The sequence below is a fragment of the uncultured Caulobacter sp. genome (genome assembly GCF_947036865.1).
GTDB lineage: Bacteria > Pseudomonadota > Alphaproteobacteria > Caulobacterales > Caulobacteraceae > Caulobacter.
Genome location: NZ_CAMQSF010000018.1, coordinates 1 through 55,945, shown reverse-complemented (window position 1 = coordinate 55,945; position 55,945 = coordinate 1). Strand labels below are relative to the sequence as shown.

Genomic DNA, 55,945 nt, shown 5'->3' with positions numbered 1-55,945 from the left:
GAGGGGCGGCACGGTCATGGCGCTGATTTGAACCGCGCCGCCGCGCGAGGCAAGGTCGCCGGCCCCCTTAAGGCTCACGAATAGCGGAAGGCCGCGTCGTCCAGGTCGATAGCCGGAAACACATCCTTCTCGGTCCAATAGTCCTGGGTGTGACGCCATTCGGGCTTGTCGCCGGCCTGGGGCAGGAGGTGCATGCCGCGCATCAGATAGCCGGGATTGAAGTCCTCGGGATCGATCCACGGACCGATCTTCATGTCGGCGTCCTGCGGCCGCAGCGCGACCTCGACCTGCTTGGCGCCCTTCTCCTGCATGTGGGCCAGCAGGCGACAGACGAAGTCGCCGATCATGTCGGCGCGCAGGGTCCAGCTGGCGCGGAAATAGCCGAACACCCAGACGAGGTTCGGCAGGCCGGTGAACATCATGCCGCGATAGGTGACCGTCTTGGCGAAGTCGAGGGGCTGGCCGTCGACCTCGAAGGCGATGTCGCCCAGCACGCTGAGGTCGAAGCCGGTCGCCGTGACGATCACGTCGGCCTCCAGCGTCTGCCCGGACTTCAGCAGGATCCCGGTTTCGGTGAAGCGCTCGATCTCGTCGGTGACCACCGAGGCCTTGCCCGAGGCGATGCCCTGGAAGAGGTCGCCGTCGGGCACGAAGGCGATCCGCTGGCGCCAGGGGCGGTAGCGGGGCGTGAAGTGCTTTTCGATGTCGAAGTCGGGGCCGAGGAACATCTTCACGCCCTCCAGCAGCTCGGCCTTGACGGCCTCCGGCTCCTCGATAGAGCGGCGGGTGAAGTCGTGCTGGTCGAACAGGGCCTTGCGGCGGACGATCTCGTGGATCCAGGTCTCGTCGACCTGCAACTGGCGCAGGGTGTTGGCCAGATCGTTCTCGTTGCGGCCGGGCACGAAATAGGTCGGCGAGCGCTGCAGCAGGGTCAGATGCGCGCAGTCGCCGGCGATGTTGGGGACCAGGGTCGCGGCGGTGGCGCCCGAGCCGATGACCACGACCTTCTTGTCCTTCAGGTCGAGGTCCTTGGGCCAGGTCTGCGGGTGGACGATGCGACCCTTGTAGTCGTTCATCCCCGGCCAGTCGGGCGTGTAGCCCATGGCGTGCCGGTAATAGCCCTGGCACATCCACAGGAAGTTGGTGGTGTAGGTCTCCAGGCCGTCCGGGCCGGTGACCTCCAGCGTCCACAGCTTCTTGTCCGACGACCAGCGGGCGCTTTCGATGCGACGGCGGTAGCGGATATGGCGGGCCAGATCGTTCTCGGCGATCACCTCGCCCATATAGCTCAGGATCTCGGCCGCGGTGGCGATCGGCGGGCCGACCCAGGGCTTGAAGCGATAGCCGAAGGTGTAGAGGTCGCTGTCGGACCGAATGCCCGGATAGGTGTGGGTCCGCCAGGTGCCGCCGAAGTCGTCCAGCGCTTCGAGGATGGCGAAGGTCGTTCCAGGCCGCTGGGTCTGGAGATGATAGGCGCTGCCGATCCCCGATATGCCCGCGCCGACGATGATGACGTCGAAATGCCGCGTGGCCGCGTCGGGCGCGGTCTTTGGAAGCGTCGCCGCTTCGGTCATGCGTTCCTCCCATGCTGGCCGTCGGGCGGCCGCGTTGACGCGGCGTCTCTGCGGACGCCTAGGTGATCAACGTACACTTGGAGGGTGGTGCGCCGTTTGCGCTGAATCAAGCGGTGTTTTCGACCGCCCGAGGGCGTCTTACGGCGCGGTGCGATCCGCCAGCATCGACGGGCTGTCGATGCGGGTCCAAAGCTGCGACTTGCACAGGAAGTTGCCGATCACGCAGCCTCGGGCCCGCATGGTGCGCGAGTCCACGATGTCGGCCGAGCCGACCAGCGTGACCTTCAGGGTCGGCACCCAGACGCGGCCCTTCATCGAGCCGTCGCGTTGCGTCTCGAAGTCGCGCAGCAGCTGCTTGCCGATCAGGGTGTCCGTGCCCGACTTGCGCGCGTCGGCCTCGGCCTTGGGGCTGGCCCAGACGACGACGCCGCAGGTGCTGGGGCCGCAGTCCTTGATTTCCAGGTGCACGGTGTTGTGCGGATTGCGCCAGACGCCATAGCTGCGCGCGATGTCGCCGCCGCCGGCCGCCTGGGCCGGAGTCGTGGCCGCCGCCACCGCCAGGGCCGCCCCGCAGGCGGTCAGTGCAAGTTTCACGAAACGCATAGTCGATGGAGCAATAGGATTGTGAGGGGACGCCTTCCCGAGCGACGGGATTTGGAGCGAATGATCTTGATTATCAAGAGGGTGTGGCGCCGCGGCCGATTCAAGTCGTGTAACGGAGGATTTCAGGTCACACCCGCTCCACGCGCCGGAAAGACGTCGCGGCACGATTGACAGTCGGCCCCTGGCGCGTCACCTCAGCGGCCAAGAAGGCGAGGGCGGGTTCTGCCCCGAATGGGAAGGAAGTGCGCATGGATTTCGCGCTGAACGAAGACCAGGTCGCGATCCAGGACGCGGCTCGCGCGTTCGCGGAGGGACAGCTTGCCCCGCATTCCGCCGAGTGGGACGAGCAGAAGCATTTCCCGGTCGATGTGCTGCGTCAGGCCGCCGAACTCGGCTTCGCCGGGATCTATGTGAACGAGGACGTCGGCGGCAGCGGCCTGTCGCGGCTGGACGCCTCGATCATCTTCGAGGCCCTGAGCTACGGCGACGTGCCGGTGGCGGCCTACCTGACCATCCACAACATGGCCTCGTGGATGATCGATCGCTTCGGCTCGGACGACCTGCGCCAGCGCTACCTGCCGCGCCTGACCAGCATGGAGCTGATCGCCAGCTACTGCCTGACCGAGCCGGGCTCGGGCTCGGACGCGGCGGCGATGCGCACGACGGCCAAGCTGGACGGCGACCATTATGTGCTGAACGGCGGTAAGGCCTTCATCTCGGGCGGCGGGGTGTCGGACGTCTATGTCGTGATGGCCCGGACCGGCGGCGACGGCGCCAAGGGCGTCTCGGCCTTCGTGGTCGAGAAGGGCATGGAGGGCCTGAGCTTCGGCGCCAACGAGCGCAAGATGGGCTGGAACGCCCAGCCGACCGCCCAGGTCAATTTCGACAACTGCCGCGTGCCGGTCGAGAACCGCATCGGCCAGGAAGGCGAGGGCTTCCGCTTCGCGATGATGGGCCTGGACGGCGGGCGGCTGAACATCGCCTCGTGCTCGCTGGGCGGCGCCCAGTTCGCGCTCGATACGGCCAAGGCCTATCTGGAGACGCGCAACCAGTTCGGACGGCCTCTGAAGGACTTCCAGGCCCTGCAGTTCAAGCTGGCCGACATGGCCACCGAGTTGGAGGCCGCCCGCCTGATGGTGCGCCGCGCGGCCCACGCGCTGGACAGCCGCCATCCCGAGGCGACCAAGCTGTGCGCCATGGCTAAGCGCTTCGCCACCGACGCCGGCTTCCAGGTGGCCAATGACGCCTTGCAGCTGCACGGCGGCTACGGCTACCTGCAGGACTATCCGCTAGAGCGCCTCGTGCGCGACCTGCGGGTGCACCAGATCCTGGAAGGCACCAACGAGATCATGCGCGTCATCATCGCCCGCGAGATGTTCCGGCAATGACGTCAGGCCGCCCGCCGTGGTCCTGGATCGCGCTGGCGGTGTCCGCTCTCTTGCTGGGCGTTTGTCTGGTCCTGACCATGTATTTCGTGGCCGGGTTTCGCCAGGGGCTCGATGCGGATAGCGTTTTTAGGATGGGGGAGGTGTCCGCGCCGGAATTGCTGATGGGCGTTGGCCTCATCGGACTGATCGGCTCTCCGTTCATCGTCCTCGGCTGGTGGCTGACGAGGCTGTTGGCGCGGGAGAGGGCGTTCCCGCTGCTTGTCGCCGGGCCGCCGGTCATCCTGAAGTTCGCGCACCAAGCCTATAGCATCATCGAGGCCGCGCTGGAGCCGCCGATGAACATCACGCCGTTCGAGGCCAATTCCTGGACCTATCCGCCCAACTGGCTGGTCCTCATCGGCATCGGGGCGTCATTCCTTTTCGCGGCGGTCGCCTATACGAAGCTGGCCTACGCGACGAGAGGAACGAGCGTTCGATGATCTATCTCTGCCGCCACGGCCAGACCTTCCACAATCGCGAGGGTCGGCTTCAGGGCCGGCTGGAGTCGGACCTTACCCCGCTGGGCAGGGCCCAGGCGGCGGCGATGGGCGATCTGCTGTTCGACCTGATCTCGCGCGAGCCTCCCGCCGACTGGCGGATCGTCGCCAGCCCCTTGCGGCGGGCGCGGGACACGGCCGAGACGATCGGCGCGCGCCTCGGGCTGCCCGTGGCGACGGACGAGCGCTTGGTGGAGATCGACGTCGGCGAATGGTCCAACCGGCTGCGGGAGGAGGTGAGGGGCGAGAACCCTCACCTTCTCGGCGACGACGCCTGGGGCTTCCACGCGCCGGGCGGCGAGACCTATGAAGTCATGATCGCCCGCTTGAGCGACTGGCTGAGCGAGCAGGCCCCGGAACCCGAGCGTCGGCTGATCGTGGTCAGCCACGGCGTGGCCGGCCGGCTGCTGCGGGGCCTCTATGCCGGGCTCTCCAAGGCCGAGACCCTGGCGCAGGATATCCCGCAAGACGCCGTCTATCGCCTGAAGGGCGGCCAGATCGACCGCTTCGACTGCGCCCCCGTCGCCGAACCCGTCTAGGACCCCCATGACCGAAGAGCCCGAAGTCCTGATCCGCGTCGAGAAGAATGTCGGCCGTATCACGCTCAATCGCCCGAAGGCGCTGCACGCCCTGACCCTCTCCATGTGCGAGACGATGATCGGCGCGCTGCTGGACTGGGCCGACGATCCCGAGATCTACATGGTCCTGATCGACCACGCGGGCGAGCGCGGCTTCTGCGCCGGCGGCGACATCCGCATGCTGGCCGACAGCGGCGCCAAGGACGGCGTCGAGGCCCGGCGGTTCTTCCACACCGAGTATCAGCTGAACCACCTGCTGTTCACCTACGAGACGCCGGTCGTGGCGGTGATGGACGGCGTCGTCATGGGCGGCGGGGTCGGGATCTCGATGCCGGCGCACGTCCGGATCGCCACCGAGCGCACGACCTTCGCCATGCCCGAGACCGGCATCGGCCTGTTCCCCGATGTCGGCGGCGGCTGGTACCTGCCGCGCCTGCCGGGCAAGGCGGGGCTTTGGCTCGCCCTGACCGGCGCGCGGCTGAAGGGCGCGGACTGCATGCGCCTGGGGATCGCCACCCACTTCGTCGAGTTCGGCGCGACCGAGGGGCTGAAGAAGGCGATCATCGCCGACCCCCGCCGCATCGACGAGACCCTGCGCAAGTACCGGGCCGACGCCGGCAAGGCCTCGCTGCTGGGCTTCGAACAGGATCTCAACCGCCTGTTCGTCGGGGAGAGCGTCGAGGAAATCGTCGAGTTCCTGACCCTCGACTCCAGCGACTGGGGCAAGGCCCAGCTGGAGGTCATGAAGACCAAGTCGCCACAGACGCTGAAGGTCGCCTTCGAGCAGCTGAAGCGCGGCGCGGCCATGACCGACTTCGCCGACAACATGGCCATGGAGTACCGGATCGGCTCGCGGGTGGTGATGAAGCACGACTTCATCGAGGGCGTGCGGGCGGTGATCGTCGACAAGGACAACGCCCCGAAGTGGAACCCGGCCACGCTGGAGGGCGTGTCGGACGCTATGCTCGACGAGATCTTCGCGCCCCTGCCGGCGGGCGAGGAATGGTCGCCGCTGTCCTAGCGATCCCCCGTGCGGGTGTGTCATCGGAAACCAATGAACGGGATTTACCCTGGCGCCAGCGCGTCGCGAGGGAAGGCTCGTACTTTCGACCGCCGCGCGCCTAGGCTAACGTCACTCTCAACAAGAACACGCCCGTTCGGAAGGATCGCCATGCGTAAGCCGCTTCTCAGTTTGGTCGCCGTGCTGGGCCTCGCCGCCTGCGCCACCGAGCCGATGATGGGACCGCCGCCGCCGCCTCCGCCGTCGTCGGGCGCGGCCGCCGTCGCCCTGCCGGCCAACATCGCCGCCGCGCTCAGCGACCCGTCCCGGCCCGCCGCCGACATGGTCCGCGACGCCGACCGCCATCCGGGCGAGGTGCTGGCCTTCGCGGGCGTCAGGCCCGGCGCCAAGGTCGCCGACCTGATCCCCGGCGGCGGCTATTTCACCCGCATCTTCTCCAAGGCGGTCGGGCCGCGAGGCGCGGTCTACGCCTATGTCCCCGACGAGCTGACCAAGATCGCCAACCGCGAGCCGGCGGTGAACGCCATCGCCCGCGATCCGGCCTATTCGAACGTCAAGGTGGTGCTGAACACGCTGCCGAACTTCGCCGCGCCGGAGAAGCTGGATCTGGTGTTCACGGCCCAGAACTATCACGACATGCACGACAAATTCATGGGCCCCGCCGATCTGTCGGTGGTGAACCGCCAGATCTTCAAGGCCTTGAAGCCGGGCGGCGTCTACATGGTTATCGACCATTCCGCCGAGGCGGGCTCGGGCCTGCGCGACACCGACACCCTGCACCGGATCGACGCGGCCGTCGTGAAGTCCGAAGTGACGGCCGCCGGTTTCATTTTCGAAGGCGAGAGCCGGGTGCTGCGCAATCCGGCCGACTCCCGAAAGACCAACGTCCGCGACGCCGGCATCCGCGGCAAGACCGACCAGTTCGTCTTCAAGTTCCGCAAGCCGGCCAACGCCCGCTAGGCGCCGGACCCCCGTCTTCAACGATAAGAGCCGCGCCCAACGAGGCGCGGTTCGCTTTTGCAGGGAGCTTCACAATGACCCGCATCGCCTTCATCGGCCTGGGCAACATGGGCGGCGGCATGGCGGCCAACCAGGCCAAGGCCGGTCACGCGGTTCGCGCCTTCGATCTCTCCCGGGCGGCCGTCGAACGGGCGGCGGCGGCGGGGTGTCACGCGGCGGCATCGGTCGCCGAGGCCGTGGCCGACGCCGAGGTGGTGATCACCATGCTGCCGGCCGGCCCGCACGTGCGCGCGGTCTATGGCGAGCAGATCCTCGTCCAGGCGCCGAAGTCGGCCCTGCTGATCGACTGCTCGACCATCGACGTTGAGAGCGCCCGCGCGGTGGCCCGCGAGGCCCGGGCGGCGGGGTTCCGCTTCGCCGACGCGCCGGTCTCGGGCGGGGTGATGGCCGCCGAGGCCGGAACCCTGGCCTTCATGGTCGGCTGTGACGCCGGCGACTTCGCCGAGGTCGAGGCGGCCCTGGCGCCGATGTCCCGCGTGACGATCCACGCCGGCGATCACGGAGCGGGGCAGGCGGCCAAGATCTGCAACAACATGCTGCTGGGCGTGTCGATGCTCGGGACCTGCGAGGCCTTCGCCCTGGCCGAGAAGCTGGGGCTGGCGGCCGACCGCTTCTTCGAGATCGCCAGCAAGTCGTCCGGCCAGTGCTGGTCGATCACCACCTACTGTCCGGTCGAGGGCGTGGGACCCCAGACGCCGGCGGACCGCCTTTACGAGGGCGGCTTCGCCACCGCGATGATGCTGAAGGACCTTAAGCTGGCCCAAGAGGCGGCCGCCAAAGCCGGCGCCTCGACGCCGATGGGCGCGCAGGCCGAGGCGCTGTACGCGCTGTTCGACGCCAACGGCTTCGGCGGCAAGGACTTCTCCGCGGTCATCCAGATGCTGCGCGGAAAGCTTTCCAGCCTCTCGTGAATCAGCTCAAGGCGTTCCGAGAGCTGTTCATTGACGAAGGGCGTGCGTCCATTCGCGTCATTGAGTTTCTTAGGTAAACGCCCCTAGATGGACACCGTGGACGCGTGGTGCGAAAAGCTCGGGCTTGAGTTAGGGGACCGCCGGCCTCGCCGGCCGCCGGTTTAGAGATCGACATGGACTACAAAGCCGCGTTCCGCAGCGCCGTCGACCAGATCCGCGAAGAGGGCCGATACCGGGTCTTCGCCGATCTGAAGCGTCAACGCGGCCAGTTCCCGCGCGCCACCTGGACCCGCCAGGACGGCTCGGAACGTGAAGTCGTGGTCTGGTGCAGCAACGACTATCTCGGCCAGGGTCAGAACCCGGTGGTGATGGACGCCATGAAGGCCGCCGTCGACGCGCACGGCTCGGGCTCGGGCGGCACGCGGAACATCTCCGGCACCAACCACGACCACGTTCTGCTGGAAGCCGAGCTGGCCGACCTGCACGGCAAGGACGCCGCGCTGCTGTTCACCTCGGGCTATGTCTCGAACGAGGCCTCGCTGTCGGTGGTGCAGAAGATCCTGCCGGGCCTGATCATCTTCTCCGACGAGCAGAACCACGCCTCGATGATCGCCGGCATCCGCAACGGCGGCGGTCCGCGCAAGATCTTCAAGCACAACGATCTGGCGCACCTGGAAGAGCTGCTGGCCGCGGCCCCGGCCGACGCGCCCAAGCTGGTCGCCTTCGAGAGCGTCTATTCGATGGACGGCGACATCGCCGACATCGCCGGCACCATCGCCCTGGCCAAGAAGTACGGCGCGATGACCTATCTGGACGAGGTCCACGCGGTCGGCATGTACGGCCCGCGCGGCGGCGGCGTCGCCGAGCGCGACGGCCTGATGGACCAGATCGACATCATCGAGGGCACGCTGGGCAAGGCGTTCGGCGTCATGGGCGGCTATATCGCCGGCGACGCCGAGGTGATCGACGCGATCCGTCTGATGGCCTCGGGCTTCATCTTCACGACCTCGTTGCCGCCGGCCCTGACGGCCGGCGCGCTGGCCAGCGTCCGCTGGCTGAAGGCTCACCCCGAGGTTCGCGAGATCCATCAGGAGCGCGCGGCGACCCTGAAGGGCATGTTCAAGGCCGCCGGCCTGCCGGTGATGGACAACGACAGCCACATCGTTCCGGTGCTGGTCGGCGATCCGGTGCACTGCAAGATGATCAGCGACATGCTGCTGGCCGATTTCGGCGTCTATGTGCAGCCGATCAACTATCCGACCGTGCCGCGCGGCACCGAGCGCCTGCGCTTCACCCCGACGCCGTTCCATACCGACGACATGATGCGCAAGCTGGTCGCGGCCATGGAAAAGCTCTGGGCCCACTGCAACGTGGCCCGCATGGGCGGCCACGCGGCCTAAAGGACAGCGTCAACCTTCGTCATCGCCCCCGCCGCGCCCCCTCGAAACGACAAGCGCCGCCGGAAGCCGGCGGCGTTCGCGTCGGCGGCGATCCAGGCGCGCTCAGCTGCCGCGACGCACGCCCTTGCCCAGGCCGATCTTCTTGGCGAAGTCCGAGCGACGAGCGGCATAGGCCGGCGCGACCATCGGATATTCGGGCGGCAGACCCCACTTGCGGCGGTATTCCTCGGGGCTCATGTCGTAGTGCGAGCGCAGGTAGCGCTTCAGCATCTTCAACTTCTTCCCGTCCTCGAGGCAGATGATGTAGTCGTGCTGCACCGAGCGGCCGACCGGCACGGCGGGCTTGGCCTTTTCGGCGGGCCGGGGCGCTTCCACGCCATTGCTCAGCGCGCTCAGGGCCTCGTGGACCGTGCGGATGAGCTCCGGAATAGCCGTCTGGGCGACGGTGTTCTGGCCGACATAGGCCGCCACGATCTCGGCGCTAAGTCCAAGGATATCGACGTCGTTGTTTTCCGTCGTGTCCGTGCTGCCGCCGCCCTGAGACGCCATGAGATACCCCATTCCCGTTGTTGTCGTATCGATTCCGCAGGGAGTCGGATGCGCCCTGCGGGACGGCAACGCGCGACGAGACGGGTGGTTCCACGATTGATCGCCGCGCCTATCCCGTTAAAGAAGGCGCCTCTGCCGACTCCTCCCAACGCCCGGAGAGCGAAATGACCCAAGCCCCGACCAGCGCCTTCTTCGGCGCCGACCTCGCCACCGCCGACCGGGACATCTTCGACCGCATCGGTCGCGAGCTGGATCGCCAGCAGAACCAGATCGAGCTGATCGCCTCGGAAAACATCGTCTCGAAGGCGGTGCTGGAGGCCCAGGGCTCGATCCTGACCAACAAGTACGCCGAGGGCTATCCGGGCAAGCGCTATTACGGCGGCTGCGAATATGTCGACGAGATCGAGACGATCGCCATCGAGCGGGCCAAGGCCCTGTTCGGCGCGGGCTTCGCCAACGTCCAGCCGCACTCGGGCTCGCAGGCCAACCAGGCGGTGTTCATGGCCCTGCTGCAGCCGGGCGACACGTTCCTAGGCATGGACCTGGCCGCCGGCGGCCATTTGACGCACGGCTCGCCCGCCAACCAGTCGGGCAAGTGGTTCAAGCCGGTCAGCTACAGCGTCCGCCAGCAGGATCAGCTGATCGACTATGACGGCGTGGCCGAGATCGCCCAGCGCGAGAAGCCCAAGCTGATCATCGCCGGCGGCAGCGCCTACAGCCGCCAGATCGACTTCGCCAGGTTCCGCGAGATCGCCGACGGCATCGGCGCCTATCTTATGGTCGACATGGCCCACTATGCCGGCCTGATCGCCGGCGGGGCCTATCCGAACCCGATCCCGCACGCCCACATCGTCACCACGACCACGCACAAGACCCTGCGCGGTCCGCGCGGCGGCCTGGTGCTGACCAATGACGAGGCGATCATCAAGAAGGTCAATTCGGCCGTGTTCCCCGGTCTGCAGGGCGGCCCGCTGGAGCACGTGATCGCCGCCAAGGCCGTGGCCTTCGGCGAGGCGCTTCAGCCGGCGTTCAAGGACTACGCCCACCAGGTCATCGCCAACGCCCGCGCCCTGTCGGAAGCCCTGCTGAAGTCGGGCGTCAACATCGTCTCGGGCGGCACCGACAGCCACCTGATGCTGGTCGACCTGCGTCCGAAGGGCGTCACCGGCCGTGACGCCGAGCACAGCCTCGAGCGCGCCCACATGACCTGCAACAAGAACGGCGTGCCGTTCGACACCGCGCCGTTCACGGTGACCTCGGGCATCCGCCTGGGCACGCCGGCCGGCACCACGCGCGGCTTCAAGGAGGCCGAATTCACTCGCGTGGGCGAGCTGATCGGCGAGGTCGTGAACGGCCTGGCGGCCAACGGCGCCGAGGGCAACGCGGCGGTGGAAGCGGCGATGCGCGAGGAAGTGCTGGCCTTGACGGCCCGGTTCCCGATCTACAACTAATGGCCCTGAAGCCGCCGGGAGGGGCTAGATCATGCGCTGCCCCTTCTGCGGACATGCCGAAAGCCAGGTCAAGGACAGCCGCCCGTCGGAAGACGGCGCGGCCATCCGGCGTCGCCGGATGTGCCCCGAATGTGGTGGCCGTTTCACGACGTTCGAGCGGGTTCAGCTTCGCGAGCTGATCATCCTGAAGCGTTCGGGGCGGCGCTCGCCGTTCGACCGCGACAAGCTCGTCCGGTCCATCGCGCTGGCCACCCAGAAGCGGCCCGTCGAGCCCGAGCGGGTGGAGCGGATGATCAACGGCATCGTCCGGCAGCTGGAAAGCATGGGCGAAACCGAGCTCCCGTCGTCCACCGTCGGCGAAATGGTGATGAAGGCTCTGAAATCCCTAGATGACGTCGCCTATGTCCGCTACGCCTCGGTCTATCGGGATTTCAAGGAAACCAGCGACTTCGCCAAGTTCCTGACCGAGGAAGGTCTGAGCGACGGCGGCGAAGAAGAGCCATAATCCGTTAATCCCTGGTGTGTGTTTGTTTAGGCGCGCCGCAAGCGTCGCCGTGGAGATTCGAGCGACATGGTTGAGGACAAGATCCGCCTGCTGATCGTGGAGGGGCGAAGCCATTCGGGCGTCGCCGACGAGCTGCTGCGCGGCGCGACCCTGGCCATCGAGGCCCAAGGCGCGGACTACGACGTCATCACCGTTTCCAGCGCCCTGCAGATCCCGACGGCCATCGCCCTGGCCGAGGAAGCCGGTCATCGCCCCGTCGGCGTGCGCTATGACGGCTATGTCGCCCTGGGCGTGGTGATCCGGGGCGAGACCTATCACTTCGAGCTGGTCGCGCACGAAACGGCCCGCGGCCTGCAGGATCTCGGCATCGGCCGGCGCCTGCCGATCGGCTTCGGCGTCCTGGCCGTCGACGATGAGGCCCAGGCCTGGAGCCGCGCCAAGGTCAGCGAAGGCGACCGCGGCGGCGCCGCGGCCAAGGCCTGTCTGGAAACCATCGCCCTGAAGCGGCAACTGCTGGGGCAAGTCCGATGAGCGGCGAGCGCATCCAACCGCGCTCGGTGGCGCGCCTCGCGGCCGTGCAGGCCCTCTACCAGATGGAAGTCTCGGGCGCGGGCGTCGACACCGTCATCCGCGAGTTCGGCGAGCACCGCTTCGACCGCGACGTGGAGGGCGAGCGTCTGGCCGCCGCCGACGAGACCTTCTTCGCCGAGCTGGTGCGCGGCGTGGTGAGCAACCAGGCCAAGGTCGACCAGGGCGTCGTCAAGCGCCTGGCCTCGGGCTGGCGCCTGGAGCGCCTGGACGCCACCGCGCGCGCGGTGCTGCGCGCCGGCGCCTTCGAGTTGATGTTCCGACCGGACGTTCCGACCGAGGTCGTCATCAACGAATATGTCGAGATCGCTAAATCCTTTTTTGAAGGTCCTGAGTCAGGCTTCATCAATGGCGCCCTCGACGCGATCGCCCGTGATGCAAGAGACTGACGAAGACGACTGGTTCGCCGAAGACGACGCGCCGCCGACAGCGGTCGCGCCGGCGACCGAGTTCGATCATATCGCCCGTCTGCTGCGGCCCCTGACCCGAGGCGATCCCGCGGCCCTCGACCTCCTCGACGACGCCACCGTCCTGCCGTCGCGGCCAGGCCATGATCTGGTGATCACCAAGGACGCGATGGTCGCCGGCGTGCACTTCCTGCCCGAGGAGCCGCTCGACTTCGTCGCGCGCAAGCTGCTGCGGACCAATCTCTCGGACCTGGCCGCCAAGGCCGCCGAGCCCTACGGCTATTTCCTGGCGGTCGGCTGGCCGTCCGGCGCGGACGTCGCCTCGCGCGAGACCTTCGCCCGGGGCCTGGCCGAGGACGGCGCGCTGTTCGACATCTCGCTGCTGGGCGGCGACACCGTGACCACCTCGGGTCCGCTCGTCGTCTCGGCCACCCTGCTGGGCTGGGCGCCGGAGGGCGGGGCGATCCTGCGTCGCGGCGCCAAGCCCGGCGACCGCCTGATGGTCTCCGGCACGATCGGCGACGGGTGGCTCGGCCTGCTGGCCCAGTGGGGCGAGGTGGTCGACTCCGACGGCGCCTTGCTGCGCCGCTATCGCCAGCCCGAACCCCGCGTCACGCTTCGCGACGCCATGCGCGTGCACGCCAAGGCGGCCGCCGACGTCTCGGACGGCCTGCTCGCCGACAGCGGCCACATCGCCATCGCCAGCGGTTGCCGCGTCCGGGTCGACCTGGAACGGCTGCCGCTTTCGCCCGGCGCCCAGGCCTGGCTGGATGAGCAACCCGAGCAGGTCGAGGGCCGGATCCGCCTGGCCTCTGGCGGCGACGACTACGAGATCGTCTGCGCGGTCGATCCGAACGAGGCCTGGGCGTTCCGCGTCGCCGCGGCCGCGGCGGGGGTCAAGGTCAGCGAGATCGGCGAGTTCGTCGAAGGCGAGGGGGTCTCGGCCTATTACAAGGGCCGTGACGTGACGCCCTCGCGGCTGGGCTGGCTGCACGGTTAGGCCAATCTCAAGGTCTGTGGGTTAGGCGTGACGCTCATGACCGCCGCCAACGCCCGCTCTCCCGTCCGATTCTCGCGTCGCGATCTGCTCGCCGCCGCCGGCGCGCTCGTCGCGGGTCCCGCCCTGGCCGGCGAGAAGAAGGAGGGCGAGGGCCAGGCGCTCGACCCGACCTACAAGCTCGGCTCTATGACCATTCCGATCATCGCCAACGGCCGGATCGTCAACTACGTCTTCGTCGCCATGACCTTGAAGCTGTCCTCGGGCGCCCAGGTCGAGGCCTTCAAGGACAAGGAGCCGGAACTGCGCGACGCGATCATCCGCGCGGCCTTCAAGACGCCGTTCACGCGCCCCGACACCTGGAAGGAAGTGGACGGGCCGCGCCTGACCGGTTTCGTGATGAGCCAGTGCAACGCCCTATACGGCAAGGGCAAGGTGGCCTCGGTCGAGATCGTCAAGCAGATCCCCCGCCAGCAGCTGATGCCGCCCAAGCCGAACGCCGCGGCGCCGGCGGGCGAGGGTGTCCTTCACCCCTGATTCGCGGCCCAAGCTGACGCTTGGCCTTTCGCAAACGCTTGCGCCGACGCGGGTTGCGCGCCTCTCGACCATCTGACAGTGTTCGATGGATGACGCCGTTCCGAGCGTCATTTTCAGGGAGCATCGAGGGGGCACGAGGCCATAAGGCCCGCCCGTCGATCCGGCCGGCGGTTTTGACGCGTGTCATGCCTTAGCCGACGGGACCGGCGTCCCCCTCGTGATTGAGAAGCGCGAAGGGGCGAAGAACCTAATGAGTCTTTGGCTTTATCTGGCCATCGGGGCCGGGCTTCTGGCGGTGCTGTACGGCGCCGCCCAGACGGCCAGTCTGATGCGGGCCTCGGCCGGCAATGCGAGGATGCAGGAGATCGCCGCGGCGATCCAGGAAGGGGCTCAGGCCTATCTGAACCGCCAGTACACCACGATCGGCCTGGTCGGCGTGGTGGTGATCGCCGTGCTGGCGATCTTCTTCAAGTCCTGGGAGCAACCCGTCGGCTTCGCCCTCGGCGCGATCCTGTCGGGCGCGGCCGGCTTCGCGGGCATGCTGATCTCGGTCCGGGCCAATGTGCGGACCGCCCAGGCCTCGTCCGAGAGCCTGGCCAAGGGCCTGTCGATGGCCTTCACCTCGGGCGCCGTAACGGGCATGCTGGTCGCCGGCTTCGCCCTGCTGGGCGTGGCGGGTTACTACTACGTGCTGCTGTCGACCGGCCATGACGGTTCGGACCGGGTGGTCGTCGACTCGCTGGTGGCCCTGGGCTTCGGCGCCTCGCTGATCTCGATCTTCGCCCGCCTGGGCGGCGGCATCTTCACCAAGGGCGCCGACGTGGGCGGCGACCTGGTGGGCAAGGTGGAAGCCGGCATTCCGGAGGACGATCCGCGTAACGCCGCCACCATCGCCGACAACGTGGGCGACAATGTCGGCGACTGCGCCGGCATGGCGGCCGACCTGTTCGAGACCTATGCGGTGACCACGGTCGCCACCATGGTGCTGGCGGCGATCTTCTTCCGCGGGTCCGAGGCGATCGGTTCGATGATGCTGCTGCCGCTGGCGATCTGCGCGGTCTGTATCGTCACCTCGATCATCGGCGCGTTCTTCGTCCGCCTGGGCAAGAGCCAGAAGATCATGGCGGCCCTCTATCAGGGCCTGATCGTGACCGGCGTCCTGTCGATCCCGGCGGTCTGGTACGTGATCCACCAGCTGGTTCCGGCGGCCGTCACCGTTGGTCCCCGCACCTTCGACGCCAACAGCCTGTTCTACTGCGGCATGGTCGGCCTGGCCGTCACCGCCGCCATCGTGATGATCACCGAGTACTACACCGGCACGGGCTTCCGTCCGGTGAAGTCGGTGGCTCAAGCCTCGGTTTCGGGGCACGGCACCAACGTGATCCAGGGCTTGGCCATGTCGCTGGAAGCCACGGCCCTGCCGGCCCTGACCATCATCGTCGGCATCGTCGTGACCTATAATCTGGCGGGCCTGTTCGGCATCGCCATCGCCACCACGACCATGCTGTCGCTGGCCGGCTTCATCGTCGCCCTCGACGCTTTCGGCCCGGTCACCGACAACGCCGGCGGCATCGCCGAGATGGCCGGCCTGCCGCCGGAAGTTCGCGTCACCACCGACGCCCTGGACGCCGTGGGCAACACCACCAAGGCCGTGACCAAGGGCTACGCCATCGGTTCGGCCGGTCTGGGCGCCCTGGTGCTGTTCGCCGCCTATACCGAGGACCTGAAGTTCTTCTCGGCCAATGCGACGCCGGGCGGTTTCTTCGACGGCATGGGCGCGGTCACGTTCGACCTGTCCAACCCCTATGTCGTGGTCGGTCTGCTGTTCGGCGGCCTGCTGCCGTTCCTGTTCGGCGGTCTGTCGATGACCGCCGTCGGCCGCGCCGCCGAGTCCGTGGTCGCCGAGGTGCGTCGTCAGTTCCGCGAGAACCCCGGCATCATGACCGGCGCGGTCAAGCCCGAATACGGCAAGGCCGTGGACATCCTGACCAAGGCCGCCATCCGCGAGATGATCGTGCCGAGCCTGCTGCCGGTGGTCTCGCCGGTGGTTCTGTTCTTCGTGATCAAGGCCATCGCCGGAAAGGTCGACGCCTTCGCCGCCCTCGGCGCCATGCTGATGGGGGTGATCGTCACGGGCCTGTTCGTCGCCATCTCGATGACCAGCGGCGGCGGCGCCTGGGACAACGCCAAGAAGGTGATCGAGGAAGGCTTCACCGACAAGAACGGCGTCCTGCACAAGAAGGGCGGCGAGACCCACAAGGCCGCCGTCACGGGCGACACCGTCGGCGATCCCTACAAGGACACCTCGGGTCCGGCCGTGAACCCGATGATCAAGATCACCAACATCGTGGCCCTGCTGCTGTTGGCCGTCCTGGCCCACGGCGGCTGATCCTCGCGATCATGCTGAAAGGCGAACGCCCCGGAGGAGACTCCGGGGCGTTTTACTTGGCTGTTTAAGCGTCCTTTTCGAGCCCTGGAGCGGATCAGTAGACGTCTTCCGGCGCCATCTCCGTCAGGGCGTCGCGGATATCGGGCAGGGCCGCGCCGCGTCGCTCGGCGCCCTGGAAGTCGTGATCGATCCGCCGCCGCCGGCACGGCCCGAAATATTCCGTCGCGCGGACGAAGGGGCGGGGATTGTTGATCACCTCGTTGATGCGGTGCATGACCCCGCGCGCGGTCAGCGGCTTGGCCAGGAACTCGGTGACGCCGGCCATCCGCGCCTCGTTCAGCGTGCGCCGCGTGGCGTGGCCCGTCATCATGATGATGGGCAGGAAGACATTGGGGCTCGCCGGCGACGTGCGAATCCAGCGGATGAACGCCAGGCCGTCGACCGGCTGCATCATCAGGTCGGTGAAGACGATGTCGACCTCCCGCGCCTGAACGGTCTTCAGCGCGCTCAGGCCGTCCTCGGCCTCGAGGATGTGGCGCACGCCGGCCGCCTTCAGGATGGCTCCCACGACCTTGCGCATGTTGGCGTTGTCGTCGACGAGCAAGATCGTCAGAGCGCGCAGATCCATGCTTTCCACCATGCGCCTCCCGCCGCGGCCCCGTCCTCGCTTTTTCGGGTGCGCCGCTTTGTCGCGGAGCTTTCCCCAATTCGAGTTTAAGAAGTCTTGCGGCCAAGCTTCGATACTTGGCGCGCTTCAGTAAAATCGGACGGCTAAAAGTAGAGCGCCGCAACCATCGCGGGATGTCCGCCATGTCTTCAGCTGAGGCCGCATTCGAAACGCGAAAGAGCCGCCCATCTTCACGACGGGCGGCTCTTCGAAAGCGTCGGATAGTCGACGAAGACTAGCGGCGATCGCCCGGACGTTGGCCCGGGGCCTCGTCGTCTTGCGGCAGCACGCCGCCGCGACCGACGTTGCCGAGCAGCTGTTCGAGAATGGTCATCTCGCGACCGCGGGTCGGGGTCTCGCGGCCGTTATAGGCGATCACCTTGCCGTCCTTCAGCGTGTAGGTGTTCACCGAGGCGACCTTTTCGTCGGCCGGGTTGAACTTGATCGCCACCACGTCGCGCTTGATCACCCGGGGCAGATAGAAGGCCACGCGGTCGGTCGTCTGCGAGATGTAGTACCAGGTGTTGTTGTCGAAGGTCGACACCGCCGACGGCGAGCCCAGCTTCTCCATCAGCGTCGACTTGCTGTCCTGGCCCACCTTCATGTCGGCCGGCTTGGCCTCGATGGCCTGGAAGCCGGAATAGCTGGTCAGCGGCGTACAGGCCGAGGTGGCGATCGCCAGGCCGAGAAGAGCGGCGGCGAAGACGGCGGGGCGAGACATCGAGGCTCCGAACCGGAAAAATGCAGACTTTGACCTATCGCCCGCGGGAGCTTAGTTCAATGCCCGCGTGAAAGCGGACCCCGCGTCTAGCGGGATGTCGCGGCGAAATCGAGGCGTTTCATGTTTCTGGACAGGTTGCTCAAGCCCAGACCCGCCAAGGCCGCGGGAGCCAAGCTCTACGCCGGAGCCGTGGCCCAGGCGCGTTCGCCGGTCTTTTACCGGGATTTCGGCGTCCGCGACTCGATGGAGGGGCGGTTCGAGCTTTTCAGCCTGCACGTCATATTGCTGATCGAGCGGTTGAAGGGGCAGGGCGACTTGGCGGCCGAGACGTCGCAGGCCGTGTTCGACGCCTATGTGAAGGGCCTGGACGACGCCTTCCGCGAGATCGGCGTGGCGGACACCTCGGTCGGCAAGAAGATGAAGAAGCTGGCCGGCGCCTTCTATGGACGGCTGAAGGCCTATGACGAGGCCGTCGCCAGCTTGCCCGACGAGACGGCGGTTCGGGACTTCCTGGCCCGCACCGCGTTCGAGGAGCGCGGCGAGGGCGACGTCGCCGCCCTGAGCGCCTATCTGATCAAGACGCGCGAGGCGCTGGCGGCGCGGCCGCTGGACGCCGTGCTGCAAGGAGACGTGACATGGCCGAACCCGTGACCGCCGGCTGGCCGTGCGAGATCTCTCTGGCGCAAGTGGACCGGGGCGCGGTGAAGCTGCGCCTGGAGCCGAGCGCCGACCAGCGCAAGGCGATCGCCAAGCAATTGGGCCTCGTCAGCCTCGAGGCGTTGGACGCCGAGGTGTTCCTGACCTCGTGGCTGGACGGGGCCACCGTGTCCGGCGTGCTGCGGGCGCGTGTGGTCCAGACGTGCAGCGCCACGGCCGACGACTTCGAAACCCCGATCGACGCCCGCTTCGAGCTCCGGGTCCTGCCGGCCAACAGCGAGAACGCGCCGCGCGAGGAGTTCGGCGATCTCGGCATCGATCCCGACGGCGATGATCCGCCGGACGTGCTGGAGGGCGAGACGATCGACGTCTCGGGCTACGTCGTCGAGCATCTGGCCTTGGAGTTGGATCCCTTCCCGCGCAAGCCGGGCGCGGTGTTCGTCCAGCCGCCCGAGCCGGTGGAGCTTTCCCCGTTCGCGGCGCTCAAGAGCCTGAAACCGAGGGGCGACGAGGGCTAGGAGCGTGACGGCCGAACGCGCGGGCGCTTTCGGCTTCCGTTACGCTCCCGTCCAAGAGATCGGGTCCATAAGGCGGACCCGACGCCCGACTCGACCGCTTGCGTGATATTCACGCGGATGTATCGTCCGCCGCCTTGAGGGCGGCCGGACCGCCTGCCGGAGCTCACAGCGCCAAGTGTCTCAATCAGTCGTCATCTCGGTCGACGCCATGGGCGGCGATCATGGTCCCTCCATCGTGGCGCCCGGGATCGCCCAGGCGGCCCAGAGCCTGCCCGGCGTGCGCTTCCTCCTTCACGGCGACGCCGCGGCGATCGAAGCGGAGCTGGCCAAGCATCCCAAGGCGCGCGCGGTCAGCGAGGTTCGCCACTGCGACAAGGCCATCGGCATGGACGAGAAGCCCGCCCAAGCCATGCGCCGGGGCAAGGGCTCGTCGATGTGGAACGCCATCGAGGCCTTGCGCGCCAACGAGGCCCACGCCTGCGTCTCGGCCGGCAACACCGGCGCGCTGATGGCGATCTCCAAGCTGATTCTGCGCATGGGCGCGGACCTGGAGCGTCCGGCCATCGTCGCCAACTGGCCGAACATGAAGGGCGTGACCACGGTCCTGGACGTCGGGGCCAATGTCCAGAGCGACGCCGACCAACTGATCGAGTTCGCGATCATGGGCGCGGCTTTCCACCACGCCATGCACGGCGCCAAGCGCCCGACCGTGGGGCTGCTGAACGTCGGCTCCGAGGACGAGAAGGGCCACGAGGAGGTCCGCGAGGCCCACGCGATCCTGCGCGAGGCCAAGCTGGACTTCGACTATCACGGCTTTGTCGAGGGCAGCGACATCGCCTACGGCACGGTCGACGTGGTCGTCACCGACGGCTTCACCGGCAATGTCGCCCTGAAGACCGCCGAGGGCATGGCGCGGTTCTTCTCAAGCGAGATCAAGAGCACCCTGACCTCGGGGCCGCTGGCCATGCTGGGCGCGCTGATCGCCTCGGGCGCGCTCTCCAAGATGCGCAAGCGGCTGGACCCGAGCCGGGTCAACGGCGCGCCGCTGCTGGGCCTGAATGGAATCGTGGTCAAGAGCCACGGGGGCGCGGACGCCAACGGCTTCGAGTCGGCCCTGCGGGTCGCCGTCAACCTCGCGCGCAGCGATTTCCGGGCCCAGATCGATAGAAACTTGCAGCGCCTGACCGCCGCCGCGGCCAAGGACGAAGCCCCGGCGTCGGGGCAGGACCAAGGAGCGGCCGAGTGAGCTTAGTCCGTAGCGTAGTGACCGGCGTCGGCGCGTACCTGCCGCCGAAGGTCGTGACCAATGACGACCTGGCCAAGTTCGTCGACACCAGCGACGAATGGATCGTCGAGCGAACCGGCATCCGTCAGCGGCACCAGGCCGCCGACGACCAGCCGGTCTCGGACCTGGCCGTCGAGGCCGCTCGCGAGGCCTTGGCCAACGCGGGCAAGACCGCCGCCGAGGTCGACCTGATCATCGTCGCCACCACCACGGCCGACCTGACCTTCCCCGCCGCCGCGACCATCGTCCAGCGCAAGCTGGGGGCTCCGGTCGGCATCGCCTTCGACGTCCAGGCGGTGTGCTCGGGCTTCGTCTACGCGCTCAGCGTCGCCGACGGCTTCGTGGCGCGCGGGCACGCCAAGTGCGCGCTGGTGATCGGCGCCGAGACCATGACCCGTCTGATGGACTGGAGCGACCGCGGCACCTGCGTGCTGTTCGGCGACGGCGCCGGCGCGGTCGTGCTGGAGCCGAAGGCGGGCGAGGGGACCACGGCCGACCCGGGCGTGCTGGGTTTTGCGCTGCGCGCCGATGGGACCAAGCAGGATCTGCTCTATGTCGACGGCGGGGTGTCGACGACCGGGACGGTCGGCAAGCTGCGGATGCTGGGCAACCAGGTCTTCAAGCACGCCGTCGTCAATATTTCCGAGGCGATCCACGCCGCGGCCCAGGCGGCCGGCGTGGCGGTGGCCGAGGTCGACTGGTTCATCCCGCACCAGGCCAATCAGCGCATTCTGCAGGGCGTGGCCCATCGCTGCGGCATCGACGAGGAGAAGGTGATCTCCACCGTCGCCATCCACGCCAACACCTCGGCCGCCTCGATCCCTCTGGCGCTGGCGCACGCGATCAAGGACGGCCGGATCAAGAAGGGCGACCTGCTGCTGCTCGAGGCGATGGGCGGCGGGCTGACCTGGGGCGCCTGCGTCGTTCGTCTTTGACGGCCCAGCTTGCCCCTTCCTTTCGCGGGAGATGAACTCCTGACCTTGAGTCTTTGACTTCATGCGATAATCGCGGCATGAGGGCATCGGCGGATATTGGCGCGAAGGCCTGAGGGCGGCCGTCGCGGACCGGGGTTCTCCGCCGGGATACGCGTGAAGGGGGTTGCATGAAGGGCGCTACTTTGACCCGGGCCGACCTGTGCGAGGCGGTCCATGAAGAGGTCGGACTCACCCGTCAGGACTGCGCCGGACTGGTCGAACGCACCCTGGATCTCGTGGCCGAGGCCCTGGAGCAGGGCGAAACGGTCAAGCTTTCCGGCTTCGGCGTCTTTCAGGTGCGCGCCAAGCGGGCCCGGATGGGCCGCAATCCTAAGACCGGCGAACCGGCCGAGATCGAGCCGCGCCGGGTGATCGGCTTCCGGGCCTCCCAGGTGATGAAGGCGCGAATCGACCGCGCGCTCGGCGACTAGGGATTGACGCGGTGGCGAAGGGGCCGAACGCCTTCCGCACGATCTCCGAAGCCGCCGAGGAGCTGGGCGTGCCGCAGCACGTCCTGCGTTTCTGGGAAACCAAGTTCTCGTTCATTCGCCCGATGAAACGGGCTGGCGGGCGACGCTTCTACCGGCCGCAGGACGTCGCGGTGCTGAACGGCGTCCGCACGCTGCTGCACAGCGAGGGCCTGACCATCAAGGGCGTGCAGAAGCTGCATCGCGATCACGGCCTGGCCCAGGTGATCGCCGCCGGCCTCGGCGCGAACGGCGCGGCCAATCTGGATCCCGACGCCGACTACGCCGCGCCGACGCGGCCGCCGGCCCGGCTGGACGGCGAAACCCGCGCCCGCCTGGCCTTCGCCCTGACCGATCTGACCGCCGTGAAGTCGCGTCTGGACCGTCTTCTGGAGCAGGGCTGATTTCGTCCGAAATCGCTGTTGCCCTCGGGGGGACCGGCGCCTATAAGGGCGCTCCTTCCGCGTCGGAGCGTGGCGCAGCCTGGTAGCGCACTTGACTGGGGGTCAAGGGGTCGCAGGTTCGAATCCTGTCGCTCCGACCATTTCGCGGAAGTCGAAAGGCCGCCCCTCGGGGTGGCCTTTTTCATTTTCGGCGCGTCTATTTCTGGCCGACGTCCAGCGGCTTGTCCGCCTTGCCCATCCACGAGATCAGCGGAATGACCGGCAGCACCCAGCCCACGCCCAGCACCACGAAGTAGGCGAGGTGCAGAAGCCGGTTCTGAGGCAGGCGGTCGTAGAGGCTGGTGAAGGCCCAGATCCAGACGAACAGGATGGCGATCACGCCCAGCGAGCCGATCAGCTTGCGCGGGCGGGCCGGAATGAGAGGAGCGCTCAAGCGGGTCTCCGGATGAGGCCGAGCACGGCCAGGAACAGGATCGCGCCCACGCTGGAGACGATCAGTTCGCCGAGGAAGCCGGCGAGATGCAGATCGATGCGCGAGGCGATGAACGCTCCGATGAACGAGCCGATCACGCCGATCAAGAGCTTGATGAACAGCGAATGCCGGCGCGCCAGCACGAGGTCGGCGATCCAGCCGGCCAGAATGCCGATCACCGCCGCCGCGAACACGCCCATGCCGCTCATCGTCGCCTCCGCCCGCCTCGAGATCCCAGCTTCTCGCACGATCCGACTACGCAGTCATGCTGAGCGATCAGGCCGTTGAAGCGGCGCCAGGTCGGGCGTAGGGAAGACGCGCCGCATTTCGGCCCAGAAGTGACGCTTTTCCGACCTCATGACGTCTTTCCTGCGCTCCGACCGCTCCCGCCCCGTGGCCGTCTGGCTGTTCATCGTGGCCGCCATGGTGTTCGCCATGGTCGTCGTCGGCGGGGCCACCCGCCTGACGGGCTCCGGGCTTTCGATCACCCAGTGGAAGCCGATCATGGGCGCGCTGCCGCCGATGTCGGACCAGGCCTGGCGCGAAAGCTTCGAGCTCTACAAGAAGATCCCCCAGTACCAGCTGGTGAATCCCGACATGACGCTCGAGGGGTTCAAGGGCATCTTCTGGTGGGAGTGGGCGCACCGGCTGCTGGGCCGCACGGTCGGCGCGGCCTTCGCCCTGCCGTTCGTCGTGTTCCTGATCCGCCGGGACATCCCGCGTCGCCTGATCTGGCGTTGCGCGGCGATGCTGGGGCTGGGCGGTCTGCAAGGGCTGGTCGGCTGGTGGATGGTGTCCAGCGGCCTTTCCGAGCGCGTCTCGGTCGCGCCCGAGCGGCTGATGGTCCACCTGGGCCTGGCCCTGACCCTGTTCGTCTTGCTGATCTGGACGGGCCTCGACGCCTGGAGCGGCTCCCCGCGGGCCGAGGAGCGCTCGCCCTGGCGGGGCTGGAGCCTGGCCTTCCTGGGCGCGGTCTTCTTCCAGTGTCTGCTGGGCGCGCTGGTGGCCGGCAATGACGCGGGCCTGGTCTATAACGACTGGCCGCTGATGAACGGCCATGTCTTCCCGGCCGACTATGCGGGCCACGGGCTGTGGGCGACCCTGGCGCACAGCCAGGCCGCGGTGCAGCTGCATCACCGGCTTATGGCCTACGCGTTGTTCGTCGCGGGCCTCGCCGTCGCGTTCGCCGCCCGTCGCGACCGCCCGCTGGCCGCCGGCGCCAAGGCCGTCGCGCTGGCGGTGGGGATCGTGGTGACCCTGCAGGCCTCTCTGGGGATCTGGACCCTGATGGCCCGCGTGCCGATCACGCTGGGCGTGCTGCACCAGGCTGGGGCGGCGGTGCTGCTAGCGACCGCCACGGTGTTCGCCTGGCGGGTGCGCCGGCCCTAGGTTCGCCCCCAAAGTTCACCAAGCGCGGCCCCGCGCCGAAACAACTGTCACACGCCCACGGCACATCCGGGCCGTTCCCATCAGGAGTGTGGCCGTGATCCGTTCGCTCGCCCTGGCGCTGGTCGCCATTCCCGCCCTCGCGTCGGCCCAGACGCCGGCCGCCGTCAGCGCCGCCGACCCCTATTTCAAGGCCGGCGAAGCGGCCCTGGCCCGGCAGATGGCCGTGGTTCCGAATACCGGCAAGGCCAAGAACGTCATCCTGTTCCTGGGGGACGGCATGGGCATCTCGACCGTCACGGCCGCCCGCATCTATGACGGCCAGCAGAAGGGCCTCGACGGCGAGTCCAATTCGCTGTCGTTCGAGAAGCTGCCCTACGCGGCGCTCTCCAAGACCTACAGCCACGACACCCAGGTCACCGACAGCGCCGCCGGCATCACGGCGATCATGACGGGCGTGAAGACCCGCAACAAGATCATCGGCCTCAGCGGCGCGGCGATCGGCGGCCGGTGCGAGAGCGAGAAGGGAACCGCGATCCAGACCCTGGCCGAGCTGGCCAAGCTGCACGGCAAGGCCGCCGGCGCGGTGACCACCACGCGCGTCACTCACGCCACCCCAGCCGGGGCCTACGCCCACACCGCCTATCGCGACTGGGAAGGCGACGCCGACATGCCGGCCGCGGCCAAGCAGGCCGGCTGCAAGGACATCGCCCGCCAGCTGATCGAGGCGCCCGAGGCCCTGCGGATGGACGTGATCATGGGCGGCGGCCGCTCGCGCTTCCTGCCCAAGGGCCAGGACGTGGGCGCGCGCGCCGACGGGCGCGACCTGACCGCCGAATGGCTGAAGGCGCGGGGCGCCGGCTCGGCCTACGTCACCACGGTCGATCAGCTGAAGGCCGTCCCCAGCGATACGCGTCATGTGCTGGGCCTCTTCGCGCCCGAGCATCTGCCCTACGAGGTCGAGCGCGCCAAGCTGGGGCAGGGCGTCCCGACCCTGGCCGAGATGGCGACCGCCGCCGTCGACGTGCTGTCCAGGAACCCGAACGGCTATTTCCTGATGGTCGAGGGCGGCAAGATCGACATGGGCAGCCACCTGAACAACGCCAAGCGCACCCTGACCGAGACCGTCGAGTTCTCGAAGGCGATCGCCGCCGTCCTGGCCAAGGTCGATCTGAAGGACACGCTGGTGGTCGTCACCGCCGACCACAGCCATGGCCTGGTGATCTCCGGCTATTCCGCCCGCAACGCGCCGATCCTGGGCGTGGCCGGCAACGAGGGCGACCCGGTGCGCGGCGGCGACGGCAAGGCCTACACCACCCTGATGTTCGTCACCGGCCCGGGCGGTCCCAAGGGAACCGACACCCGTCGCGATCCGGCCAAGGAAGACACCGAGGACGCCGAATATCTGCAGGACTCTGTGGTCAACCTGCCGAGCTCGGCCCACGCGGGCGAGGACGTTGGCGTGTTCGCCGACGGCCCCCAGGCCTATCTGCTGCGCGGCGTGGTCGAGGAAAGCTACATCTTCCAGGTCATGCGCCACGCCTTCGGCTTCGATGGGTCGGCGGCGGCGAAGACGCGCTGACGTCTTGGGCGGCTGTCGGACACACGTTCGACGGCCGCTTCGTCCTCCGAGCGGAGGATTGAGCGGTATTATATTACCGTATCGCCTAAGTCCTTGCTTCCGTTGAAATTTACAAGTTTTCCGCGTCGCGTTGTTGACAGGCCGCGAACCCTCCCGTACATGCCGCGCCTCACACGGACGAAACCGGATTTCTCGGCTTCGGACGCCTAGAAATTACGGATCAATCCCATGCAGAAGATCACGGCTTCCTTGAAGCCAGCCGAGGTCGAGAAGAAGTGGATCGTGGTCGACGCCGAGAACGCCGTTGTCGGCCGTCTGGCGACGTTCATCGCCATGCGTCTCCGCGGCAAGCACCGTCCCGACTACACCCCGCACGTCGATTGCGGTGACTTCGTCGTCGTCATCAACGCCGACAAGGTGAAGTTCACCGGCAAGAAGATGGACGACAAGGTCTATTACCGCCACACCGGTCACCCGGGCGGCATCAAGGAAACCACCCCGCGCAAGGTGCTGGGCGGTCGTTTCCCCGAGCGCGTCCTGGAAAAGGCCGTCGAGCGCATGCTGCCCAAGGAGAGCCCGCTGGCTCGCAAGCAGCTGACCCACCTGCTCATCTACAACAACGGCGAGCACCCGCACCAAGCGCAGAACCCCGAAGTCGTCGACTTCGCGGGCCGCAACGCCAAGAACATCCGGAGCCTGTAAGCTATGACCGACGCTCAAGGCTTTGACGCGCTGGCCGGCCTGTCCAGCAACCCGGAAGCGGCCGCCCCGGCCGAACCGAAGATCGACGCCCAGGGCCGCGCCTACGCGACCGGCAAGCGCAAGAACGCGATCGCTCGCGTCTGGATCAAGCCGGGCAAGGGCCAGATCACCATTAACGGCCGCGACCAGGCGATCTACTTCGCCCGTCCGGTGCTGCGCATGATGATCGCCCAGCCGCTGGAAGTGACCGACCGCCTGGGTCAATTCGACGTCACCGTCACGGTGGAAGGCTCGGGCCTGTCGGGCCAAGCCGGCGCCATCCGTCACGGCCTGTCGAAGGCCCTGACCCACTACGAACCCGGCCTGCGCCCGGTCCTGAAGCCGCACGGCTTCCTGACCCGCGACAGCCGCGTCGTCGAGCGTAAGAAGTACGGCAAGGCCAAGGCCCGCCGCAGCTTCCAGTTCTCGAAGCGCTAAGCGCGGTTCGCACGCGTTTGGAAAGGGCGCTTCGGTTCGGCCGAAGCGCCCTTTTTCATTTCTGTCTCTGTTTTCTGGTCACCTGACCTCCGGTCAGCACGGAGTCCGCCATGGCGAGCGCCCCCAAGGTCTTCATCGACGGCGAAGCCGGCACCACCGGCCTGCAGATCCGCGAGCGCCTGCTGGCCCGCGAGGACCTCCAGCTGGTCTCGATCGATCCCGACAAGCGCAAGGACGCCGAGGCGCGGGCCGAGATGCTGAACGGCGCCGACGCGGTGATCCTGTGCCTGCCCGACGACGCGGCCAAGGAGGCCGTGTCGCTGGTCACCAACCCGAACACGGTGATCATCGACGCCTCCACCGCCTACCGCACCGCCGAGGGCTGGGCCTATGGCTTTCCGGAGCTGGACAAGGACCAGCGCGGCAAGATCGCCAAGTCCAAGCGGATCTCCAATCCGGGCTGCTATCCGACCGGCGCGATCGCGCTCACCCGCCCGCTGGTCAGCGCCGGCATCCTGCCGCCGGAACTGCCGGTCTCGTACAACGCCGTCTCCGGCTACAGCGGCGGCGGCAAGGCGATGATCGCCGAGTTCGAGGACGAGGGCGCCGCCAACTTCACCACCGTTCCGTACCGGATCTACGGCCTGTCGCTGGGCCACAAGCACGTGCCCGAGATGCAGAGGCACGGCGGCCTCCTGACCCGGCCGATCTTCACGCCGGCGGTGGGGCGCTACCGCCAGGGCATGATCGTCGAGCTGCCGCTGCATTTTTCGACCCTGAACGGCGCGGCCTCTCTGGGCGAGCTGCACGAGGCCCTGGAGAAGCACTACAAGGGCGAGGCCTTCGTCGAGGTCGCGTCGCTGGACGAGGCCAAGAACCTGACGACCCTGGATCCCGAAGGCCTGAACGGCACCAACCGCCTGAAGCTGTTCGTGTTCGGCTCGGACGCCAGCGGTCAGGCGCGCCTGGTCGCGGTGCTCGACAATCTGGGCAAGGGCGCCTCGGGCGCGGCGGTGCAGAATCTGAACATCGCGCTGGGGCTGAAGGAAGACGCGGGGCTATAGAGGGGCCGCATACCTCGCCCTTCGACAGGCTCAGGGTGAGGTATGCTACTGAACGCCGCGAAAGTAGTCCTCACCTGAGCTTGTCCCCTGGGTCCGACCGCAGGTCGGCCCGAGGATGAACTCCGGGCGAGGACGGGCCCTCACACCCGCCAGCGGTAGTGACCGGCGGTCCTGTGCAGCTTGAACATCCACAGCGGCTCCTCGCGGACGCCGTAGCCGATGTTGTGCGCCACGTGGGCGTGCTTGGGGCCGTCGACCACGACGCCCAGGTGCGGCCGTCCGCCCGCCAGGCGCCAGGTCAGGACGTCGCCGGGCTCCGGCGCGTCGAACGCGTCGCCGCCGAGAGGGCGGGGCGGGGGCAGGGGCAGGCTGGCGCCCTGGCGCGCCAGGAAGGTCTCGAGATTCAGCACCCGCCGGTGGTCGATATTGGCGTCCGGCTTGGTCAGCCCCCATTCCCGCCGCGAGGGATAGGCCTCGAACGCCTTGACCATGTCCTCGTGCACGCGCCGCTGCAGGTCGATGTCCCAGGCGTCGCGGGCGGCGCGGACCAGCACGTCGGAGCAGACGCCGCTGGTGCGCAGCACGTCGCCGTTCGGATAGCCGATATTGCGGTAGCTGGGATCGTAGTCGACCGTGACGCCGACCTGTTCCCGCGCCGCCGCCGCCAGCTTGCGACCGGCGTCCGGGATCAGCGCGTGGCTGGGGTTCGCGCCCGCCATGAACGGCGTCGCGACGAACATCCCGAGCGTGGTCCTGCGGTCAAGCGTGAGCATGGCGCGGAAGCTCCGCCGCGCTCGTGGCGGGATTTGGGCGAACGGCGGTCGATCAGGCGAGGAAGTCTAGGCCTGTGACTTCACAAGCACGAAAGAGCCCGGCGCGTCCTCCAGCGGCTTCAGCGGGCCCTTGGCGGGGTCGCGCGCCGGGACCTCGTCGCCCGAGCGGGCCTTGAGCCACGCCGCCCAGTGCGGCCACCACGAGCCCGGGTGCTCGGTCGCGCCGGCGATCCACTGGCCGACTTCCGCCGGCAGCGCCTCGTTGGTCCAGTGCTGGTACTTCCTGGCGTCCGGGTGATTGATCACGCCGGCGATGTGGCCCGAGCCGGCCATGGTGAAGGTCACAGGACCGCCGAAGGCCTTGGCGCCGCGATAGACGCTGCGATAGGGCGCGATGTGGTCGTCCTTAGACGACTGGACGTAGATCGGGATCGTGACCTTGGAGAGATCCAGGTGCTCGCCGCCCAGGTCCAGCTTGCCCGTCGTCAGGGCGTTGTCCTTGTAGAAGTTGCGCAGATAGAACAGGTGCAGCGCCTTGGGCATCCGCGTCTGGTCGGCGTTCCAGAACAAGAGGTCGAAGGGCCGCGGCTCCTTGCCCATCAGATAGTTGCTGACGAAGAACGACCAGATCAGGTCGTTGCCGCGCAGCGCGTTGAAGGTGTCGGCCATAGACTGGCTGGGCAGGAAGCCGCCCGCCTGGTCCATCTGCTTTTCGATGGATTGCAGCCATTCCTCGTTGGTGAACAGCAGCAGATCGCCGGCCTCGGCGAAGTCCTGTTGGGCGGCGAAGAAGGTGGCCGCATTGATCCGCCTGTCGCCGCGCGCGGCCATGTGGGCCAGGGCGACCGACAGCAAGGTGCCGCCGATGCAGTAGCCGACGGTATTGACCCGATCAACGCCGCACTGGGTCATCACCTGCTGGGTCGCGTCGTAGATCCCCTCGAACATGTAGTTCTCGAAGGTCTTGGCGGCCAGCGTCTGGTCGGGATTGACCCACGAGGCGACGAACACGGTGAAGCCCTGGCCCGTCAGCCAGCGGATCATCGAGTTCTCGGGGCGCAGATCCAGGATGTAGAACTTGTTGATCCACGGCGGAAAGATCAGCAGCGGGATCTCGCGGACCGTCTCGGTGGTCGGGTTGAACTGCAGGAGCTGCAGGATGTCGTTCTGATAGACGACCTTGCCCGGCGCGGTGGCGACGTTCTCGCCGACCTTGAACTTGGCCAGGTCCGTCTGGCTGATCGCCAGCTGGCCGCCGCCGCGCTCGAGGTCGGCGGCGAAGTTCTCCATGCCCTTGACCAGGCTTTCGCCCTGGGTCTGCACCACCTCGCGCAGGGCGGCGGGGTTGGAGATCAGGAAGTTCGACGGCGAGAAGGCGTCGGTCAGCATCTTGGTGAAGAACTCGACGCGGCGCTTGGTGGCCGGATCGACGCCGTCGACCTCGGCCACCAGGTTGTTCAGCCAGTTCGAGGACAGGAGATAGGACTGCTTCATCAGGTCGAACATCGGGTTCGACGCCCAGTCCGGATCGTTGAAGCGCTTGTCGCCGGCCGCCGGGGCGACCACGGGGGCCACTTCCTCGCCGGCGGCGCGTCGCGCGGTCGCCTGCCAGAGGTCCATGTACTGGCCAAAGAGGTCGGCCTGGGCCCGCATCAGCCGGTCGGGCTGGGCGGCCAGGCGCGCCACCACCTCGTTCAGGGCCGGGGCGACATGGAAGGGATCGGGCGTCAGGGCGGCGGGGCGGTCGGCCTGGCGCAGGGCCGCCTCGGCGATCGCGCCCTGGGCGGTCACCGCCGCGCGGGCGAGATTGGCCGACAGCGTCTCGACCATCTTCAACTGGTCGGGCGTCAGCATCGGGGCGAAGGGCGGGACCGCGCCATGCGATTCACGGCCCGTCGCGGTTGATTCGGTCTTCGGGGGCGGCTCGACGGGCGGCGGCTCCGCCTTGGCCTTGGTCGTCCGAGGCGCTTCCTTTGGCGCGGCCTTGGCCTTGGGTTCAGCGGACTCCGCCGTCGAAGCGGCCTTTTTCCGGGGCTTGGAAGCGGCCTTCGCCGTGGCCATGGGGTTTCCTCCGCTTGTCCCTTATCTTGATCGCGAAAAGCCGCGCTGGACGCCTTTCGCTCGCCGCGATCATCGCATAAGACCAGAACCAATGAACGGCGAAACCCGCAAAATCGTACGTGTTGGCCTGATCGTCGGCTTGGCCGTCGGGGCGACCGCGTGCGCGACCCCGTTCTCGACGGCCCCGGTCGATCCCAGCTCGCCGATCGCCGCTTCCGTGAACGCCGCGGCCAAGACCCGGGGGACGCATCGGAAGTTCTCCGAGATCCCCCCCGTGCCGAAGGACGTACCGACCGCGGCCCAGATCCGCGCCGCCGTCGCTCAGCAGCAGGTCGCCGGCGAGGCCCTGACCAAGGCCGTGGCGCCGAACACCTGGGAGCTGAAGGACACCGAGGCCTACGCGGCCAAGGCGCGTCGCGACGCCAATCCCGCCGCCCTGCAGGCGCCGACCGACGCCGAGCGCGCGGAAAGCGAAGCCTTCGCGCGCGCCCTCCGCAGCCGAGCTAGCGCGCCTCCGTCACGGCCCCAATAGGGCGACGGAGGCATAATCTTCCCGTAGCTGGCTTGGCTTGGCCCCGCTGGGGGTCTATCCATGCCCGACTTTTCGCTCCCAGAGCGCCGATGCGGCGCACAGAGCCCTCATGAGCACCGATTTTCACCGTATTCGCCGCCTCCCGCCCTATGTTTTCGAGGAGGTCAACCGGATCAAGGCGCGCCTTCGCGCCGAAGGCGTCGACATCATCGACTTCGGCATGGGCAATCCCGACATGCCGACCCCGCCGCACATCGTCGAGAAGCTGATCGAGACCGCGCGCGACCCCAAGGCCGGCCGCTACTCCGCCTCCAAGGGCATTCCGGGCCTGCGCAAGGCCATGGCCAACTATTACGGCCGCCGCTTCGGGGTGAAGCTGAACCCCGACACCGAGGTGATCGCCACCCTGGGCTCCAAGGAAGGCTTCGCCAACCTGGCCCAGGCGCTGACCGGGCCGGGCGACGTGATCATCTGCCCGAACCCGGCCTATCCGATCCACGCCTTCGGCTTCATCATGGCCGGCGGCATCATCCGCCACGTGCCGGCCCTGTCGCCCGAGGACTATCTGTCCAACATCAGCCGCGCGGTGAAGCACTCGGTGCCGCCGCCGTCGGTGATGATCCTGTCCTATCCGTCGAACCCGACCGCCCAGTGGGTCGGCCTCGACTTCTACAAGGACGCCGTCGCCCTGGCCAAGAAGCACGACCTGCTGGTCATCAGCGACGTGGCCTATGGCGAGATCTATTTCGACAACAACCCGCCGCCGTCGGTGCTGCAGGTTGACGGCGCCAAGGACATCGCGGTCGAGGTCAATTCGCTGTCCAAGACCTACGCCATGGCCGGCTGGCGCGTGGGCATGGTGGTCGGCAACAGCCGCATCTGCGCGGCGCTGGCGCGGGTGAAGTCCTATCTCGACTACGGCGCCTACACGCCGGTGCAGGTGGCGGCCGCCGCGGCGCTGAACGGGCCGCAGGACTGCGTCGACGAGATCCGCGGCATTTACAAGAGCCGCCGCGACACCCTGATCAAGTCGATGGCCGCCGCCGGCTGGGACATTCCCAACCCGCCGGCCTCGATGTTCGCCTGGGCCAAGATCCCGGAGGCCTACCGCGAGGCGGGCTCGATGCTGTTCTCGCGCCTGCTGATCGAGGAGGCCGGCGTCGCCGTCGCGCCGGGCATCGGCTTTGGCGAGTACGGCGAAGGCTATGTCCGCATCGGTCTCGTGGAGAACGAGCACCGCATCCGCCAGGCCGCGCGCAACGTGAAGAAATTCATCGCCAACGCCGATTCCATCCTGGCCAAGGCGCACAACAAGATGGAACAGGCCTAGAGCCGTTCGACCGGGGATTTCGAGATGACCAACAAGACCTGGCGCGTCGGCGTCGCGGGCCTGGGCACCGTCGGCGGCGGCTTGCTGCAATTCCTCGCCGAGCGTCCGGACTTCGCGCCGGCCGGCGGCCGGGCCGTGATCACCGCCGTCTCGGCCCGCAACAAGACGCGCGCGCGTCCGGTCGATATCTCGAGCCTCGCCTGGTTCGACGACCCGGTGGCCCTGGCGGCCTCGCCGGACATCGATCTGTTCGTCGAGCTGATCGGCGGCAGCGACGGCCCCGCCAAGGCCGCCGTCGAGACGGCGCTCAAGGCCGGCAAGCCGGTGGTCACCGCCAACAAGGCCCTGATCGCGGTGCACGGCGCCGAACTGGCGGCCCTGGCGGAATCGCAAGGCGTCCCGCTGCTGTTCGAGGCCGCCGTGATGGGCGGCACGCCGGCGGTGAAGATGCTGCGCGAGGCGATGGTCGGCGATGACGTCGCCTCGGTGGCCGGCATTCTCAACGGCACCTGCAACTACATCCTGACCGAGATGGAGAAGACCGGCCGCTCGTTCGCCGACGTGCTGCGCGAGGCCCAGGGCCTGGGCTATGCCGAGGCCGACCCGACCACCGATGTCGGCGGCTTCGACGCCGGCCACAAGATCAGCATCCTGGCGGCCCTGGCCTTCGGCTGCGCGCCGAACTTCGCGGCCGCCGAGATCGAGGGCATCAGCGACGTCGAACTGCTCGACATCAAGCTGGCCAAGGACCTGGGCTACCGCATCAAGCTGGTGGCCAGCGCGGCCAAGACCGAGGATGGCGTGGCGGTGAAGGTGCATCCGTCGCTGGCCCCGCTGGACCATCCTCTGGCCCAGGCGGGCGGCGCGCTGAACGCGCTGTTCATCGAGGGCAAGCGGATCGGCCGGATCTTTATCCAAGGGGCGGGCGCGGGCGCGGGGCCCACGGCCGCCGCCGTCGCCGCCGACATCGCCGACGTGATGACCAACGCCCAGCGCCCGGTGTTCCAGGCCCCGGCGGGCGCGCTGAAGCCCTTCATCGCCATTGACCCGGCCCGCGCGGTGGGCAAGGCCTATCTGCGGATCATGGCCAAGGATCAGCCGGGCGTGATCGCCGCCATCTCCGAAACCTTGGCCGAATGCGCGGTTTCGATCGACGCCTTCCTGCAAAAGCCCGTGGAAGGAGCGGGCGGGGTGCCGATCGTGCTCGTTACCCATGCGACGCCGGAATCCAACCTGCTGGATGCGATTAGCCGCATCGAAAAGCTGCAGACCGTGCTAGAGCGTCCCCGCCTTCTGCGCGTCGCGCGCATCTAACGACCGGGAAAAGCCGGCCTCGAAGGCGACATTGGGAAACAGGCCTTCCGCGTCCCGGGAGGTCGGGAGAGACGGATGAGTTCGAACACCCTGGACCGTTCCCTGGTCCTGGACGCCGTTCGCGTGACCGAGGCCGCCGCCATCGCCTCGTGGACGATGCTGGGGCGGGGCGACGAGATGGCCGCCGACCAGGCCGCCGTCGACGCCATGCGCAACGCCCTCAACGAGCTGAACATCGACGGCGAAATCGTCATCGGCGAGGGCGAGCGCGACGAGGCGCCGATGCTCTATATCGGCGAGAAGGTCGGCACGGGCAAAGGTCCCAAGATCGACATCGCCCTGGATCCGCTGGAGGGCACGACCCTGGCGGCCAAGTCCCAGCCCAACGCCCTTACGGTGATGGCCTGGGCGCCGAAGGGCACGCTGCTGAACGCGCCCGACACCTATATGGACAAGATCGCCTGCGGGCCGGGCCTCCCGGCGGGGGTCATCGACCTCGACCGCTCGCCCGCCGACAACGTCAAGGCGCTGGCCGAAGCCAAGGGCGTTCCGGCGTCCGAGATCACCGTCTGCGTGCTCGATCGGCCCCGCCACGCCGAGATCATCGCCGGCGTCCGTTCGGTGGGCGCGCGCGTGCATCTGATCACCGACGGCGACGTGGCCGGGGTGATCAACACGGCCGATCCCTCGACCGGCATAGACCTCTATCTGGGCTCCGGCGGCGCGCCCGAGGGCGTTCTGGCCTGCGCGGCGCTGAAGTGCGTCGGCGGCCAGTTCCAGGGCCGGCTGCTGTTCCGCAACGCCGACGAGCGCGCCCGCGCCACGCGCTGGGGCATCGTCGAGCTGGACAAGAAGTACGATCTGCACGAGATCGTTCGCGACGAGGCGATCTTCGCCGCCACCGGCGTGACGCGCGGCGGTCTGCTGGACGGCGTGATCTTCCGCGACGGCTGCGTCCACACCCATACGCTGGTGATGAACTCCTCGACGGGCACGGTCCGCGAAGTTCGCATGAAGCGGAAGGTTTGAGACCTGGCTGTCACGCCGGCCGTATAAAGGCGGCCGCCTCGCTCTCGGTTCAAGGATAAGCATGACCCCCTTTGTCGACCTGGCCGCCCGGCTCGCGGCCGAGCCGGCCGACGCCGCGCTCAAGGACGTCGTCCTGACCATCGCGGCGACGTGCGCCCGGATCAGCCGCGTCGTGGCCGCGGGCGCCTTGTCGGGCAGCCTGGGCGCGGCGGGCAGCACCAATGTCCAGGACGAGGAGCAGAAGAAGCTCGACGTCATCACCAACGACATGCTCAGCGACGCCCTGAAGGCCTGCGCGCCGGTGGCGGGCCTGGCTTCGGAGGAGATGGAAGAGGTCGAGCCGACGGGCCGCGTCAGCGGCTATCTCGTCACCTTCGATCCGCTGGACGGCTCCAGCAATATCGACGTCAATGTTTCGGTCGGCACGATCTTCTCGGTGCTGCCGGCGCCCGTCGACCATGCGCCGACGGAAGGCGACTTCCTTCAGCCGGGCCGAAACCAGGTCGCGGCCGGCTATGCGGTCTATGGCCCGCAGACCATGCTGGTCCTGACCCTGTCGGGCGGCGTCGACGGCTTCACGCTGGACGCCGAGGGCCAGTGGCGGCTGACCCATCCGAACCTGAGCATCAAGGCCGACACGGCCGAGTTCGCGATCAACATGTCGAACCAGCGCCACTGGGCCGAGCCGGTGCGCCGCTACATCGACGGCTGCCTGAAGGGCAAGGACGGGCCGCGCGGCAAGAACTTCAACATGCGCTGGGTCGCCTCGATGGTGGCCGACGTCCACCGCATCATGATGCGCGGCGGCGTCTTCCTCTATCCCTGGGACGCCCGTGAGCCGGACAAGCCCGGCAAGCTGCGGCTGATGTACGAGGCCAATCCGATGAGCCTGCTGGTCGAGCGGGCCGGCGGCCGGTCGATCCAGGGCGCCGAGGACATGCTGGACCTTCAGCCGACCAAGCTGCACCAGCGCGTGCCCGTGGCGCTGGGCTCGGCCAACGAGATCGAGATCGTGCGGGCGGAAATGATCGCCGGCTGACCTGCGTCCGGTCCTGACGTCGATCCGGCGCATGGTCCGAATCCCGGTGACCGGTTATTCTCCAACGATGCCCGCCGATGGCGCTCCCAACTTCGTTTCCGACGCCTTCCTCGGCGTCCAGCGCTCGCTAAGCGGCCGCGTCTGGCGCGAGCGGGCGGCCGATGCGGCCGTCGTTCGCGCGATCCAGCACCGCCATGGACTGACCGAGCCCCTGGCGCGGGCGCTGGCCTCGCGCGGGCTGTGCCACGAGAGCGCCGAGCACTATCTGCGCCCGACCTTGAAGGCGCTGTTCCCCGATCCGTCCAGCTTCACCGACATGGACCGGGCCGCCGAAATCCTGATCGACGCCCTGGAGCGGGGGCGGCCGACCATGGTCTTCGCCGACTATGACGTGGACGGGGCCACCAGCGCGGCGCAGCTGGTCCGCTGGTTCCGCCACATGGGCGTCGAGCTGCCGATCTACATCCCAGACCGCCTGACCGAGGGCTATGGCCCCAGCCCCGCGGCCTTCCGCAAGATCCGCGAGGGCGGGGCGGAGCTGGTGGTGACGCTGGACTGCGGCGCCGCGGCCTATGACGCCATCGCCAGCGCCGCCGAGATCGGCCTGGAGGTCGTGGTCATCGACCACCACCTGATGCGCGAGGATCCGCCGGCCGCCGCCGCCGTCGTCAATCCAAACCGTCCCGGGTGCCAGAGCGGGCAGGGGGTCTTGGCCGCCGCCGGCGTGACCTTCGTCCTGTTGACCGCCCTGAACCGCGAGGCGCGCAAGCGCGGCCTGTTCAGCGACGAGCGCCCGCAGCCCGATCCGCGCCAATGGCTCGATCTCGTGGCGCTGGGCGAGGTGTGCGACGTCACCCAGCTGGTCGGCTTCAACCGCGCCCTGACGCAGCTTGGCCTACGCACCATGGGCGCGTGGGGCAATCCGGGGCTGAAGGCGCTGTTCGAGGTCGGCAAGGGCTCGGGCGAGCCCTCGGTGTTCCACGCCGGCTTCATCCTGGGGCCGCGCATCAACGCCGGCGGCCGGATCGGCCGCTCCGATCTCGGGGCGCGCCTGCTTTCGACCGACGATCCGCTGGAGGCGCGGGCGCTGGCCGAGGAGCTCGACAGCCTCAACACCGAGCGCAAGGCGGTCGAGGCCGCCGTCGTCGAGGACGCGGCGGCGGTGCTGGAGCGCGGCAATTTCAACCCCGACGCGCCGGTGATCGTGGTGGCGGGCGAGGACTGGCATCCGGGCGTGATCGGCATCGTCGCCGGCCGCCTGCGCGAGCGCTATCGCAAGCCGGTGGTGGTGATCGGCATCGACCGCGCGGCCAATGTCGGCAAGGGCTCGGGTCGCTCGCAGCCTGGCGTCAATCTGGGGCGCGCGATCCAGGCCGCGTTCGAGGCCGGCCTGCTGATGGCCGGCGGCGGCCACGCCATGGCGGCCGGGCTGTCGATCCGCCCCGAGATGATTCCCGAGTTCCGCGCCTTTCTCGAGGCCCGGCTGGCCGACGAAATGGAGATGGTGGGCGTCGAGGCGGTCGAGATCGACGCCCTGCTTCAGCCGCGCGCGGCGAATCGCGCGCTGCTCGACGATTTCCAGCGCCTGGCGCCGTTCGGCCCCGGCAATCCCGAGCCGATGTTCGCGCTGACCGGCGTGCGACCCGATCGCGTCTCCGCGCTGAAGGGCGGTCACGTGCGCCTGGACCTGGTCGGGCCCACCGGCGATCGGCTCAAGGCCGTCGCCTGGCGCTGCGCCGAGACGCCGCTGGGCCAGCGGCTGCTGGCGGGCGGCGGGACCCTGGACATCGCCGGCAAGCTGAAAGCGGACGATTACATGGGCCGCAACGGCGTCCAGCTGGAGATCGAGGACGTCCACGACGCCCGCCAGTGGACGGACGGATAAGCCGGCCGAAAAAATGACTTTCCGCGGCTTGCGCACCCCCAAGGTCGCGGCTATACACCCGCTTCCTCGCGGGGCCGTGGTCCCTTCGTCTATCGGTTAGGACGCCAGATTTTCAATCTGGAGAGAGGGGTTCGACTCCCCTAGGGACTGCCACCCGCGAGGCCAAAGTCTTGACGATGCGTCGCTTCGGCGGCCGTGGTCCCTTCGTCTATCGGTTAGGACGCCAGATTTTCAATCTGGAGAGAGGGGTTCGACTCCCCTAGGGACTGCCATCTCCGGCTGTATTTCACAATTATTTCCAACCTGTGTCTGCGGCGAAATGTCGCGTATCGCGTTTGGTCCCCATTTTGACGCGATTTCGTCATTGACGGCTCTCCTCACGCGAGAACACTGTTCTTGTAGTGCTCGCTTCGATGGGCTGATTGAGCGAGCCAGAGGGGTGGGATGTCTGGTTATGATTTCGAGGACGCTGTCGCGCACGAAGAGTTCGTTCGCATCAGCGGAAAGGTAAAGTGGTTCGACGCGGGCAAGGGCTACGGGTTCATCGTTCCGGATGATCCGGGACAGACCGGGCTCAAGGACGTGCTTCTGCACGTGACGTCGCTGCGCAACTGCGGTCGCGAGACGGCCATGGAAGGCGCGGTGATCGTCTGTGACGTGGTCCGGCGGCCCAAGGGCTGGCAGGTCAGCGAGGTGGTCAATCTCGACGAGACCAGCGCGCCGGCGCCGATCGAGCGTCAGCGGCGAACCTTCGCCGACGGACCGGCGCGCCGCGAGGGCTTGCGGGACGGCCACGGGCGGGGGGCTCTGACGCCCGAAGGCCCGGCCGAGCGCGCCAAGGTCAAGTGGTTCAACCGCACCAAGGGCTACGGCTTCGTGATCCGCGACGCCGAGCCGGGCGACATCTTCGTGCACATCGAGACTCTCCGTAGGGGCGGCCTCGAGGACCTGCAGCCGGGCGACGACGTCCTGGTGCGGTTCGCGCGGGGGCCCAAGGGCCTGGTGGTCGCGGAAATCACCGCCGGCGAGGCCTGACTTTCGGCGGCGCGCTCGTTAGGCTGGTTCGAACCGAACCGCGAACGCGAGGATGCATGCCCGGACCGATCATCGAGCGGCGCGCGCTGCTGGCCGGGCTGACGCTCGGCCTTGGCGGCGGCGTCGACGCCCTGGCCGCGTCCAAGCTGGAGACGGTGGAGATCGTCACCGGTCGCGGGCGCGCGCGGTTCCAGGTCGAGATCGCCGCCACGCTAGCCGAGCAGAAGCGGGGGCTGATGTTCCGCAAGGCCCTGGCCCCTGATCGCGGCATGCTGTTCGTCTACAAGCGGCCGCAGCCGGCGGCCTATTGGATGAAGAACACGCTGATTCCGCTGGACATCATCTTCATCCAGCCGGACGGCAAGATCCTGTCGATCGCCCGCAACGCCCGGCCTCACGACGAGACGCCGCTGGCGTCGGGCGGTCTGGTGCTGGGCGTGCTGGAGATCGCCGGCGGTCGCGCCGCGCAACTGGGCGTGCTGCCCGGCGACCGCGTCCTGCATCGAATCTTCCCGAAGGGGTGATCGAGAAAATTCAGTGCGTTGATCCGCGCTCCGAACCCTAGTAGAGCACCCGCCTGCCGTTGTTTCGGGGCGTAGCGCAGCCTGGTAGCGCATCTGTTTTGGGAGCAGAGGGTCGCAGGTTCAAATCCTGCCGCCCCGACCAACGGTAAGGCTTTTTGGGAGAGGTCCATGCTGGCCCGCATCTATCGTCCCGCCAAGAACGCCATGCAGTCCGGCAAGGCCAAGACCAAGGACTGGGTGCTGGAATTCGAACCGGCGTCGGCGCGCAAGCCCGACCCGCTGATGGGCTGGACCCAGTCCAGCGACATGAACGGTCAGATCCGCCTGACCTTCGAGACGCGAGACGAAGCCGTGGCCTACGCCCAGCGGCACGAGATCGCCTTCCAGCTGTTCGAGCCCAAGACGCCCAAGCGGATCATCAAGGCCTATGCCGACAACTTCGCGGCCAACCGCAAGCAACCCTGGACTCACTAGGGTCTTCGCGGCGCCCCGCGCGCGCCCTTAGCTCAGCTGGATAGAGCACTCGCCTTCTAAGCGAGCGGTCGCAGGTTCGAATCCTGCAGGGCGCGCCACTTCGGTACCAAACTACGAACGTCCAGAACCGCCGTCTCCACGCCGCCGTTCGACGCCAATGTTCGTAGAAGTTCGATCTGGAACCCATCACGGTGGCGCTCGTGGTCGAGGTGATTTCGACCCGCTGAGCCACGGTGCGGAGCAGGTCCCGCCGGACGCTATCCGCCCCCGGACGGCGCGCTGGGCTCTGGCGGCGGAGCCTCGGTGTCAGGCCGTTCGCCGGACTGCCCGGAACATTAGCGAGTAGGGCAGGGCCACGACCGGCGCGCGGCCACGATGCCGGCCGATGTCCGCTTCGGGCGCATAGTCCGTGACCAGAGCCTGGCGGAAGCTATCGGCCACCAGTCCGGTAAGGACGGCGACCTTTCTGAGCCGCGGCTTAAGGCAGTCGGGGATGAGTTTGCCCGCAAGCGGTGCCATCTGATCTCGTTCACCGGCTTCCCGCCGGGCTTCCGCCTATGACGAGTAGGTCGCGCTCACGACGCGGAGCTTGCGCCAATAAGTTACAATTTTAGGGCGTTGTGATGATGGCTCCAGGCCCCGGAAGTTGCTATTGAATTCGCGCAGCGGTGGAGTGCGCTAATGGCCGTAGCAGGGGGGCTGATCGTGCGTGGCGGGCGGCCAAACCTAAGTCGCCGCGCCGCGATCATCGGCGGTCTTTCTCTTTTGGGCCTCGCCCGCTGTTCGCCGCTTTCAGGTGGCTATCGCTACAAGCTGTTCGTTGAGATCGAAGTCGGCGGTCGGAGATATTCCGGATCCGGTATTCGTGAAATTGTCCGCGAAGACGTCTGGGCATGGCCGGACCAATCCACCCTGAGGCAAACAACGGTCCATGGCAAAGCCTTCTGGATCGAGGTGGGCGCTTTGCCCTCGTTGTTTGTGCTGCTGAGGGCGCACGGAGACGGTTTAAGCAGCATCTGGGATCCTTCGATGTATCTCGAGGGGGCGGGCAAGAGGGTGTCGCTCTTGCCAAACCAGCTGCCTGGGCTCGTGTACTTTGATGATATAGACCGAAAAACGAGCGCTGTTCTTGTGAAGCCGAATGAACTTTCGGAAAGATATGGATATGGTGCGCGTATTTCTGCCGCATGGGTCGAGAAGACTTGGAGGCTGAAGACGAGTGGTATTTCCAAGAAGCTGCCGTGGATTCGTGCGCTGAGATACGACATCCTCAATAATCAGACTATCTCGGAGTCGCCGGACGTATATTCTTTTAATCTTCCTGATTACTGGGCTTAACGGGGGATAATTCGATGAATTGCGATCTTCTCGCCGTTCTATCCATGGATGCCTATAATCGGGGACGGGGCCGGGCGTCATAATAAACGAGCACGCTTTCGGACACGCAGTGATGAGAAGCAATTCGTCTGATCTGTTAACGTCCTTTTCTGCTCAGGCTTATGAATGGGGGGGGGCAGGCGGTTATTGCTTATAGGGGAACGGATCGAGTTCTTCCCGACGTCAATCTTTTCAACTTCTCCGCGACGGCGGGAGATCTACTGACAGGATGGGTAACCGGCGGTTGGGGGGGCGCAAGCTGCACAAGCGGTGCTGTTCTACCTGGCGGCGCCGTGGTCGGGTGTCGTCGAGGCGCTGGATAGGCTGGGTCGCGTCGCTGAGACGGACGAATGTGATGAACCTACGCCTGCCGTAGCCTCAATATCGTGCCGTTCTTCGTGAAGCTGCCGTCGACAGCGTCTATATCCTTTGTCCGCTCTAGAAAGCCCTTAGAGTACAATAGCGTACTCGTAGTTATCGGTTTCATTCGACAAGGCGCGCCACCACTATTTCGCCGCCGGGTCTCTGGTCCCGGTCCGTGGCGGACGCGGTTTGGCCGGGCGCGCCAGCGCCGGGAAGCGCTCCGCGCCGATGGCCGCTGTTCTGGTCGCGCCGAACTTCATGAAGCTCGATAGGGCGCGGCCGGCGCTAAGGGGGGAGCGCGCCGGCCGCTGGCGATCGCCGTGGGGGGGCGGACGATCGCTACTCGTGCGCACCGCCGGCGGGCTTGCGATAATCAAGGGCCGGCGGACGGTCGCCGAGCATGGCCTTGTAGGTGAAGTTCGGGCCACGGCGCTCGATCAGCTCGGCCTTGGCCTTCTTGACGATGTCGGGGTTCGCGAAGAGGTCCGCGCCGGTCAGAGCCAGGGTCTTGGCGGCGTTCACCGCGCCCTTCACGCCGATCGACGAGCCGGCGGCGGCGACATTCTGCCAGCTGTGGCCCGCCGAGCCCGGCACGAAGGTCGCCGTGCCCAGGCCCACCGTCGGGGTCACCCAGCTGATGTCGGCGACGTCGGTCGAGCCGCCGCCGCCTTCCAGCTCGATCTTGTAGGGCTGGACGCTCTTGACCGTATCGATCGAGGGCGGGTTGACCAGCGAGGTCTGGAGCTTCTTGGCGAAGGCGATCTCCTCGGGCGTCCAGGTGATGCCGCCGACCTTGCGCAGGTTGGCGTCCATGACCCGGCCGAGCGTGTCGTTGGGCAGCAGGGCGTAGACGCCGCCGGTGATCTCCTTTTCGACCGTCGTGCCGGTGGCCAGCGCCGCGCCTTCGGCGGCCTTTTCGACCCGCGCCCACACGTCCCTGACCACGGCCGGGTCCGGATGGCGGACGTAGTAATAGACCTCGGCGAAGTCGGGCACGACGTTCGGCGCGGCGCCGCCGTTCGTGATCACGTAGTGGATACGGGTCTTGTCGGGCGTGTGTTCGCGCAGGAAGTTCGTCGCCACGTCCATGATCTCGACGCCGTCCAGGGCCGAACGACCCTTTTCGGGCGCGGCGGCGGCGTGGGCCGAGACGCCGTGGAAGCGGAACTTGCCGCTGATATTGGCCATCGAGACGCCTTGGACGGCGGAATTGGCATTGGCGGGGTGCCAATGCAGGGTCACGTCGACATCGTTGAACAGGCCGTCGCGCACGAAATAGACCTTGCCCGAGCCGCCTTCCTCGGCGGGCGTGCCATAGACGCGCAACTCGCCCTTGATGTCGTTCTTGACCATCCAGGCCTTGAGCGAGACGGCCGCGCCGACCGAGGCGGCGCCGAACAGGTTGTGGCCGCAGCCGTGGCCGGCGATCTGTCCGGGAATGCCGGTCTTCACCGGATCGGCGGTCTGGGCCAGGCCGGGCAGGGCGTCGAACTCGGCCAGGATGGCGACGACCGGTCCCGCGCCGTTCTTGAAGCTGGCGATGAACGCGGTCGGCTCGCCCGCCACGCCGGCCTTGACCTCGAAGCCCGCGGCCTTGAGTTGGTCCTGCAAAAGCGCCGTGCTCTTGGTCTCCTGATAGCCGACCTCGGCGAAGCCCCAGATCTTCAGGGCCGCGTCCTTGATATTGGCCGCGTCGGCGTCGACGAGCTTGAGGATTTGGGTCTTCTCGGCGTCGGTGACCGGCTTGGCGAAGGCCTGCGGCGCGAGGAGCCCGCTGGCCACCGTGGCGGACAGCAGGGCGAGCTTGAGGGCGGACAGCTTCATTGGAACGTTTCCCCGTAAGGCGAAGGATCGCGCCGCCGGACGATGGAACGGAGGCGGTCGATCGTTAAGACGCAGCAGGCCGCCGCCACCTCACCTCGCGCTCGAGAAAACTTCTGGCGCGGTCTTCAGGCGCCGCGCGCCGGGCGGACCAGCTCGATATGCCGCTCGTCGCTGTGGCCGACTTCGACCAGGCCGTAGCTGCGCAGCGCCGCGACGAACGCGTCGACCTGCCCGGTCTTGAAGACCCCGCTCACCGACGTCGCGGCCAGGGCGGGATCGGCGATGTCCAGCTTGCGATCGGAAAAGCGGTTCATCTCCGCCACGACGGCCGACAGGGGCTCGCCGTCGAAGACGAGACGCCCCTGAAGCCAGGCCGCCGCCTTGGCGGTGTCGACGGTCGCGATCGTCCAGTCCGCGCGATCGTCGGCCACCAAGCGCGAACCGGCGGACATCTCGACGCGGCGGGGGCCGTTGGGCGAGGCGCCGGCGATCCGCACGCGGCCCTCGACCAGGGTCACCGACAGCTTGCCGGGCTCGAGGCGCACGTCGAAGGCGGTGCCGACCGCGGTCACGGACTTGTCCCCGGCGGTCACGATGAACGGACGGGTCTTGTCCTTGGCGACCTGGAAATAGGCCTGGCCCTTCAACAGCGTCAGCCTGCGCTCGCGATCCCAGTGATTGACCCGGACGGCGGAGTCGGTGCTGAGGGTGACCACCGAATTGTCGGCCAGGCGAAACGTCGAGCGCTCGCCCACGGCGGTAGTGAAGACCGGCTCGTCGACGACGGCGGGGGCCTCGTCTCGGCCGGCCAGGCGACGCCAGCCCAGGGCCGCCGCGCCGGCGACCGCCACGAGGCCGGCCGCCGCCAAGCCCAGATCGCGCCGGTTGAAACGGCGCGCGCGCGACGCATCGACGCTCAGCGCGTCGGCGCGCAGAGCCGTGAACGCCGGATCATCCTCGACGCTCGACAGACCATGCCAGGTGGCCCCGACCGAGGCCCAGGCCTCGGCGTGTCGCGCGTCGGCGCCGAGCCACCGTTGAAAGTCGCGTCGTTCCTGGAGGGAGACATCGCCGCCTTGCAGTCGCGCGAACCACACGGCCGCGGCGCTAGCCGGGTCTTCGGGTCTCTCTTTCTCCGACCGTGTCGACGTCATCCTGGTCCCGCAGGCGTTCGTGCAGATGCCGAAGCGCCTTCATAACGTGTTTCTCGACAGCGCTGACGGAGACACCCAGGCGCTGGGCGACGAGCTTGTAGCTCATCTCCTCGAAGCGCACGAGGATGAAAACCCGTCGCGTGCGTTCCGGCAGCGCGTTCAGCGCCGCCATTACCCGCGCCATCTGTTCCCGACCCTGTAAGACGCGCTCGGGAGAGATTTCATCAACCGGATGATGCGTTTCTTGCAGTTCGCAGTGATCGGCGCGGCGGCGGGTTCGATCGCGGCGGCCCCGGTCGATCAGGACGTTGGCCGCCACCTCGAAGAGGTAGCCTTCCACATTGTTGACGACGGGGGCGGGCTGGCGCTTTTGGATTCGCAGGAGAACCTCCTGCACCAGATCCTCGACATCGGCGGCCGGCGCGCGGCGCGAGAAGAACGCGCGCAGGGCCGGGACGAACCGCGCGCCGCTGTCGATCAAGGCCGCCGCCTCGGACTCTTTCGGCGACTTTACGCCCCAAATCATGATCGCCGCCCCAACATGCGACAGTTAGGTGAAATCGCGCTTTCCCGCGTGTCAAGCCGCCGACGGAGGATAGGCGCGAACGCAAGCGGGCTCTGGCCTGTTGCCTAAAGCCTGAGCAACGCGCGATCTTGCGCCGCGGGCGCCGAGCGCGTTGGCATGGCCGCCCGTCAAAACAAGGCATGGTCCGCGCTTCTCCAGGGTGTGAGATCCGTGCCGCCGGGGAGGTCGGAGTCGCCGTTGTTAAGGTCCAGAGCGTTTGCAGCGTCGGCCAGGCGCGGCCTCGTCGCGACCATGCTCTGCGTGGCGGCCGTCGGGACCGTCGCGCCGGACGCCGCCTGGGCGCGGGCGGGGGATTCGGCCGACGCCCCGCGCCGGTTCGACCTGCCGGCGCAGCCGCTGAGCCAGGCGCTGAACCAGCTGGCGCTGCGCAGCGACCGCGAAATCCTGTTCTCTCCCAACCTGACCGCGGGACGGAAAAGCCCGGCTTTGAACGGCGCCTTCACCGCGGAACAGGCCCTGACCCGACTGCTCTCCGGCTCGGGCCTGACCTTTCGGCTCGCGGGCCGCAGCTTCCTGGTCGTGCCGGCGCCCAAGCCTCGGGCGGCCCCGGAGCCTGAGCCTTCGCCGGCCGCCCTGGCCGTGGACCTGGACGGCCTGATCGTCACGGCGCTGAAGCGCGCGAGCGTGGCCCAGCGGACGCCGGTCAGCATGGCCGTGGTGGACGGCGAGCAGCTGACGCGCGCGACCATCGCCAATCTCGAACAGGCAGCCCCGTTGCTGCCGGGCCTGAAACTGATCTCCACCGCGTTCGGGCGGCGTCTGGTGCTGCGCGGGGTCTACGGGGCCGGCGAGGCCACCACGGGTCTCTATTACGACGAAACGCCGATGACCGGTCCGGTCGGCACCACGGCCGATCCCGGCGTCATGGCGCCCGAGCTGGCGCTGGTGGACGTCGACCGGATCGAACTGCTGCGCGGGCCCCAAGGCACGCTCTACGGCTCGGGCGCCATGGGCGGGGCCCTGCGCATCCTCTTCAAGCGGCCCGACCTCGGCGGCGACAGCGGCTCGGTGAGCGCCTCCGTCGCCAGCGTCGCCCATGGCGGGCGGGCGGTCAGCGGGGCGGCGGTGCTGAATCTCGTGGCGGTTCCGGACGTCCTGGCCGTGCGCGTAACGGCCTATGATCAGCGCCAACCCGGCGTGATCGACAACATCCGGCTGGGGCTGTCGGATGTCGACGACGCGCGCGCCCGGGGCGCGCGGCTGGCCATGCTCTGGGAGAGGGGGGACAAGCTCTCGGTCCTGGTCTCGGGCGCGCATCAGTCCAACCATCGCGGCGACATCTCGGCCTGGAACGACTCGGCGGGCCCCTGGCGGACGGTCCATGCCGGCCGCTCGCCCTTCGATGGGGACATCGACCTGGCGTCGTCCGTCGTGAAGTGGCGCGGCGAGGCGGTCGACGTGACCGCCGTCTCGTCCTGGTACCGCTGGAAACTGGTGCGGCGCTCCGACTACAGCGGCGTCCTGCTGGGCGAGCGGACCAACGCCGCCGGCTGCATGCGGATGTTCTCGATCGCGTCGGCTTGCGGCGGCGAGCAGATGGCCGGCTACTCGGCCTATGTCGACAGCGTCTATCCGGCGATCCTCAACCAGCCGGCGGCGCTGACCGCCCGGATCCACGAACTGCGCGCGGCCTCGGTCGGGCCCGGACCGCTGCGCTGGACCGTGGGGGCCTATAGCGAGGTTCGCGAGGACCGTATCGACAGCCAGGTTCGCCACGTCGATCCCGCGACCGGCGCGCCGGTCGAGCCGCCGGTGATGATCGGGCGGCGCGACATCGAGAACCACCTGGCCCAGCACGCGGTCTTCGGCGAGGCGTCCTACGCGGTCGCGCGCGACACCGACCTGACGATCGGCGCGCGGCGCTTCGACTACGCCAAGCGCGACCGGGGCGGCGTCCAGGTCGCCAACGTCATCTCGGGCACCTGGATGGACTACGCGATCGACGCCCGGGGTCGCGAGCGGGGCTGGAGCCTGAAGGCCTTGGCCACCCGCGCCTTCGCGCCCGGCCTGTTCGGCTATGCGCAGATCTCGCAGGGCTTTCGGCCCGGCGGGGTGAACGTGGTGCCCGGCTTGCCCGAGGCCCTGGCCCTCTATCGATCTGACCGGCTCGACAACGCCGAGCTGGGTCTGAAGGCGCAAAGCGCCGATCGTCGCGTGACGCTGAACCTGGCGGCGTATCGCGCGCGCTGGCGCGACATGCAGTACGCGGCCCAGACCCAGAACCGCGCGTTCAACTATGTGACCAATATCGGCGCCGCGCGCCTTCAGGGCGTCGAGATCGAAGGCGCGGCGCGGCGGATCGCCGGCTGGGACCTGGCGGCCACCCTGACTCTGACCGACGCCCGCCTGACCGCCGACCAGGTGACCAACAGCGCCATTGGCCTCGGGCGGGAAGGGGATCGGCTGCCCATCGTCCCGAAGGTCTCGGCGTCGGCCTCGGCCGAACGCCGCTGGCCCTTGGGCGCGGACCTCGCGGTGCGGCTGCGGCTCGACGCCTACTATGCCGGCCTGGCGCGCTCGGCCTTCAACGCCGGCAACGCGGACTATCTGAAGATGGGCGGCTATGCGCTGTTCGGCGTCGGCGCGGGCCTGGAGCATCGCGCCTGGAGCGCCGATCTCTCGATCGAGAACCTGCTCGACCGGGCGGGGCGGGCGTCGGCGGCGCGGAATACGTCCGGTCCCGTCGAATATTTCGGGGTCATGCCGCGCACCGTGCGCCTGTCGCTTGAGCGCCGCTTCTGACCCGCGTCTTTTTGCCCGGCGGGAGGTGAGGGACCCTCTCGGGCTTGCGTCTGACCCTACAGGCCGCCGTCGAGCGGACCGACAAGAGGGGATCACCATGATGCAGTTTCGAAGCCTTCGGGTCCTGGCCCTGGGCGCCAGCGCGTTGAGCAGCCTGGCGGCGGGCCAAGCGTTCGCCCAACAATCGTCCGACGGCGCGACGATCGAGGAGGTTGTCGTCACCGCGCTGAAGCGCTCGACCACGGTCCAGACGACGCCGATCAGCGTCAGCGCGGTCACCGAAAAGTCGCTTCAGGCGCTGGGCGCCTCGGGCATCCAGGACTATTTCCGCACCGTGCCGAACCTGCAGGTCGACGGCAATTCGCCGACCAGCCGTCGCCTGACCCTGCGCGGCGTGCGCAGCGCTGGCGAGGCCACGGTCGGTCTCTACTACGACGAAACCCCGCTGACCGGCCCGGCCGGCACCACCGCCGACGCCAGCTCGACCAGCGCCGACGTCAATCTGTTCGACGCCGAGCGCATCGAGGTGCTGCGGGGGCCGCAAGGCACGCTGTACGGCTCGGGCTCGATGGGCGGCACCCTGCGGGTGATCCTCAACAAGCCCGACAGCAGCCGCTACGCCGGCGCGGTCGAGGCGCAGGGCACGTCCGTCAAGGGCGGCAGCAACGGCTATTCGGTCAAGGGCATGGTCAATGTGCCGCTGATCGAGAACAAGCTGGCCGCGCGCCTGGTGCTCTACAAGACCGAGGGCGGCGGCTATGTCGACGACGTCCAGCTGAACAAGAAGAACATCAACGACCAGCATGCCAGCGGCGGTCGCCTGATGCTGGGTTTCACGCCCACCGAGACGCTGACGATCAACGCCACCGGCCTGTTCCAGAAGACCACCCTGGACGGTCAGAACAGCTGGTACCCGGCGCTGGGCGGCGACTACAGGACCAACGCCCGCGTCATCGCCCCGACCAGCGACAATCTCCGGCTCTACAACGTCACGGGCAAGTGGGAGCTGAACTTCGCCACGATCACGGCGACGTCGTCCTACTACAAGTGGACGCTGCTGCGGAACTCCGACTACAGCCCGACCCTGTCAGGCAGCCGCGCCAACGCCACCTCGTGCCGCAACTGGGTCGCCGGCGGACCGGCGCCGACGGGATCGACCAACCCGGCCTGCACCCCGGCCCAGCTGACGGCCTACACCGCCTATGCCGACAGCCGCATTCCGGGCGCGCTCTACCAGCCGATGGGCCTGACCTCGTGGAACCACGAGCTGCGCGCCAACGGCTCGCTGTTCGACGACAAGCTGGACTGGACGGCGGGCGTCTATCTCGAAAAGCGCGACGACTATATCGAGAGCAAGGTGGCCAAGGGCGACGCCGCCACCGGGATCATCAATCCCAACGACCTGACCGCCTGGCGCCATGTCGGCACCCAGACCAAGCAGACCGCCTTCTTCGGCGAGGTCTCGTACAAGCCCATCGAGAAGCTGACCCTGACCGGCGGCCTGCGCCGCTTCAAGTACGACAAGACCGTCTCGGGCCAGGTCCTGATCAGCAACTTCATCACCCAGTCCTATGTCGGGCCGGCCGCCCAGGTCGACGCCAGCGCCGACGGCTGGGTCAGCAAGCTGAACGCGTCCTATCAGATCACGTCCGACGTCATGGTCTACGCCGTGGCGGCCAAGGGCTTCCGTCCGGGCGGCGCCAACAATGTTCCCGGCCTGGCCAGCGCGCTGCTGGCTTACCAGCCCGACAGCCTCTGGAACTACGAAGGCGGGGTGAAGAGCCAGTGGTTCGACCGTCGCCTGACCCTGAACGCGGCGGCCTACCAGATCGACTGGTCGAACCTGCAGATCTCGGCCACCAGCGCCAACGGGGCCTTCAGCTACCTGACCAACGCCGGCACGGCGCGGATCAAGGGCTTCGAGGTCGAGGCCACGGCTCGTCCGATCACCGGTCTGACGATCAGCGGCACCGCCGCCGTCGTCGACGCCAAGCTGACCGAGGACCAGGCCAATTCCAGCATCCTGATCACCGGCTCGACCGGCCTGCGCGGCGACAAGTTCCCCTATGTGCCCAAGTTCAGCGGGTCGGCCTCGGTCGAGTACACCTGGCCGCTGAAGGGCGATCTCAACGGCCTTGTGCGCGCCGACTACGCCTATGTCGGCGAGTCCGCGTCTCAATTCCGGCCGACCTATGTCTACTACGAGAAGCAGGGGGATTACGGCTACGCCAACATCCGCGCCGGCGTCGAGGGCTCCGACTGGGGCGCCTATGTCTTCGTCAACAACGTCACCGACAAGGTGGGGCTGATGAGCGTGACGTCGGCGGTCAACAATCCCAAGCAGGTCGTCAGCATCAGCCCGCGCACGGCCGGCTTCCAGGTCCGCAAGCGCTTCTGAGTCTCCGGGCGGACGGACCGCGTGTCCGTCCGCCTCATCTCCGTCGCCACGCGCCGGAGCGGAACACTCAGATCATCTTGTCTCATTCCCCTTCCAAGCTTGAGATGCCAACCTGGCGCCGGGGAGCGCGAGCTTGGGGGCAATATTGGACGAGAATGTCGCTGGGTCATCGCCCGCGCCGGGCCACTCCCGGCTGCGCCGGCTCAATATCAACCTGCTCTACGCGCTCGACGCGCTCTTGCATTCGCCTTCGTTGACGGCGGCGGCGCGGTCCATCGCGCTGAGCCAGCCGGCGCTCAGCGCCAAGCTCAGACAATTGCGCGAGCACTTCGGCGACGAACTGGTCGTCTACGGCGACAAGCGACGCCTGACGGCCTTGGGCGAGGCCCTGCTGCATCGGGTCGGCCCGGTGCTTCGCGAGGTCGACGACACCTTCAATCTCACGCTCGATTTCGATCCGGCGACCGCCGAACGCGAGATCACGATCACCGCGCCCGAAGCGATCGAACTGATGTTCGTCAGCCGGATCATCCCGGACATCCGGGCCGCCGCGCCGGGCGTGCAAATCCGCATGGTCCCGTTCGTCCACGGCGCGGTCCAGAAGCTGTTCGACGCCGGCGTGGACGTGGCCATCGTCCCCCACGCGATGGCGGACCCCAATCTCGGCCGCCAGCCGCTGTTCCGTCACAGCCTGGCGGGCCTGGTGTCGCGCAACCACCCGTTCGCCGAGCGACAGGTGGGCGAGGCCGAATATCTGGGCGCGCGCCACGCCGCGCTGCTGGACGAGATGGAACAGGCGCTGTTCGGCCCCTATGGGCCGAATGATCCTCGGGCCCGCCGACATATCGTCGCCCGGACGAGCCTGAACTCGATGCTGCCGCTGCTGGCGCTGGGATCGGATCTGGTCGTGACCACCAGCAATTGGTTCGCCCAGTACAATGCGGCGATCCTGCCCTTGAAGCTGGTCGATCTGGACTTCGAAAAGCCGTCCTCGGAGCTGGTCGTCCAGTGGCAGCTCTACAGGAGCCGAGAGCCGGTGATCCGGTGGCTGGTCGATCAGATGGCGCGCGGCGTCGACAAGTCCACCTATCGCCATCCAGAATTCCGATAGGGGCATAACGGATTACAATTTGATGACGTTCAGACTTCGGAGCAGTCTTCGAACGTCGAGGAAAGCAATGCGCCGCGGCTTCTCGGAGCCCGGAAGACAGAGACACCCGACGCCACAGTTATTGTCGACCACCGCCGGGGGGCGGAGTCGACCAGCCGCTTCGCCCGGGGGCGAGGCTTCATCGCTGCTGTGAACGCGCCGCGAAGACCGTTCAAGGCCGCGCCCGAGGAGGTGCGGGCAAGCGGTCGCGCGTCGCCAAGAGGGGAGATTGGAATGTCACGTCTTGCCGCCGCTCGGGGCGCGTACATCGCGACCGTCAGCATCCTGCCCATCCTGGTCCAGTTCGCGCCCGTCGTGGCCGAAGCTCGCCAAGGTCCCGCCGCGACGCCGCCCGCCGCGAACGCGCCGGCCAAGGTCGAGGCCGCGCCGTCGTCCCGCGAGGCCCGCAAGGCCCAGCGGCGCGCCGCCAAGGCCCGCGAGGATCAAGCCCGGACCGACGCGATCGTTCGGGAAGAGAAGGACGGCGTCCTCAGCGAGATCGTCGTCGTGGCCCGCCGCGACGAGGCCGAAACCAGCGTCCTGGTGCGCGGCGAGACCGGATCGACCCGCACCGGGCAATCCCTGCGCGACCAGGCGCGCAACGCCCAGGTCATCTCGGCCAAGCTGCTCGCCGAGCAGCAAGCCCAGAGCCTGCCCGAAGCGCTCCGCAACGCCGGCGGCGTGACGGTCAACACCGCCACGGTCCAGGGCGGCGTCACCTATTCCGTGCGCGGCTTCTCGTCGGGCGGCGCGGTCAACGGCATGCCGACGCCGTCGAGCAGCAGCTTCGCGGCCGGCAGCACCCAGCCCATCGCCAACATTGAGCGCCTGGAAGTTCTGAAGGGCCCCGACGCGATCCTGCTGGGCGGCGACAGCCTGGGCGGCACGGTCAATATCGTGACCAAGAAGCCGAGCACCGAGCAGCAGTTGTACGTCACCGGCGAGGCGGGATCGTTCGGCGCGGGACGCGTCACGCTCGACGCCAACGGGGCGGTCTCGGAGGATCAGCGGTTTTCCGCCCGCGTCATCGCCACCGCGGCCGGCGCCGACCACAACGCCGGCGGCTATCGCGGCAACGAGGATTTTCTGTTCGCGCCCTCCCTGCGCTTCAAGACCGCCAAGAGCGACGTGATCGCCAGCGTGACCCTGGGCAGCCAGGTCTTCGGCATGGTGCCCTACACCTTGTTCAACGACAGGACGAACGAGGCCTATCCCACGGATCGCGCCAAGCCCCTGGTCGGCGACAAGGATCAGTACGCGAAGATCGCCGGCGTGACCTACGACCTGCAGGCCAAGCAGCAGGTCAAGTCGTGGATGCTGGTGTCGGGGCATTACCAGCATCAGGAGACGTCGCTGCTGCTGCGCCAGTACTCGCCGTTCGCCGTGCTCGCCCCGAACGGCTTGCTCCTGCTGTCGCGCAGCGGCGTCAAGCAGCACAGCGTGAACAATGCCGTGGACGGCTATGCGCGGTTCGCCGCGACCACGGGATCCGTGGAGCACAAGCTGGTGGTCGGCGGTATGGCCAGCGATTACGACATCGTCGCCGACAACGCCGCCTATTCCGACGGCCCCGGCATGTTCACCTATAACTACCAGACCAAGCAGGGCACGCTTTATCCGCTGGCCAGCCAGTACCAGCGCGCGTATCGGGTCACCGGCAAGCAATCATCCTATTACGCCCAGTACCTGGCCAAGGCCTGGAAGCTCGCCTTCATGGCCAGTGTCCGGAAGACCAACTCGGAGTCCACTTCCGAGATCGTGGGCCGGCCGACGGCGCAGTACAGGTCGAACGGCGCGGTGACGCCCAGCTACGGCGTCGTCGCCAACCTGACCGATAACCTGTCGGTGTACGGCTCGCTGGCCTATGGCTTCATCCCCAGCTTCTCGACGGATCGCTTCCTGAATCTGCTGCCGGACAACCACACGCGCAACCAGGAAGCCGGCGTAAAGCTCGACCTCTTCAACAAGCGGGTTCTGGTGAACGCCTCCTGGTTCAGCCTGCGGGAGAGCAACCACCTCTTCAACGATCCAGTCGCCCCGCGCTACCAGATCGCAGGGCCCGGGCAGTTGGGCGAGGGCGTCGACCTCAGCGTCTCGGGCGAGCCGGTCAGGGGCCTCCTGGTTAGCGGCGGCTTCACCCGCACCGACTACAGCCTTCTGAGCCCGAGCACGAAAAACGGCACCACGGTCACGAAGGCGCCGCGCGATCAGTACAGTCTCTACGCCTCCTATCGCCGCCGGATCGCCGAGGGCGCGGTGGCGGGCCTCGGCGGCGGGGTCTATGGCCGCTCCAGCGCCGCGATCGACCGGTTCGGAGTCAACCACATCCCGGCGACGAACCAGGTCGACCTGAACGCCTTCGTGACCGTGCGCAGCGTCGATCTGAGACTGGGCGTCCGGAACGTGTTCGATCGGGTCAACTATGGCGTGACCCCCGCCACCAGCTACGTGCCCCTCGGCGAGCCGCGCACCTGGCGGCTGACCGTCGGCTACCGCTTCCGTTGATAAGGGCTTCCCGTTGATGCTGTCGCGGTCCGTTCCATCCGGTGAGCCCCCTCGTCAGGGGGGGCTCGAGTCATCGCGCAAGGGGAGGGGCGGGCGGCTCATCTTCCGGCTGCTTTGGGATTACGCGACCTCCAAGGACTGGAAGTTCGCGTGGCTGGCGCTGTTGGCGCTCACCGTCTTCCAGTTCGCCGGCGCCTACCTGTTCGTTCTGATGAACCGCTGGCAGCAGCGCTTCTTCGATGGGGTGGAGAACCGCGACATCGCCGGCTTCAACACGCTGTTGCTGACCTTCGCCGGCATCCTGTCGATGCAGATGATCTTCGTCATCGTCGAGCCCTGGATCCGGCGCAGCTTCTGCCTGCGCTGGCGGATACACCTGACCGAGCGCTACGTGGATCGCTGGATGGCGCGACACCGCTATGCCGAGATCGAGCGGCTGCGGATGATCGACAACCCCGACCAGCGGATCGCCGACGACATCCGGTTCATCACGGATGAACAGTTGGGCTCGCTGTCGATCATGATGAGCGTCCTCAGTGCGGTGGTCTCGGCGTTCTCGTCGATCATGATCCTGCTGGAGACCGCCGGTCCGATCGAGTTCACGCTGCTGGGCCACGCGATATCGATCCCGGGCAGCACGATCTGGTACGCGGTCGCCTATGTGCTGGTCAGCAGCGGGATCATGTTGCTGCTGGGCAAGCCCTACATCCGGGCGATGATGCGGTGGCAGCACCGCGAGGCCGACTTCCGCTCCGGCTTGGTCCATGTGCGTCGCAACGCGCCCCAGATCGGCCTGGCCAACGCGGTCCCCGCCGAGCGCGGCGCTCTCGGCAGGGCGATCCAGGAAATCCGCGCGGCCGGGCGCACGGTGATCCTGTCGCTGATCGGCCTGAACGCCGCTAACGGTCTTTACGATCGCCTGGGCTCGCTCATTCCGCTGTTCATCCTGGTGCCCCGCTACTTCGCGGGCGCGATCACCTTCGGCCAGGTGATGGGCGGCCGCGACGCGTTCTCGCAGTTGGTGCCGCAACTGGGCTTCTTCGTGCATCTATATCCGCGGATGGCCACGCAGCTGTCCTATCTGAACCGGCTTCAGGCCCTGGACGACGCCATCGACGATGCCCGCGTGTCCGGCATCACCGCCGTCGCCGGCGCGCCGACGGGCGTGGCGCTCGCGACTTCGGGACTGCTGCTGCGCCGGCCGCACGGCGAGCCGCTCGCCAACATAGGCGACTGGCGGGTGCGTGACGGCGAGCGCTGGGTGATCCGGGGGCCCTCGGGCGCCGGCAAGAGCACCCTGCTGCGGGCCTTGGGCGGCATGTGGCCCGACGGCGAGGGCCAGGTCGCTCTGGCCGACCGCGCCACCGCCATGTTCGTTCCGCAGCGCCTGTACCTGCCGATCGGGTCGCTGAAGGCCGGGATCTGCTTCCCCGATCCGCCGGAGGCCCATGAGGACAAGGCCATCGCCGCCCTGCTCGAGGAGGTCAACCTCGGCCATCTCGCCGAAGACATGCATGCGTCGCGGGTTTGGCAGGACGAGCTGTCGCCAGGCGAACAGCAGCGGATCGCGCTCGCCCGCATCCTGCTGCAGCGGCCGACCCTGCTGATCCTGGACGAGGCGACCAGCGCGCTGGATCCGGCCAATACCAGTCGCTTCCACGAGTTGATCGACGCGCGCCTGCCGGGGGTGACGCTGATCAGCGTCGTGCACGACGAGCGGCTGCATCGCTACCACACCCACGCGCTGGTGATCGCCGACGGGCGCGCCGCCGTCCGGCCGATCGCGGAGGCGGCGCGGTGAGACTGCTCGCCGCCGATCCGAGGGAGATGGAGGAGGTGGCCGCCTGCGCGGTGGCGATGGCGCGCGCCCTGGGCGCGGATCAGGCCGTCGCCTCGGCCCAGGCCAGCGCCCGCGTGCGGGTGACCGCCCGCGACGGCGCCACCGACATCGCGCTGCGCGACGCTCGGCAAGGCCTGACCCTGACCGTCTATCGGAAGAGCGTCGTGTAGGGAAAGAGTG

General features: G+C 67.8%; 53 protein-coding genes and 5 tRNA genes (1 of these 58 cut by a window edge). 45 read left to right on the top strand and 13 right to left on the bottom strand.

What is annotated here, in order from left to right:
• From hemB to Q0V34_RS11810, 3 genes are all read right to left on the bottom strand, one after another.
• Positions 1-18 carry the beginning of a porphobilinogen synthase gene (gene hemB / locus Q0V34_RS11820; RefSeq protein ID WP_297511957.1) on the bottom strand. 987 nt of this gene lie to the left of the window's left edge, so the window shows 18 of its 1,005 coding nt (coding positions 1-18); it begins with the start codon at positions 16-18; its stop codon lies off the left edge, out of view.
• Positions 19-74: 56 nt separating this feature from the next.
• Positions 75-1,574 (bottom strand): NAD(P)/FAD-dependent oxidoreductase, encoded by a 1,500-nt coding sequence (locus Q0V34_RS11815; RefSeq protein ID WP_297511955.1) that lies wholly within the window; start codon positions 1,572-1,574, stop codon positions 75-77.
• Between the two features lie 138 nt (positions 1,575-1,712).
• Positions 1,713-2,177 carry a DUF2147 domain-containing protein gene (locus tag Q0V34_RS11810; RefSeq protein ID WP_297511953.1) on the bottom strand — a complete coding sequence of 155 codons (465 nt, stop codon included), beginning with the start codon at positions 2,175-2,177 and terminating at the stop codon, positions 1,713-1,715.
• Positions 2,178-2,419: 242 nt separating this feature from the next.
• Between Q0V34_RS11810 and Q0V34_RS11805 the strand changes: the two genes are divergently transcribed.
• The 7 genes from Q0V34_RS11805 (at position 2,420) to hemA (ending at position 9,031) form a co-directional block, all read left to right on the top strand.
• Positions 2,420-3,565, top strand: coding sequence for an isobutyryl-CoA dehydrogenase (locus Q0V34_RS11805; protein ID WP_297511951.1), 1,146 nt, complete (start codon positions 2,420-2,422; stop codon positions 3,563-3,565).
• Entirely contained in the window at positions 3,562-4,044 is a 483-nt protein-coding gene (locus Q0V34_RS11800) for a hypothetical protein (RefSeq protein WP_297511949.1), read from the top strand. The genes Q0V34_RS11805 and Q0V34_RS11800 overlap by 4 nt, the downstream gene beginning before the upstream one ends.
• Positions 4,041-4,640 carry a histidine phosphatase family protein gene (locus tag Q0V34_RS11795; protein ID WP_297511947.1) on the top strand — a complete coding sequence of 200 codons (600 nt, stop codon included), beginning with the start codon at positions 4,041-4,043 and terminating at the stop codon, positions 4,638-4,640. Before Q0V34_RS11800 ends, Q0V34_RS11795 begins: the two co-directional genes overlap by 4 nt.
• 7 nt (positions 4,641-4,647) lie before the next feature.
• Positions 4,648-5,700 carry an enoyl-CoA hydratase/isomerase family protein gene (locus Q0V34_RS11790; RefSeq protein WP_297511945.1) on the top strand — a complete coding sequence of 351 codons (1,053 nt, stop codon included), beginning with the start codon at positions 4,648-4,650 and terminating at the stop codon, positions 5,698-5,700.
• 150 nt (positions 5,701-5,850) lie between these two features.
• Entirely contained in the window at positions 5,851-6,660 is an 810-nt protein-coding gene (locus Q0V34_RS11785) for a class I SAM-dependent methyltransferase (RefSeq protein WP_297511944.1), read from the top strand.
• 74 nt (positions 6,661-6,734) lie between these two features.
• Entirely contained in the window at positions 6,735-7,631 is an 897-nt protein-coding gene (mmsB, locus tag Q0V34_RS11780) for a 3-hydroxyisobutyrate dehydrogenase (RefSeq protein WP_297511942.1), read from the top strand.
• Positions 7,632-7,804: 173 nt separating this feature from the next.
• Positions 7,805-9,031, top strand: a complete 1,227-nt coding sequence (hemA, locus tag Q0V34_RS11775) for a 5-aminolevulinate synthase (RefSeq protein ID WP_297511940.1) — start codon at positions 7,805-7,807, stop codon at positions 9,029-9,031.
• Between the two features lie 102 nt (positions 9,032-9,133).
• On the opposite strand, the gene Q0V34_RS11770 is transcribed toward hemA, so the two are convergent.
• Complete coding sequence (locus Q0V34_RS11770; protein WP_297511938.1) at positions 9,134-9,580, bottom strand: MucR family transcriptional regulator; 447 nt, start codon at positions 9,578-9,580, stop codon at positions 9,134-9,136.
• Positions 9,581-9,744: 164 nt separating this feature from the next.
• Here Q0V34_RS11770 and glyA point away from each other — a divergent pair, with 164 nt between their 5' ends.
• The 7 genes from glyA (at position 9,745) to Q0V34_RS11735 (ending at position 16,454) form a co-directional block, all read left to right on the top strand.
• Complete coding sequence (gene glyA, locus Q0V34_RS11765) at positions 9,745-11,031, top strand: serine hydroxymethyltransferase (RefSeq protein WP_297511936.1); 1,287 nt, start codon at positions 9,745-9,747, stop codon at positions 11,029-11,031.
• A gap of 31 nt (positions 11,032-11,062) precedes the next feature.
• Positions 11,063-11,536 (top strand): transcriptional regulator NrdR, encoded by a 474-nt coding sequence (gene nrdR / locus Q0V34_RS11760; protein ID WP_297511934.1) that lies wholly within the window; start codon positions 11,063-11,065, stop codon positions 11,534-11,536.
• 66 nt (positions 11,537-11,602) lie between these two features.
• Positions 11,603-12,067 (top strand): 6,7-dimethyl-8-ribityllumazine synthase, encoded by a 465-nt coding sequence (locus Q0V34_RS11755; protein ID WP_297511932.1) that lies wholly within the window; start codon positions 11,603-11,605, stop codon positions 12,065-12,067.
• Positions 12,064-12,513, top strand: a complete 450-nt coding sequence (nusB, locus tag Q0V34_RS11750) for a transcription antitermination factor NusB (protein ID WP_297511930.1) — start codon at positions 12,064-12,066, stop codon at positions 12,511-12,513. The genes Q0V34_RS11755 and nusB overlap by 4 nt, the downstream gene beginning before the upstream one ends.
• The gene (gene thiL, locus Q0V34_RS11745) at positions 12,473-13,531 is read left to right on the top strand and encodes a thiamine-phosphate kinase (RefSeq protein ID WP_297511928.1); all 1,059 of its coding nucleotides are present in this window, start codon (positions 12,473-12,475) and stop codon (positions 13,529-13,531) included. The genes nusB and thiL overlap by 41 nt, the downstream gene beginning before the upstream one ends.
• A gap of 36 nt (positions 13,532-13,567) precedes the next feature.
• Positions 13,568-14,065, top strand: a complete 498-nt coding sequence (locus Q0V34_RS11740; protein WP_297511926.1) for a hypothetical protein — start codon at positions 13,568-13,570, stop codon at positions 14,063-14,065.
• A gap of 250 nt (positions 14,066-14,315) precedes the next feature.
• On the top strand, positions 14,316-16,454 hold the full coding sequence (locus tag Q0V34_RS11735; protein WP_297511924.1) for a sodium-translocating pyrophosphatase: 2,139 nt from the start codon (positions 14,316-14,318) through the stop codon (positions 16,452-16,454).
• 94 nt (positions 16,455-16,548) lie between these two features.
• Here the strand turns inward: Q0V34_RS11735 and Q0V34_RS11730 are convergent, their stop codons facing one another.
• The gene (locus Q0V34_RS11730; RefSeq protein WP_297511976.1) at positions 16,549-17,091 is read right to left on the bottom strand and encodes a response regulator; all 543 of its coding nucleotides are present in this window, start codon (positions 17,089-17,091) and stop codon (positions 16,549-16,551) included.
• 265 nt (positions 17,092-17,356) lie between these two features.
• Positions 17,357-17,842 (bottom strand): outer membrane protein assembly factor BamE, encoded by a 486-nt coding sequence (locus Q0V34_RS11725; protein ID WP_297511922.1) that lies wholly within the window; start codon positions 17,840-17,842, stop codon positions 17,357-17,359.
• A gap of 120 nt (positions 17,843-17,962) precedes the next feature.
• On the opposite strand from Q0V34_RS11725, the gene Q0V34_RS11720 reads away from it, so the two are divergent.
• The 7 genes from Q0V34_RS11720 to Q0V34_RS11690 all read left to right on the top strand — a co-directional run bounded on the left by Q0V34_RS11720 (position 17,963) and on the right by Q0V34_RS11690 (position 22,287).
• Positions 17,963-18,493, top strand: a complete 531-nt coding sequence (locus Q0V34_RS11720; protein ID WP_297511920.1) for a ubiquinol-cytochrome C chaperone family protein — start codon at positions 17,963-17,965, stop codon at positions 18,491-18,493.
• Complete coding sequence (locus tag Q0V34_RS11715; protein ID WP_297511918.1) at positions 18,478-19,017, top strand: DUF177 domain-containing protein; 540 nt, start codon at positions 18,478-18,480, stop codon at positions 19,015-19,017. The genes Q0V34_RS11720 and Q0V34_RS11715 overlap by 16 nt, the downstream gene beginning before the upstream one ends.
• 175 nt (positions 19,018-19,192) lie before the next feature.
• Positions 19,193-20,263 (top strand): phosphate acyltransferase PlsX, encoded by a 1,071-nt coding sequence (gene plsX / locus Q0V34_RS11710; protein ID WP_297511916.1) that lies wholly within the window; start codon positions 19,193-19,195, stop codon positions 20,261-20,263.
• Complete coding sequence (locus Q0V34_RS11705) at positions 20,260-21,237, top strand: beta-ketoacyl-ACP synthase III (RefSeq protein WP_297511914.1); 978 nt, start codon at positions 20,260-20,262, stop codon at positions 21,235-21,237. Before plsX ends, Q0V34_RS11705 begins: the two co-directional genes overlap by 4 nt.
• 167 nt (positions 21,238-21,404) lie before the next feature.
• Positions 21,405-21,707 carry an integration host factor subunit alpha gene (locus Q0V34_RS11700; protein WP_096051474.1) on the top strand — a complete coding sequence of 101 codons (303 nt, stop codon included), beginning with the start codon at positions 21,405-21,407 and terminating at the stop codon, positions 21,705-21,707.
• An 11-nt stretch (positions 21,708-21,718) separates the two neighbouring features.
• A complete protein-coding gene (locus Q0V34_RS11695) occupies positions 21,719-22,147 on the top strand; it encodes a MerR family transcriptional regulator (protein WP_297511910.1) in 429 nt (142 codons plus the stop codon).
• A gap of 63 nt (positions 22,148-22,210) precedes the next feature.
• Positions 22,211-22,287: transfer RNA gene (locus tag Q0V34_RS11690), tRNA-Pro, on the top strand.
• Positions 22,288-22,343: 56 nt separating this feature from the next.
• On the opposite strand, the gene Q0V34_RS11685 is transcribed toward Q0V34_RS11690, so the two are convergent.
• Together Q0V34_RS11685 and Q0V34_RS11680 are read right to left on the bottom strand one after the other, a co-directional pair.
• On the bottom strand, positions 22,344-22,580 hold the full coding sequence (locus Q0V34_RS11685) for a DUF2842 domain-containing protein (protein WP_297511908.1): 237 nt from the start codon (positions 22,578-22,580) through the stop codon (positions 22,344-22,346).
• Positions 22,577-22,828, bottom strand: coding sequence for a GlsB/YeaQ/YmgE family stress response membrane protein (locus Q0V34_RS11680; RefSeq protein WP_297511906.1), 252 nt, complete (start codon positions 22,826-22,828; stop codon positions 22,577-22,579). The genes Q0V34_RS11685 and Q0V34_RS11680 overlap by 4 nt, the downstream gene beginning before the upstream one ends.
• A 148-nt stretch (positions 22,829-22,976) precedes the next feature.
• Here Q0V34_RS11680 and Q0V34_RS11675 point away from each other — a divergent pair, with 148 nt between their 5' ends.
• The 5 genes from Q0V34_RS11675 to argC all read left to right on the top strand — a co-directional run bounded on the left by Q0V34_RS11675 (position 22,977) and on the right by argC (position 27,830).
• A complete protein-coding gene (locus Q0V34_RS11675; protein WP_297511904.1) occupies positions 22,977-24,008 on the top strand; it encodes a COX15/CtaA family protein in 1,032 nt (343 codons plus the stop codon).
• Between the two features lie 94 nt (positions 24,009-24,102).
• Entirely contained in the window at positions 24,103-25,587 is a 1,485-nt protein-coding gene (locus tag Q0V34_RS11670; protein ID WP_297511902.1) for an alkaline phosphatase, read from the top strand.
• 228 nt (positions 25,588-25,815) lie between these two features.
• A complete protein-coding gene (gene rplM / locus Q0V34_RS11665) occupies positions 25,816-26,289 on the top strand; it encodes a 50S ribosomal protein L13 (RefSeq protein ID WP_297511901.1) in 474 nt (157 codons plus the stop codon).
• 3 nt (positions 26,290-26,292) lie between these two features.
• Positions 26,293-26,766 (top strand): 30S ribosomal protein S9, encoded by a 474-nt coding sequence (gene rpsI, locus Q0V34_RS11660; RefSeq protein WP_297511899.1) that lies wholly within the window; start codon positions 26,293-26,295, stop codon positions 26,764-26,766.
• 110 nt (positions 26,767-26,876) lie between these two features.
• Entirely contained in the window at positions 26,877-27,830 is a 954-nt protein-coding gene (argC, locus tag Q0V34_RS11655) for an N-acetyl-gamma-glutamyl-phosphate reductase (RefSeq protein ID WP_297511897.1), read from the top strand.
• A 140-nt stretch (positions 27,831-27,970) separates the two neighbouring features.
• Here the strand turns inward: argC and Q0V34_RS11650 are convergent, their stop codons facing one another.
• Both Q0V34_RS11650 and Q0V34_RS11645 read right to left on the bottom strand, forming a co-directional pair.
• A complete protein-coding gene (locus Q0V34_RS11650; RefSeq protein ID WP_297511895.1) occupies positions 27,971-28,603 on the bottom strand; it encodes a DUF1287 domain-containing protein in 633 nt (210 codons plus the stop codon).
• A 66-nt stretch (positions 28,604-28,669) separates the two neighbouring features.
• Positions 28,670-30,664: a class I poly(R)-hydroxyalkanoic acid synthase gene (locus Q0V34_RS11645; protein WP_297511893.1), complete on the bottom strand. Its 1,995-nt coding sequence runs from the start codon at positions 30,662-30,664 to the stop codon at positions 28,670-28,672.
• 91 nt (positions 30,665-30,755) lie between these two features.
• Here Q0V34_RS11645 and Q0V34_RS11640 point away from each other — a divergent pair, with 91 nt between their 5' ends.
• The 14 genes from Q0V34_RS11640 to Q0V34_RS11575 all read left to right on the top strand — a co-directional run bounded on the left by Q0V34_RS11640 (position 30,756) and on the right by Q0V34_RS11575 (position 41,164).
• The gene (locus tag Q0V34_RS11640; RefSeq protein WP_297511892.1) at positions 30,756-31,196 is read left to right on the top strand and encodes a hypothetical protein; all 441 of its coding nucleotides are present in this window, start codon (positions 30,756-30,758) and stop codon (positions 31,194-31,196) included.
• 109 nt (positions 31,197-31,305) lie between these two features.
• Positions 31,306-32,526, top strand: coding sequence for an LL-diaminopimelate aminotransferase (locus Q0V34_RS11635; protein WP_297511890.1), 1,221 nt, complete (start codon positions 31,306-31,308; stop codon positions 32,524-32,526).
• A 24-nt stretch (positions 32,527-32,550) separates the two neighbouring features.
• On the top strand, positions 32,551-33,840 hold the full coding sequence (locus Q0V34_RS11630; RefSeq protein ID WP_297511888.1) for a homoserine dehydrogenase: 1,290 nt from the start codon (positions 32,551-32,553) through the stop codon (positions 33,838-33,840).
• A 75-nt stretch (positions 33,841-33,915) separates the two neighbouring features.
• Positions 33,916-34,869, top strand: coding sequence for a class II fructose-bisphosphatase (glpX, locus tag Q0V34_RS11625; RefSeq protein WP_297511886.1), 954 nt, complete (start codon positions 33,916-33,918; stop codon positions 34,867-34,869).
• A 61-nt stretch (positions 34,870-34,930) separates the two neighbouring features.
• A complete protein-coding gene (locus Q0V34_RS11620; RefSeq protein ID WP_297511884.1) occupies positions 34,931-35,908 on the top strand; it encodes a class 1 fructose-bisphosphatase in 978 nt (325 codons plus the stop codon).
• A 67-nt stretch (positions 35,909-35,975) separates the two neighbouring features.
• Entirely contained in the window at positions 35,976-37,793 is a 1,818-nt protein-coding gene (recJ, locus tag Q0V34_RS11615) for a single-stranded-DNA-specific exonuclease RecJ (protein WP_297511882.1), read from the top strand.
• Positions 37,794-37,871: 78 nt separating this feature from the next.
• Positions 37,872-37,946 (top strand) — tRNA-Glu (locus Q0V34_RS11610).
• 44 nt (positions 37,947-37,990) lie between these two features.
• Positions 37,991-38,065: transfer RNA gene (locus Q0V34_RS11605), tRNA-Glu, on the top strand.
• 172 nt (positions 38,066-38,237) lie between these two features.
• Positions 38,238-38,828 carry a stationary phase survival cold shock domain protein CspD gene (gene cspD / locus Q0V34_RS11600; protein WP_297511880.1) on the top strand — a complete coding sequence of 197 codons (591 nt, stop codon included), beginning with the start codon at positions 38,238-38,240 and terminating at the stop codon, positions 38,826-38,828.
• 56 nt (positions 38,829-38,884) lie between these two features.
• On the top strand, positions 38,885-39,352 hold the full coding sequence (locus tag Q0V34_RS11595) for a DUF192 domain-containing protein (protein ID WP_297511877.1): 468 nt from the start codon (positions 38,885-38,887) through the stop codon (positions 39,350-39,352).
• A gap of 65 nt (positions 39,353-39,417) precedes the next feature.
• Positions 39,418-39,494: transfer RNA gene (locus Q0V34_RS11590), tRNA-Pro, on the top strand.
• 26 nt (positions 39,495-39,520) lie between these two features.
• Positions 39,521-39,826, top strand: coding sequence for an ETC complex I subunit (locus Q0V34_RS11585; RefSeq protein ID WP_004624270.1), 306 nt, complete (start codon positions 39,521-39,523; stop codon positions 39,824-39,826).
• A 21-nt stretch (positions 39,827-39,847) separates the two neighbouring features.
• Positions 39,848-39,924 (top strand) — tRNA-Arg (locus Q0V34_RS11580).
• A gap of 583 nt (positions 39,925-40,507) precedes the next feature.
• Positions 40,508-41,164: a hypothetical protein gene (locus Q0V34_RS11575; protein WP_297511875.1), complete on the top strand. Its 657-nt coding sequence runs from the start codon at positions 40,508-40,510 to the stop codon at positions 41,162-41,164.
• A gap of 741 nt (positions 41,165-41,905) precedes the next feature.
• Here the strand turns inward: Q0V34_RS11575 and Q0V34_RS11570 are convergent.
• The 3 genes from Q0V34_RS11570 to Q0V34_RS11560 all read right to left on the bottom strand — a co-directional run bounded on the left by Q0V34_RS11570 (position 41,906) and on the right by Q0V34_RS11560 (position 45,025).
• Entirely contained in the window at positions 41,906-43,390 is a 1,485-nt protein-coding gene (locus Q0V34_RS11570; RefSeq protein ID WP_297511873.1) for an amidohydrolase, read from the bottom strand.
• Positions 43,391-43,515: 125 nt separating this feature from the next.
• Positions 43,516-44,487: a FecR domain-containing protein gene (locus Q0V34_RS11565; RefSeq protein ID WP_297511870.1), complete on the bottom strand. Its 972-nt coding sequence runs from the start codon at positions 44,485-44,487 to the stop codon at positions 43,516-43,518.
• A 10-nt stretch (positions 44,488-44,497) separates the two neighbouring features.
• Positions 44,498-45,025: an RNA polymerase sigma factor gene (locus Q0V34_RS11560; RefSeq protein ID WP_297511868.1), complete on the bottom strand. Its 528-nt coding sequence runs from the start codon at positions 45,023-45,025 to the stop codon at positions 44,498-44,500.
• A 336-nt stretch (positions 45,026-45,361) separates the two neighbouring features.
• On the opposite strand from Q0V34_RS11560, the gene Q0V34_RS11555 reads away from it, so the two are divergent.
• The 5 genes from Q0V34_RS11555 to Q0V34_RS11535 all read left to right on the top strand — a co-directional run bounded on the left by Q0V34_RS11555 (position 45,362) and on the right by Q0V34_RS11535 (position 55,726).
• On the top strand, positions 45,362-47,872 hold the full coding sequence (locus Q0V34_RS11555) for a TonB-dependent receptor (RefSeq protein WP_297511866.1): 2,511 nt from the start codon (positions 45,362-45,364) through the stop codon (positions 47,870-47,872).
• Between the two features lie 97 nt (positions 47,873-47,969).
• The gene (locus tag Q0V34_RS11550) at positions 47,970-50,270 is read left to right on the top strand and encodes a TonB-dependent receptor (RefSeq protein ID WP_297511864.1); all 2,301 of its coding nucleotides are present in this window, start codon (positions 47,970-47,972) and stop codon (positions 50,268-50,270) included.
• A 145-nt stretch (positions 50,271-50,415) separates the two neighbouring features.
• Positions 50,416-51,381, top strand: coding sequence for a LysR family transcriptional regulator (locus Q0V34_RS11545; RefSeq protein WP_297511862.1), 966 nt, complete (start codon positions 50,416-50,418; stop codon positions 51,379-51,381).
• Positions 51,382-51,654: 273 nt separating this feature from the next.
• Positions 51,655-53,925: a TonB-dependent siderophore receptor gene (locus Q0V34_RS11540; RefSeq protein WP_297511860.1), complete on the top strand. Its 2,271-nt coding sequence runs from the start codon at positions 51,655-51,657 to the stop codon at positions 53,923-53,925.
• Positions 53,926-53,941: 16 nt separating this feature from the next.
• On the top strand, positions 53,942-55,726 hold the full coding sequence (locus Q0V34_RS11535) for an ABC transporter ATP-binding protein/permease (protein WP_297511858.1): 1,785 nt from the start codon (positions 53,942-53,944) through the stop codon (positions 55,724-55,726).
• Positions 55,727-55,945 lie beyond the last annotated feature (219 nt).

Coding starts and splice junctions, on each gene's coding strand:
- Q0V34_RS11815 (WP_297511955.1), bottom strand. CDS start 1,574: ATGACCGAAGCGGCGACGCTTCCAAAGACCGCGCCCGACGCGGCCACG.
- Q0V34_RS11810 (WP_297511953.1), bottom strand. CDS start 2,177: ATGCGTTTCGTGAAACTTGCACTGACCGCCTGCGGGGCGGCCCTGGCG.
- Q0V34_RS11800 (WP_297511949.1), top strand. CDS start 3,562: ATGACGTCAGGCCGCCCGCCGTGGTCCTGGATCGCGCTGGCGGTGTCC.
- Q0V34_RS11795 (WP_297511947.1), top strand. CDS start 4,041: ATGATCTATCTCTGCCGCCACGGCCAGACCTTCCACAATCGCGAGGGT.
- Q0V34_RS11790 (WP_297511945.1), top strand. CDS start 4,648: ATGACCGAAGAGCCCGAAGTCCTGATCCGCGTCGAGAAGAATGTCGGC.
- Q0V34_RS11785 (WP_297511944.1), top strand. CDS start 5,851: ATGCGTAAGCCGCTTCTCAGTTTGGTCGCCGTGCTGGGCCTCGCCGCC.
- mmsB (WP_297511942.1), top strand. CDS start 6,735: ATGACCCGCATCGCCTTCATCGGCCTGGGCAACATGGGCGGCGGCATG.
- hemA (WP_297511940.1), top strand. CDS start 7,805: ATGGACTACAAAGCCGCGTTCCGCAGCGCCGTCGACCAGATCCGCGAA.
- Q0V34_RS11770 (WP_297511938.1), bottom strand. CDS start 9,580: ATGGCGTCTCAGGGCGGCGGCAGCACGGACACGACGGAAAACAACGAC.
- glyA (WP_297511936.1), top strand. CDS start 9,745: ATGACCCAAGCCCCGACCAGCGCCTTCTTCGGCGCCGACCTCGCCACC.
- nrdR (WP_297511934.1), top strand. CDS start 11,063: ATGCGCTGCCCCTTCTGCGGACATGCCGAAAGCCAGGTCAAGGACAGC.
- Q0V34_RS11755 (WP_297511932.1), top strand. CDS start 11,603: ATGGTTGAGGACAAGATCCGCCTGCTGATCGTGGAGGGGCGAAGCCAT.
- nusB (WP_297511930.1), top strand. CDS start 12,064: ATGAGCGGCGAGCGCATCCAACCGCGCTCGGTGGCGCGCCTCGCGGCC.
- thiL (WP_297511928.1), top strand. CDS start 12,473: ATGGCGCCCTCGACGCGATCGCCCGTGATGCAAGAGACTGACGAAGAC.
- Q0V34_RS11740 (WP_297511926.1), top strand. CDS start 13,568: ATGACCGCCGCCAACGCCCGCTCTCCCGTCCGATTCTCGCGTCGCGAT.
- Q0V34_RS11735 (WP_297511924.1), top strand. CDS start 14,316: ATGAGTCTTTGGCTTTATCTGGCCATCGGGGCCGGGCTTCTGGCGGTG.
- Q0V34_RS11725 (WP_297511922.1), bottom strand. CDS start 17,842: ATGTCTCGCCCCGCCGTCTTCGCCGCCGCTCTTCTCGGCCTGGCGATC.
- Q0V34_RS11720 (WP_297511920.1), top strand. CDS start 17,963: ATGTTTCTGGACAGGTTGCTCAAGCCCAGACCCGCCAAGGCCGCGGGA.
- Q0V34_RS11715 (WP_297511918.1), top strand. CDS start 18,478: ATGGCCGAACCCGTGACCGCCGGCTGGCCGTGCGAGATCTCTCTGGCG.
- Q0V34_RS11700 (WP_096051474.1), top strand. CDS start 21,405: ATGAAGGGCGCTACTTTGACCCGGGCCGACCTGTGCGAGGCGGTCCAT.
- Q0V34_RS11680 (WP_297511906.1), bottom strand. CDS start 22,828: ATGAGCGGCATGGGCGTGTTCGCGGCGGCGGTGATCGGCATTCTGGCC.
- Q0V34_RS11675 (WP_297511904.1), top strand. CDS start 22,977: ATGACGTCTTTCCTGCGCTCCGACCGCTCCCGCCCCGTGGCCGTCTGG.
- rplM (WP_297511901.1), top strand. CDS start 25,816: ATGCAGAAGATCACGGCTTCCTTGAAGCCAGCCGAGGTCGAGAAGAAG.
- rpsI (WP_297511899.1), top strand. CDS start 26,293: ATGACCGACGCTCAAGGCTTTGACGCGCTGGCCGGCCTGTCCAGCAAC.
- argC (WP_297511897.1), top strand. CDS start 26,877: ATGGCGAGCGCCCCCAAGGTCTTCATCGACGGCGAAGCCGGCACCACC.
- Q0V34_RS11650 (WP_297511895.1), bottom strand. CDS start 28,603: ATGCTCACGCTTGACCGCAGGACCACGCTCGGGATGTTCGTCGCGACG.
- Q0V34_RS11645 (WP_297511893.1), bottom strand. CDS start 30,664: ATGGCCACGGCGAAGGCCGCTTCCAAGCCCCGGAAAAAGGCCGCTTCG.
- Q0V34_RS11640 (WP_297511892.1), top strand. CDS start 30,756: ATGAACGGCGAAACCCGCAAAATCGTACGTGTTGGCCTGATCGTCGGC.
- Q0V34_RS11635 (WP_297511890.1), top strand. CDS start 31,306: ATGAGCACCGATTTTCACCGTATTCGCCGCCTCCCGCCCTATGTTTTC.
- Q0V34_RS11630 (WP_297511888.1), top strand. CDS start 32,551: ATGACCAACAAGACCTGGCGCGTCGGCGTCGCGGGCCTGGGCACCGTC.
- glpX (WP_297511886.1), top strand. CDS start 33,916: ATGAGTTCGAACACCCTGGACCGTTCCCTGGTCCTGGACGCCGTTCGC.
- Q0V34_RS11620 (WP_297511884.1), top strand. CDS start 34,931: ATGACCCCCTTTGTCGACCTGGCCGCCCGGCTCGCGGCCGAGCCGGCC.
- recJ (WP_297511882.1), top strand. CDS start 35,976: ATGCCCGCCGATGGCGCTCCCAACTTCGTTTCCGACGCCTTCCTCGGC.
- cspD (WP_297511880.1), top strand. CDS start 38,238: ATGTCTGGTTATGATTTCGAGGACGCTGTCGCGCACGAAGAGTTCGTT.
- Q0V34_RS11595 (WP_297511877.1), top strand. CDS start 38,885: ATGCCCGGACCGATCATCGAGCGGCGCGCGCTGCTGGCCGGGCTGACG.
- Q0V34_RS11585 (WP_004624270.1), top strand. CDS start 39,521: ATGCTGGCCCGCATCTATCGTCCCGCCAAGAACGCCATGCAGTCCGGC.
- Q0V34_RS11575 (WP_297511875.1), top strand. CDS start 40,508: ATGGCCGTAGCAGGGGGGCTGATCGTGCGTGGCGGGCGGCCAAACCTA.
- Q0V34_RS11570 (WP_297511873.1), bottom strand. CDS start 43,390: ATGAAGCTGTCCGCCCTCAAGCTCGCCCTGCTGTCCGCCACGGTGGCC.
- Q0V34_RS11555 (WP_297511866.1), top strand. CDS start 45,362: ATGCTCTGCGTGGCGGCCGTCGGGACCGTCGCGCCGGACGCCGCCTGG.
- Q0V34_RS11550 (WP_297511864.1), top strand. CDS start 47,970: ATGATGCAGTTTCGAAGCCTTCGGGTCCTGGCCCTGGGCGCCAGCGCG.
- Q0V34_RS11540 (WP_297511860.1), top strand. CDS start 51,655: ATGTCACGTCTTGCCGCCGCTCGGGGCGCGTACATCGCGACCGTCAGC.
- Q0V34_RS11535 (WP_297511858.1), top strand. CDS start 53,942: ATGCTGTCGCGGTCCGTTCCATCCGGTGAGCCCCCTCGTCAGGGGGGG.